This window comes from Rahnella sp. CG8, assembly GCF_023701875.1.
In the GTDB taxonomy this organism is placed as follows: domain Bacteria; phylum Pseudomonadota; class Gammaproteobacteria; order Enterobacterales; family Enterobacteriaceae; genus Rahnella; species Rahnella aceris.
On sequence record NZ_JABAED010000039.1, the window covers coordinates 1 to 41,217 of the forward strand.

General features: G+C 49.5%; 37 protein-coding genes and 8 pseudogenes. 18 read left to right on the forward strand and 27 right to left on the reverse strand.

Annotated elements, in window-relative coordinates; genetic code table 11:
* Positions 1-57: 57 nt before the first annotated feature.
* Together HGO41_RS23385 and HGO41_RS23390 are read right to left on the reverse strand one after the other, a co-directional pair.
* Positions 58-459: a VOC family protein gene (locus HGO41_RS23385; protein WP_250981509.1), complete on the reverse strand. Its 402-nt coding sequence runs from the start codon at positions 457-459 to the stop codon at positions 58-60.
* Positions 460-877: 418 nt separating this feature from the next.
* On the reverse strand, positions 878-1,561 hold the full coding sequence (locus tag HGO41_RS23390) for an O-methyltransferase (RefSeq protein WP_250981510.1): 684 nt from the start codon (positions 1,559-1,561) through the stop codon (positions 878-880).
* A gap of 457 nt (positions 1,562-2,018) precedes the next feature.
* Here HGO41_RS23390 and lldD point away from each other — a divergent pair, with 457 nt between their 5' ends.
* Positions 2,019-3,185, forward strand: coding sequence for an FMN-dependent L-lactate dehydrogenase LldD (lldD, locus tag HGO41_RS23395; protein ID WP_250981511.1), 1,167 nt, complete (start codon positions 2,019-2,021; stop codon positions 3,183-3,185).
* A gap of 341 nt (positions 3,186-3,526) precedes the next feature.
* Here the strand turns inward: lldD and HGO41_RS23400 are convergent.
* From HGO41_RS23400 to HGO41_RS23440, 9 genes and pseudogenes are all read right to left on the reverse strand, one after another.
* Positions 3,527-3,685 (reverse strand): annotated as a pseudogene (locus HGO41_RS23400) (ogr/Delta-like zinc finger family protein).
* A 319-nt stretch (positions 3,686-4,004) separates the two neighbouring features.
* Positions 4,005-4,238, reverse strand: coding sequence for a hypothetical protein (locus HGO41_RS23405; protein ID WP_250981512.1), 234 nt, complete (start codon positions 4,236-4,238; stop codon positions 4,005-4,007).
* Between the two features lie 380 nt (positions 4,239-4,618).
* Positions 4,619-4,765 (reverse strand): hypothetical protein, encoded by a 147-nt coding sequence (locus tag HGO41_RS23410; RefSeq protein ID WP_250981513.1) that lies wholly within the window; start codon positions 4,763-4,765, stop codon positions 4,619-4,621.
* A gap of 37 nt (positions 4,766-4,802) precedes the next feature.
* Positions 4,803-5,198 carry a plasmid partitioning/stability family protein gene (locus HGO41_RS23415; protein WP_250981514.1) on the reverse strand — a complete coding sequence of 132 codons (396 nt, stop codon included), beginning with the start codon at positions 5,196-5,198 and terminating at the stop codon, positions 4,803-4,805.
* Between the two features lie 18 nt (positions 5,199-5,216).
* A complete protein-coding gene (locus tag HGO41_RS23420; RefSeq protein WP_250981515.1) occupies positions 5,217-5,399 on the reverse strand; it encodes a plasmid segregation protein ParM domain-containing protein in 183 nt (60 codons plus the stop codon).
* Between the two features lie 1,335 nt (positions 5,400-6,734).
* On the reverse strand, positions 6,735-7,013 hold the full coding sequence (locus HGO41_RS23425; RefSeq protein ID WP_121019193.1) for a ribbon-helix-helix domain-containing protein: 279 nt from the start codon (positions 7,011-7,013) through the stop codon (positions 6,735-6,737).
* Positions 7,013-7,648 carry an AAA family ATPase gene (locus HGO41_RS23430; protein WP_037035481.1) on the reverse strand — a complete coding sequence of 212 codons (636 nt, stop codon included), beginning with the start codon at positions 7,646-7,648 and terminating at the stop codon, positions 7,013-7,015. The genes HGO41_RS23425 and HGO41_RS23430 overlap by 1 nt, the downstream gene beginning before the upstream one ends.
* A gap of 253 nt (positions 7,649-7,901) precedes the next feature.
* The gene (locus tag HGO41_RS23435) at positions 7,902-8,162 is read right to left on the reverse strand and encodes a hypothetical protein (RefSeq protein WP_241917301.1); all 261 of its coding nucleotides are present in this window, start codon (positions 8,160-8,162) and stop codon (positions 7,902-7,904) included.
* A gap of 33 nt (positions 8,163-8,195) precedes the next feature.
* Positions 8,196-9,364: pseudogene (locus HGO41_RS23440) on the reverse strand (ISL3 family transposase).
* Between the two features lie 429 nt (positions 9,365-9,793).
* Here HGO41_RS23440 and HGO41_RS25880 point away from each other — a divergent pair.
* From HGO41_RS25880 to HGO41_RS25960, 3 genes are read left to right on the forward strand one after another with little or no spacing between them, the layout of a single operon-like run.
* The gene (locus HGO41_RS25880) at positions 9,794-9,862 is read left to right on the forward strand and encodes a DUF6500 family protein (RefSeq protein WP_353050908.1); all 69 of its coding nucleotides are present in this window, start codon (positions 9,794-9,796) and stop codon (positions 9,860-9,862) included.
* Between the two features lie 47 nt (positions 9,863-9,909).
* Positions 9,910-10,260 carry a DinB/UmuC family translesion DNA polymerase gene (locus tag HGO41_RS23445; RefSeq protein ID WP_502947401.1) on the forward strand — a complete coding sequence of 117 codons (351 nt, stop codon included), beginning with the start codon at positions 9,910-9,912 and terminating at the stop codon, positions 10,258-10,260.
* On the forward strand, positions 10,194-10,340 hold the full coding sequence (locus HGO41_RS25960) for a DUF4113 domain-containing protein (RefSeq protein WP_502947402.1): 147 nt from the start codon (positions 10,194-10,196) through the stop codon (positions 10,338-10,340). Before HGO41_RS23445 ends, HGO41_RS25960 begins: the two co-directional genes overlap by 67 nt.
* A gap of 618 nt (positions 10,341-10,958) precedes the next feature.
* Here the strand turns inward: HGO41_RS25960 and HGO41_RS23450 are convergent.
* Complete coding sequence (locus tag HGO41_RS23450) at positions 10,959-12,008, reverse strand: RepB family plasmid replication initiator protein (protein WP_241917300.1); 1,050 nt, start codon at positions 12,006-12,008, stop codon at positions 10,959-10,961.
* An 819-nt stretch (positions 12,009-12,827) separates the two neighbouring features.
* Between HGO41_RS23450 and HGO41_RS23455 the strand changes: the two are divergent.
* Positions 12,828-13,277 (forward strand): annotated as a pseudogene (locus HGO41_RS23455) (integrase core domain-containing protein); the annotation flags it as partial.
* A 126-nt stretch (positions 13,278-13,403) separates the two neighbouring features.
* Here the strand turns inward: HGO41_RS23455 and HGO41_RS23460 are convergent.
* A complete protein-coding gene (locus HGO41_RS23460) occupies positions 13,404-14,006 on the reverse strand; it encodes a TetR/AcrR family transcriptional regulator (RefSeq protein ID WP_241917299.1) in 603 nt (200 codons plus the stop codon).
* A gap of 412 nt (positions 14,007-14,418) precedes the next feature.
* Between HGO41_RS23460 and HGO41_RS23465 the strand changes: the two are divergent.
* From HGO41_RS23465 to HGO41_RS23480, 4 genes and pseudogenes are all read left to right on the forward strand, one after another.
* Positions 14,419-14,736 (forward strand): annotated as a pseudogene (locus tag HGO41_RS23465) (FUSC family protein); the annotation flags it as partial.
* 320 nt (positions 14,737-15,056) lie between these two features.
* Positions 15,057-16,529: an aldehyde dehydrogenase family protein gene (locus HGO41_RS23470; RefSeq protein ID WP_250981516.1), complete on the forward strand. Its 1,473-nt coding sequence runs from the start codon at positions 15,057-15,059 to the stop codon at positions 16,527-16,529.
* A 46-nt stretch (positions 16,530-16,575) separates the two neighbouring features.
* Positions 16,576-18,045, forward strand: a complete 1,470-nt coding sequence (locus HGO41_RS23475) for a carotenoid oxygenase family protein (RefSeq protein WP_241917297.1) — start codon at positions 16,576-16,578, stop codon at positions 18,043-18,045.
* Between the two features lie 1,596 nt (positions 18,046-19,641).
* Positions 19,642-20,208: a TetR/AcrR family transcriptional regulator gene (locus HGO41_RS23480; protein ID WP_250981517.1), complete on the forward strand. Its 567-nt coding sequence runs from the start codon at positions 19,642-19,644 to the stop codon at positions 20,206-20,208.
* Positions 20,209-20,212: 4 nt separating this feature from the next.
* Here the strand turns inward: HGO41_RS23480 and HGO41_RS23485 are convergent, their stop codons facing one another.
* The 5 genes from HGO41_RS23485 to HGO41_RS23505 all read right to left on the reverse strand — a co-directional run bounded on the left by HGO41_RS23485 (position 20,213) and on the right by HGO41_RS23505 (position 27,085).
* On the reverse strand, positions 20,213-20,773 hold the full coding sequence (locus tag HGO41_RS23485; RefSeq protein WP_250981518.1) for a TetR/AcrR family transcriptional regulator: 561 nt from the start codon (positions 20,771-20,773) through the stop codon (positions 20,213-20,215).
* Positions 20,774-20,848: 75 nt separating this feature from the next.
* Positions 20,849-21,235 carry a DUF6515 family protein gene (locus tag HGO41_RS23490; protein ID WP_200227368.1) on the reverse strand — a complete coding sequence of 129 codons (387 nt, stop codon included), beginning with the start codon at positions 21,233-21,235 and terminating at the stop codon, positions 20,849-20,851.
* A gap of 93 nt (positions 21,236-21,328) precedes the next feature.
* Entirely contained in the window at positions 21,329-22,783 is a 1,455-nt protein-coding gene (locus tag HGO41_RS23495) for an efflux transporter outer membrane subunit (protein ID WP_411829845.1), read from the reverse strand.
* Complete coding sequence (locus tag HGO41_RS23500; RefSeq protein WP_250981519.1) at positions 22,758-25,919, reverse strand: efflux RND transporter permease subunit; 3,162 nt, start codon at positions 25,917-25,919, stop codon at positions 22,758-22,760. Before HGO41_RS23500 ends, HGO41_RS23495 begins: the two co-directional genes overlap by 26 nt.
* 2 nt (positions 25,920-25,921) lie before the next feature.
* Positions 25,922-27,085, reverse strand: coding sequence for an efflux RND transporter periplasmic adaptor subunit (locus HGO41_RS23505; protein ID WP_250981520.1), 1,164 nt, complete (start codon positions 27,083-27,085; stop codon positions 25,922-25,924).
* Between the two features lie 200 nt (positions 27,086-27,285).
* Here HGO41_RS23505 and HGO41_RS23510 point away from each other — a divergent pair, with 200 nt between their 5' ends.
* Positions 27,286-28,065, forward strand: a complete 780-nt coding sequence (locus tag HGO41_RS23510; protein WP_502947400.1) for a MipA/OmpV family protein — start codon at positions 27,286-27,288, stop codon at positions 28,063-28,065.
* 173 nt (positions 28,066-28,238) lie between these two features.
* Positions 28,239-28,433 (forward strand): hypothetical protein, encoded by a 195-nt coding sequence (locus HGO41_RS23515; protein WP_250981521.1) that lies wholly within the window; start codon positions 28,239-28,241, stop codon positions 28,431-28,433.
* A gap of 122 nt (positions 28,434-28,555) precedes the next feature.
* On the opposite strand, the gene HGO41_RS23520 is transcribed toward HGO41_RS23515, so the two are convergent.
* Entirely contained in the window at positions 28,556-28,882 is a 327-nt protein-coding gene (locus tag HGO41_RS23520) for a nuclear transport factor 2 family protein (RefSeq protein ID WP_250981522.1), read from the reverse strand.
* A gap of 45 nt (positions 28,883-28,927) precedes the next feature.
* On the opposite strand from HGO41_RS23520, the pseudogene HGO41_RS23525 reads away from it, so the two are divergent.
* A pseudogene (locus HGO41_RS23525) lies at positions 28,928-29,020 on the forward strand (hypothetical protein); the annotation flags it as partial.
* Positions 29,021-29,118: 98 nt separating this feature from the next.
* Here the strand turns inward: HGO41_RS23525 and HGO41_RS23530 are convergent.
* The 4 genes from HGO41_RS23530 to HGO41_RS23545 all read right to left on the reverse strand — a co-directional run bounded on the left by HGO41_RS23530 (position 29,119) and on the right by HGO41_RS23545 (position 32,603).
* Positions 29,119-29,271, reverse strand: coding sequence for a hypothetical protein (locus tag HGO41_RS23530; RefSeq protein ID WP_200227356.1), 153 nt, complete (start codon positions 29,269-29,271; stop codon positions 29,119-29,121).
* A 40-nt stretch (positions 29,272-29,311) separates the two neighbouring features.
* Positions 29,312-30,358 (reverse strand): L-idonate 5-dehydrogenase, encoded by a 1,047-nt coding sequence (idnD, locus tag HGO41_RS23535; RefSeq protein ID WP_250981523.1) that lies wholly within the window; start codon positions 30,356-30,358, stop codon positions 29,312-29,314.
* Positions 30,355-31,725, reverse strand: a complete 1,371-nt coding sequence (locus tag HGO41_RS23540) for an MFS transporter (RefSeq protein WP_250981524.1) — start codon at positions 31,723-31,725, stop codon at positions 30,355-30,357. Before HGO41_RS23540 ends, idnD begins: the two co-directional genes overlap by 4 nt.
* Positions 31,726-31,832: 107 nt before the next feature.
* The gene (locus tag HGO41_RS23545) at positions 31,833-32,603 is read right to left on the reverse strand and encodes an SDR family oxidoreductase (RefSeq protein ID WP_200227351.1); all 771 of its coding nucleotides are present in this window, start codon (positions 32,601-32,603) and stop codon (positions 31,833-31,835) included.
* A 401-nt stretch (positions 32,604-33,004) separates the two neighbouring features.
* On the opposite strand from HGO41_RS23545, the gene HGO41_RS23550 reads away from it, so the two are divergent.
* The gene (locus HGO41_RS23550) at positions 33,005-34,258 is read left to right on the forward strand and encodes an enolase C-terminal domain-like protein (protein ID WP_241917289.1); all 1,254 of its coding nucleotides are present in this window, start codon (positions 33,005-33,007) and stop codon (positions 34,256-34,258) included.
* 52 nt (positions 34,259-34,310) lie between these two features.
* On the opposite strand, the gene HGO41_RS23555 is transcribed toward HGO41_RS23550, so the two are convergent.
* A complete protein-coding gene (locus tag HGO41_RS23555) occupies positions 34,311-35,027 on the reverse strand; it encodes a FadR/GntR family transcriptional regulator (protein ID WP_101079186.1) in 717 nt (238 codons plus the stop codon).
* A 304-nt stretch (positions 35,028-35,331) separates the two neighbouring features.
* On the opposite strand from HGO41_RS23555, the gene HGO41_RS23560 reads away from it, so the two are divergent.
* Positions 35,332-36,627, forward strand: a complete 1,296-nt coding sequence (locus tag HGO41_RS23560; RefSeq protein WP_241917288.1) for an MFS transporter — start codon at positions 35,332-35,334, stop codon at positions 36,625-36,627.
* 330 nt (positions 36,628-36,957) lie between these two features.
* Here HGO41_RS23560 and HGO41_RS25965 read toward each other — a convergent pair.
* A pseudogene (locus HGO41_RS25965) lies at positions 36,958-37,189 on the reverse strand (IS630 family transposase); the annotation flags it as partial.
* Positions 37,190-37,316: 127 nt separating this feature from the next.
* Here HGO41_RS25965 and HGO41_RS25790 point away from each other — a divergent pair.
* Positions 37,317-37,448, forward strand: coding sequence for a hypothetical protein (locus tag HGO41_RS25790; protein ID WP_276524759.1), 132 nt, complete (start codon positions 37,317-37,319; stop codon positions 37,446-37,448).
* A 233-nt stretch (positions 37,449-37,681) separates the two neighbouring features.
* Here HGO41_RS25790 and HGO41_RS23570 read toward each other — a convergent pair.
* Positions 37,682-38,266: pseudogene (locus HGO41_RS23570) on the reverse strand (IS30 family transposase); the annotation flags it as partial.
* 57 nt (positions 38,267-38,323) lie between these two features.
* Here HGO41_RS23570 and HGO41_RS23575 point away from each other — a divergent pair.
* A pseudogene (locus HGO41_RS23575) lies at positions 38,324-38,781 on the forward strand (transposase); the annotation flags it as partial.
* A gap of 89 nt (positions 38,782-38,870) precedes the next feature.
* Here the strand turns inward: HGO41_RS23575 and HGO41_RS23580 are convergent.
* On the reverse strand, positions 38,871-39,281 hold the full coding sequence (locus HGO41_RS23580; protein WP_250981525.1) for an ASCH domain-containing protein: 411 nt from the start codon (positions 39,279-39,281) through the stop codon (positions 38,871-38,873).
* 383 nt (positions 39,282-39,664) lie between these two features.
* Between HGO41_RS23580 and HGO41_RS23585 the strand changes: the two genes are divergently transcribed.
* Together HGO41_RS23585 and HGO41_RS23590 are read left to right on the forward strand one after the other, a co-directional pair.
* On the forward strand, positions 39,665-40,348 hold the full coding sequence (locus tag HGO41_RS23585; RefSeq protein WP_250981526.1) for a DNA methyltransferase: 684 nt from the start codon (positions 39,665-39,667) through the stop codon (positions 40,346-40,348).
* Positions 40,345-40,569 carry a YubE family protein gene (locus HGO41_RS23590; RefSeq protein ID WP_250981527.1) on the forward strand — a complete coding sequence of 75 codons (225 nt, stop codon included), beginning with the start codon at positions 40,345-40,347 and terminating at the stop codon, positions 40,567-40,569. Before HGO41_RS23585 ends, HGO41_RS23590 begins: the two co-directional genes overlap by 4 nt.
* Positions 40,570-41,217 lie beyond the last annotated feature (648 nt).

Consider the following 41,217-nt stretch of genomic DNA (forward strand, 5'->3'; position numbering starts at 1 on the left):
TGGAGAAAGGGTAATTCTGATAGTGAAGGATCCGACATTACTAAGTGAGCGTTGTATCTAATCCTGGGGGCAGGTCACCTCCAGTATCTGCTTTGCTTGAATATAATCGTAAGACGTAACTTCTATTTTGTTATTACTGAGATCGCTAAAGTATACGGACATCGATACTTCATGGTCGCTGACGGTAAAAGGGATTCCGTTGTTCTTGAGGATCGGTATTAGCTCGATGAAAGATGGTGCTCTCACTCCGAAAGCCATCGTATGACCAGGATGCTGAGATTCTCTAAGGAAAAGGGAAAGTGACGCCCCGTTATTGCTTATGACCAGCGGTCCACCCTGTTCAAACCAGAAGTACAGCGAGCTGTCGCGTGAGAAGCCAAGGACCTCTTTATACCAGTGTTCTGCCTGCTCAATATCTTCAACGTATACATGTATATGATCGATCTCAGCTATCTTCATAACGCCACCACCTGATTTTTCTTACCGGAAATACTCGCTGAAGCATTTTTAATAAACAACCCGCAAAGCACATGATAACCAGAAATTTACCTTAAATCCTTATGGCATATATTCAGTGGTTGACGTCCGCTTTGGCACAGGCTGTGTGAAAACCCTGACCAAAAACTGAAGTGCGCACGTCTACGCAAAATCTGGAATTGATCGACTGGTTAGTAGAGCCGAATTTTACGTATGAGCGCGGTTTTCAGCTCTGTTTTTGGCAGTTTCAGCGGCCAAAAAAGTTTTCACACAACCTGGGCACACAGCATACAAACATGTGACGCTGAAGGTCTGCTGAGAGCGATCTGCGGACATTGCTAACAGCATTCTGTTTGAATCAACGGGGGGGCAGGTCAGTTCTTCTTAGCGAAAAATATAATCACCGGGCTTTAACGATAGCCATGACGAAACCATCCCATCCTTTTTCACCAACAGTCTGTACTGCTGTAGCTTCAAGTCGCTCATCCTCAGAAATCATCTGAACAAATTCTCGCAGACCTTTAACGTTCGGATCATCACTGCTGGAGTCGATTACACCGCCACCGCGCACAGTGTTATCCCCAACGATAACAGTACCTTGTTGCGACAGTTTGATAGCCCATTCAAGATAGTGTGGGTTATTCACTTTATCAGCATCGATAAAAATCAGGTCAAAGGGGGCTTTAAGTGTTGGCAAGACATCAAGTGCTGCCCCAATATGCAACGTAACGCGCTCAGCCAGCCCCGCTTTGTTTATATTCTGTCGAGCAACCTCTGCATGATGCTCGTTGAATTCAATTGTCGTTAAGCTTCCATGTGGTGGGAGAGCCCTGGCCATCCATATGGTGCTATAACCCCCAAGCGTGCCTATTTCAAGAACACGGACAGCACGTGACATACGAATGAAAATGGCCAGCATTTTCCCCTGCAAAGCAGATACATCGTGTGTGGGCAATCCTTGATCTATGTTATTAGCGAGAGTGTATTTTAAATCTGAGTCTTCAGGGGCGAGCTTTTCAGAAAACCAGGCATCTACCTGTGCCCATTTATCAGAATCTCGCGAAGGATAATCAGGAATTCGCATATGAAATCTATTCTCCTTAAAAAACCAAATGAAATTTTAACAGATATTTGTTACATCGGTTGGTACGCCTACCTTTTCTGAAGGTTAAAATCAGTAACGTCCGCTGCTGGCACAGAGCAGACAAACACGTGACGCTGAAGGTCTGCTGAGAGCGAGAAACGGAAGTTTGTAGACGTTATCACCTTTAATAAAGTTGATCATTTAAGTCCTGGCGCGCTAGCTAAAAGGGAACAAGTTAAACTGATTTACGCTATTTCCCCCTAAACCAGTCACTCTATTTAGCTGTTTGTTTGTTCTCTGGGATTTTACCGGAGATAAGGCAACAAGAAATGGCACACAATCCTTATGGCATTCCTTTCTGGAATGAAAACGATGCTGAAATTTCATTTTTTTCATAATTACTATGCGGGTAACTTCTCCTTGTTATATCTCCCCACATGAAAATAAGAAGGAAAAAATGATAGTTTCATCACCAGATGATTATCGTGAAGCTGCACGCCGTCGTCTTCCACGATTTCTCTTCGATTATATAGACGGTGGCGCTGTGGTGGAAAATACCATGGCAGACAACTCTACTGAGTTGTCATCTGTAAAACTTCGCCAACGGGTACTTTGCGGTGTTGGTTCCCCAACGCTCTCTACAGAAATTTTAGGCTCTACATGGGCAATGCCGGTAGCTCTAGGACCGGTAGGTGCTACGGGCATGTATGCCCGCCGCGGTGAGGTTAAGGCGGCACGTTCAGCAGCAACGATGGGTATTCCTTATACTCTTTCGACCGTTTCAGTGTGCCCTATCGAAGAAGTCGCGCGCAATGCCTCAGGTGAGCTATGGTCCCAGTTATATGTCCTCAGGGACCGAGGTTATATGCGCAATGCGCTTGAACGCGCCTGGGCTGCAGGCATGAAAACGTTGGTTTTTACTGTCGATATGCCGATCCCTGGCTCACGTTATCGTGATAAACGTTCAGGTATGTCAGGGCCACTCTCCTCCCTCAGGCAGTATCTTCAAGCCTGTACGCACCCTCACTGGGCCATAGATGTCGGTCTGGCTGGAAGGCCTTTATCATTTGGTAACATAGAAGCCTACACCGGACAAAGGATGTCGATGAGTGATTATATGGGGTTTATAAACAATAATTTCGACCCTAATATCACCTGGCATGATCTGGAGTGGATACGTGATAGCTGGAAAGGAAAACTCATTATCAAAGGTATTCTGGAACCTGATGATGCAAGAGATGCTTTGCGAATGGGTGCCGATGGTGTTGTCGTCTCTAACCACGGAGGGCGCCAACTTGATGGAGCGATTGCCACAGCAAGGGCGCTTCCACGCGTTGCAGATGCAGTAGGTAGTGATCTGACGGTTTTAGCTGATTCCGGAGTACGCTCAGGGGTGGATGTTATAAAAATGCTTGCGCTGGGGGCGAAAGGGGTATTGCTTGGTCGCGCTTATATTTACGCACTTGCCGCTGCGGGAGAAGCAGGGGTAATGAATCTGCTGCGTTTATACGCGGAGGATATGAAAGTGACAATGACCTTAACCGGAGCAACTTCACCGCAAAGCATCAGTATCAGTTGTCTTGACCAATTAGAAAAAGAAATTGCTCAAAACAGAATTTACTGAGGTTGCAAAAATATGTACTGGATTCATTTATCACTGAGGAAGGTTTATATCACCATATCCGCTTTTAATGCAGTTGCACACTGTCGCTCAAGCCCCGCCAGTACGGTTCCAGGTAGGGGGATTTACAGCCTGTGGCTGCATGCAAATCCATGCACCTTGGGCATGCATACTCATTTTTGCTTGCTAGCCAGAGAAACAGCCTCAAATGGCAGGCAAAAAAAGCCCCGCACAATGGCGGGGTTGGATGCAGGTAGCGTATTTTTCAGAGTTAAAAACCCGAGCCGTATCGGCCCAATATGTGGCGCTTCATGTCCGGCACGGTAATGGGTTTAGCAGCGGCCTTAAGCGGCGGCTGCGCTTTCCACCGATGTAAACGTGCTTGAACATTCAATATTGGTGCACTGGTAATACGCTTCCTTTGTCTGGTCTTAGATATACCGGCTGGTGCGCGTATTGTAACGGCACCTTGCGGGCAAGATGAAAGAAGATGGCGCTAACATTCGGAAAATAAGGGATGAGGCTGGATGTGTTGAAGCGCGTCGGCACCGCGAGGTGCCATAAATGTGGAGCAACGCGACATCCTTGGGTGAAAAGCCGCCAGGCACAGGGCCGGCGCAGAAAGGTACACCGACTTATCCCCCGCGAATACCGAAGTTACTCAGTGAATCTGTGGATAACCGGCTGCGGTTTGAAGTGAGGCGGTAGCCTGCGACGACCGTCGCGGTACCCGAAATGAATGGCAGCAGGACAGACACCGGCCAGGCCGGCCCCTGAGGTCAGACGATGAATGAGGATGACATGCTGTTCGTCGCGGACGGTTCAGAGGTCGCCACGATGCTCTTCAAGCAGGTCAATCGCCTGCTGCATCACGCCGGCCGTATAGTTGTCTTCAATGATTTTCGCATAAGCCAGCCGGTCGGCCAGACATTCCGCCAGGGTATCGTGGCAGATTTCTTTACCTGTCAGAAAAATGCGGGTCGCCGCGTCAGCGACGGCATCTTTGACGTCCGAGAAGAAAATCAGCTCTTTGGGAAAGCGGGGATTAATGACCATGTCATGCCTCCAGCGGGGTTAAGTGCCCCTTTATCATTCGTCCGGGTTCTGAGCCGGCCAGCACGACCGGGCCGTCGTCTTGAGAATGTCGAAAAGCGGAAAAAAAGTCCACCCTGTAAAAAACCGCAACGCTCGCCGCAGACCCGGCTGAGGCGTACCGCAGCACCGCGAGGAACGAACAGCCGCGACGAGGAAGCGTCATATCGTCTACAGCTGATGTGAAAACCGCACACTCCCGGCCTGATGTCTCCATAAAAAACCGGCACGCAGGCCGGCGGAAAACGATGATCGGTTTTACTTGCGGTTTTTCTTCCAGGTTTCAGAGGCCAGAAAGGCCGCGCGTACCACCACGATCGCCCAGCACAGCTGCAGGAGTATCTTCACAGGCACACTGAACCGTCAAATATCAGCAGCGGCACAATAAACAGGCAGCTGATGAGAAAACACCACTCCGCCGCGCTTTTGCGCGCCCTGCCCGTCAGCGTCTCCAGTCCGATGATCCCTTTGCATAACAGCATAAATGACATGGTTCTCTCCACAAATCTTCCGGCACGCCAGAGGGCTTCAGTCTTTTTTCAGCATGCGTTTGAAATTAGTTCGGGCCTGCCCTTCCCTTTCCGTACTGCCGGTGGGTTCCGGGAGCTCTGAGGGGGCAGGCACCTGGCCAGCGCAGGCGGCAATGACGTCCTGAATGCTGGCCGTCGTGGGCTGCCATCCCGTCGTTTGCTGAATAATACCCACCAGATGGTCGGCGGTCAGTTGGCCATCGAACAGCATGGATAACAGATAAGGCAGACGCTTATCCAGCTGGTATAACGCGCTTCCGCCCACGATCGCCGCACGGAAAAAATCACCACGGGTGCGCAGGGGAACTGACTCGATAATCTCCATCGCCCTGGCATCCTGACTATCGTCTTCAGGGTGCAAATAGACGGTCAGTTTCTTACGTTTGTCGGTCACGAATAGCGCTCCTTGGAATTAAAGTAAAACAAGTTCGCGAACCAACGCCATCTGGGGTTCATTAACTACAACAATGCGTTTAGGAGTCAGTTTCCAGGCACGGTGCACAGCGACTTCAATCAGCGACACACCACCACCGACCAGCCACACCAGGTTTAGGGCAAAAACAATCTGCCCTTCGGTGAATCGTGACTTTTTCATCGGCACATCCTCTGTTCAGGGGAGTCATTATCATGCCGGAATTCTGTTTCTGAATGGAGCAGGATTTTGGGTCAGGGTAACCCCCCTGCCCTGCTGCCGGGAAATTGTTGTTTAGAACAAGATTGCGACTCTATTGTCGCATAACCATGGTCACAGTTTCTGACAAACATTTCTCTTATTTTCAAAGATATGACTGATGAGCAGCTATTTACCCGTGAAATTGCGGATGTAGATAATATGAAATAATAAGTATGAGATGTGAGATGTGAGATGTGAGATGTGTCATATAATCTCACACGAGGCTTAGTGACAAACAAAACGTTTAATAAATATTAAATCACACTTCATAAGTGCGACATTATATTTCACTGCAATTTGCTGCTCCCATCCCCCCTGGTAACGCGCTAACTTTAGTAACTGGCATCAGATTTACTACATTGAATCTCAGCCTGGATATCATAAGTGCTAATCATGAATTCACAAGTATGAATTATGCGGTGGCGCGCAACCGACACAGCACAGACTGTGAAGGATTCAATGAGTCATGTTAGAGCCAGATGCCTTGCCTCATGCTAGGAAATGCTACCTTTTATCTCTTCAGATACATGAGTGCACTCCACACATATTTAAAATAAGTATGAAGTATTACTTTTGAGGTTATCCTCATAATTCACATGTGTGACATATGTTTGATCTCAACAAGGGAATACTTTTCTGTGGATGCACATCATCATAAGTAATACTTCATAAATGCTACATGTTAAATAATCAGTAATACAGGGGGCAGATGTAGCCATTGCTAGATGACCCCCTTCTCATTGCTGCTTGTAGGTTCTCTGTAAAATCACCAAACAACACAACTCATAATTCATAATTCATAATTCATAATTCATAATTATGAAATAATAAATAGCAAGGATGAATTATTTGGTCTAATTCTATCAAACAAAACAATGCATAAATGACGTTTATTGCAACACGGACTCACCAGAACGGAACCAGATAAATTTAGGTATGAGGTATGAGGTGACATACTGAATTTAGCATTCAAATAATCAACTCTAAACGATCGTTATCAGTGTGAATTATTACGGAATACTTAATAAAGCAAATTGAATCTACTGGTAGCTAAGGAATTATAAGGTTACGCTCCACACATAATTATCATCAAAAATATAGCAACATGATTGTTTTATTTCAGAAATTATCCAGTTCGGAAAGAGGGAAGGAAACATAATTGTGAAGTATGAAGTGCGGATTATCAGGTGCTAATTGAATACAGTAGGGGAGGGCGCTGGATTTCAAAAAGAAGCCCAGCGGTGCATAAGTATGAAATCATACTTTTTTTAGATACGCGTCCAGAGCATCGCGAATGATAGCGCTCACACTTTTCGGCGCAATACCGACGCGTTTGTTATACAAGGCCAGGTCTTCAATTTCACGCAAGGTATTCTGAGGCAGAGAAATGGTCGTCCTGGTCAATATTTCTGGTACAGGTTCTACAACTACTTTCTCATCGCCATAGGGACGGTCAGCCAATCTGTTCGCCAGAGCATCCGCTTCTGCTTCAGTAACTATGCGGCGATTGGTGAAAGGGGGTTTTTTTAAAGCCATTAAAATACCTCATTCAACAGAGCAAGAACTTCAGACTTGGCTTTTTCGTTAGATGTTTCCAGGACAGATTTACCTTCAGACATCACATCTCGGTAAACCTTTCGGTAACATGCCGTCGCGCTCAAAGGGATCAGTCCTTCGAATTCGCGGACATACTCCAGAAATTCATGCCGTTCGTTTCCCTGAAGGAGGGGATTTGTAGTGGCCATACTTTGATAGCAATATGCCTTAAGCTCTGGATTTAAATCCCGCATGCTTTCTAACTGCTGCTGAAGCTCAACCATCGTATCCAGATCCAACTGAGAGCATTGGTGCGGAGCAATGATCTGATGAGCTACGGTTCCGCCTGTAATCAGCTCACGGCTGTTTCGTCCGGCAACATCCACTATAACGTGATCAAACCTCTCATCAAGGCTTCTGAGTGTTTGAGATATGTTGTCTCTTTTCTCAATCAGGGTGATGGAGGGGGTAAGGCCTGCAGCTTCCCGTTCGGCATACCACCTTGACGAAGAGCGTTGAACGTCAGCATCGACCAGACACACATCCTTGCCCCATAAGGCCAAACCCACAGCTATATTGACTGCAGTTGTTGTTTTCGCGGCCCCACCTTTATTGCATCCAACAATCGTGATCATTTGTCACCCGTGATATCAAAAGTAGTATTTCTTAAATAATAACTCATAAAAGATAAATGTGAAGTAATATCGACTAATTATTATGTATTAATTCATACTTATTACTTAGCTAAAGCATAGTGAGCATCGCTCAATTGAAACCGCAAACGTGATTGAACAGGTAAGAGACAAAATCAAAATTATTTGTTTCCTCGTTGATCAGCTGCCTAAGACTTTCTTGGGTGCAACCCTTAACAAGCTGAAGAACCCATGGTTACACGGTATTAATGAGGGTCTTCCCCTGTTGTGGTGGGTACTCCAGAGCTGCCTTAACTATGAACAATAAGGCCAAGGATGAACGGTCCAACATTCCTCCGAGGATCTTCCCACTGCTTATACCCCGGATAACCACAGATAAAGGTTTACGATCGCTGATACCGGTCATGTAGCCGTTAAACTCATTCAGCCCCTCTTCGATTGACATCAAATGTTCTGGTGTAATACTTTCTGAGACATCTATTCTGATTCCTTCCATTTAAAACCTCTCATTATTGTTTTTAATTGCTAATCACCAGCCCATACCCAGCTTCCCGTAGTGAAACAGCACACCCAGCTTGAACCGTTCTTTATTTCTGAAGACACGAGACTTGGTCCGGAGTAGGCGGATTTTTCTGTTTAGAGATTCCGCATTGCCGTTTGATACCCGGTTTCTCATCGCATTCAGGATGACTTAAAGACGCTTTGCCTCCATCTGGCCAGCTCTGGCCATTAATGGTATTCCTATGTTCTTCGCCATTATCATCCATTCCTACCACAGCCTACGGCTATGGACATCATAGCGACGGTGCCTTAGGTCACGGGCAAGCTCTTTCATTACCCAGCACAGGCTCGTTTGGGGTAACACCCGCCGAGCAACTTCTTACCTCTCGGCCCGGCGCCCGAGCGGTTTTGTTTGCTGTAAAACCACAGGTAGCGTGAGCAGTTGGTGTCTTTCCTGTCTGACGACGGGATCTGTTTCATCTCAGCCTGACGGGTTTTATCAACCACGGCGCACAACATTTTTGCCACATGTAAGTGATCGAAGACGATTTTATCGACGAGATTGGGGAGATAGATGAGGGCTGCACTGATATAGGCCATAGACAGCGTTTTTATCTCATCAAGCTGGTTGCCTCACAGCCTGCGCAGATAACTGGCAACACTCTCTACACCACGATCATCGGCCAGTTGCAAAGCACGTCCCTGCCTGTCAGAGATAACGCCGACGTACTGGCGTTCTCTTTTGAAGCCGACTTCATCAACGAAGAGATGACGGGCCGATAAAGGCTGTTTTATCCGGACTAAGCTTCGTTTGACTGCGCGCATCATGATACCGTCCACGGCATTCGAGCTGAGTTTAAGCTGTTTTCTTACCGCATCATGGTGCTGACTTTCAGCCATGAGAGAACAAAGGCTGCGAACAGCAAAGTGTAGCGGCTGCCTGACCCCGCACAGGCCACAGGCAGTGTCTGGCAACCGTGCTCGTGGCAGTCAACGCGGGGGACATCAGCTTCAACTAGTGTGCTGAACTGACAGGTATTGAGGTGACGCCATTTGCGACGCCGGTGATCATGTATGGAGTAGGATTTACCGCAGGTTGGAAGGGCAGTTGTGTGTTTTCAGCAATGCCGACAATGAACCAAATTTTTCATCAAGGGAAAGGGATTGTACCTGTCACGGTGCGGACTGTTGAATGATATGGGCTTAGAGGGAATTTTCGTCCATGGCAAACTTCTCAGTAAATCAAGACTGCCATCATAATGCCTTTAGCCACTACGATCGGGGAAGACCCATTAATGAACAGTATTAAGTAAGTGTTCATTATGGATATCTTTACCCAACCCCTGACCCTTTAATGCGTTTGATCCTATTCCTTAAGGATAAGGTTCAGGCTGGTTTTTCTTCCCCAGAAGTTTTCCCATATAGGCTTAGTTATCAATCAGCAAAAGCATTCATCTAATCGTCGTTTATCATTAAGTTGGATGTGCCGATTAACCGTTGAGCATAACAATTATCAGCAAGAAGCGAGTACCACAATGGCTATGCATACGACGGCATAATTGTGTTTCGCACAAGCTAGGAGATGTGATGAAACTAAGCCTAAATTCTTAAGATCTGTGATGAAAAATAGCAGCTAATGGAAGCAACGTTGGTCTGTCCTTTTACGCTTTTTTTCGAATAAAAACGATGACCTAGAGTTACTTGATGCTACCACACAACTGATACGCAAACATTTCAATATTGTGCTGGAACGTACCGCCCGGGAGCTGCACGGCGAACCTTGTCTGGAGCTGAAAGAGTTTGCACAGACACAAATCGTTTGCTCCAGGTCATTCGATGATCGCGTATCAGAATACGATTTGATACGTGAGGCAATCTGCAGCCATGCCGTACGTGCCGCCGAGAAACCCCAGGGCGAACATCAGTATTGCCGACATATCTCAGCATTCATCAAAACAAGCCCATTTTTAATAAACGAAGTCTACTTTGGGAAAACAGCGAACAGCTCATGGCAGTTCTCAATGGAATTAATCACAGCGGAAAAGGGCACGTATGGTTCGAGGAACAGGGTATCCAAAAGTCATGGGAGATGAAACGCCAAATGCTATCCCCGCATAGATCAAACGTTTCAGTGACCTCATGCGCGTTAAATTCTAGAGAAGTGGTTTACTGATAAGGCTTGATCAACCCGAGTTGTTAGTGTCAGTTGCTTCCAGCTTCCTTTTTTACCTGCCGCCAATGGAAGGTATTGCATTTTCCTCAGCAGTCCCATGGGGGTGAGAGGACGATGTTCATTATCTCATCACAAAAGTGACACTGTCTCAAAACAGTTTAAAGCTTTAACCCAGACATAATGCGACAAGTTAGCCTATCCACGATAGAGAGAAAGAACCACTGTAGTGAGTAAAGACATCGGAAACCACTACAGTGAGTAAAATCCACTATGGTGAGTAGAAAACACCTAGAATTGAAACAACCGCTGTGGAGAGCGCCAACCACTATAATGAGTAATTACAAGAATCCATCTATTAGTTAGTAATCACTGACGTATATGCTATATGGGGTTTCAGGTTAGTAAGTACTAGGGGGGTTAGCGGAGATCATCTGAATAACCACTATAGTGAGTAAAGAATGCAGTTCACAGTGGATAGGATATTTCGTGATGGAAGCTTTTACTGATTACAGTGGATAGGTTGCTCACTGCAGTGGTTAGTCGGCTTTCAACAATAAATATGAAAAGCCTGCCATCACTGCAGCAAGCTTTAGGGCAATGAGCAGCAAGAGGTCAAAACTATTTCTTTGACTGGCGAAGCTGTTCCAGCAACTCAAGTTCTTCTTTAGTCAGCATTACCATCTCACGAGGCATAGCTGATTCCGCATCCCTCTCTGCCGGGACATCAATGATGTGTTCGTCATCCATTACATCGTAAACATCATCACCTATGCCCGTGGGTATTTGCGCAGGGCGTAACTTTGGCCGCCTATAGTGGATACAAAAATACACTACCTTACCGCGCTTAACTTCAGTGTAATCAAGATACCCAATCGCCTTTAACTGCTCCATAGCCTTGCGTACTGTCGCATTCTGAGTGATGGCTCGAGAGGTCAGATTTAGGCGGGCACGCAGGCGAGACATAGATATGGGAGCAGGATCTGTCGGAAGGCTTTCAATGAACGTATACAGAGCCTGAGCAGACTCCTTGCGAGAGAGTTCGTTGATTGCCCTGAGCTGGAGAAGAACTTTCTTATCAAACTGATACAACTCGAAGATCTTCGGATCCGCCTGCAACTCGACAGCGTCCTTTTTCGGGCTATATTTTGCTGACTGAACAAGGTGAGTTACGTAGTAATCCCCCTCTTTATTCGAAAACGAGAGGGTGTTAGTGGCTATACGTTCAAGTGAGGCCTCCAGACGCGCTCTGAGCTTCGCAGAAGAGCGTGCGGATGGAATCCCACACAACTTAGCGAATTCTACAAATGGCAGGTATACAGAGTCTCCTAGGACCTTATGCTTAGCAAAGGCATGAATGATCCCAACCCAGGTCTTAAAATCGTTATCCATATCAAGCCGGGCGCCGGTGATCTTGATGTTCTCATATCCCTCAGACTTCACGATCGAAAGCTGCTTCAGCTCAGAGGTGACATCCATTGAGTTCATCTGACCTTTACGTCCACGTGCTGTGGACTTCAGCGTAGGTACAAATAAGCCCAACCGCATCAATGCTACAGGCTGAACGGTGTTATTGCTGTTAGGAACCAGAGTAACAAGTTCACCTGTTCGCTTATCGGTTTCAGAGAATGCTTTAACTATCTCTATGTTTTTAGGCTCATTTTCAGACATTATCAGCTCTCACATTGAATGTGGATAAGAGGCTCTAGGTACACAATATAGTGGATACTATCACTCACTATAGCGGTTTTACTACAAAACACAGTGGTTAGTTTGCTTTTTATAGTGGATGTTTTACTGACTACAGCGGTTAACGACCAACGTTTACTCCAGATATGACAAGGCCTGGAAGGCTATGGGGATCTCTTTGGGTCTTATAGGTTCTATAAGGATCTTATTATTGGATCGAACCAGAGGATAAGTTAAAAAACATGACCTTAAGTTTTGGAGTAGAGATCAACGTAGCACTGAAGAGCCGGTATTGGGGCAGTGCATAAAATGTGTACATAATTTTGGATTATCAATCAACTCGTCATCTTTACTATAAATTTCAAATGGTTAACCAATCTCAATTAACTAAATGTTATGTACAGCTATATTGACGATTTACTCACTACAGTGGTGTACAGTCACTCTCCAGCGAAGTTACCTAGCTGTCTATAGTGGTTAACACGCTTAATATAGTGGATGTTTTACTTATTACAGTGGTTGGCAATACGGTTTAAACCCTTACAGGGCAAGGCCTGTAGCTGGGCTGGGATCTCTTTTGATCTATTAGATGATCTATATAGGATCTTATTATTGGATCTGGGCGGTGGAAAAGTGGATAAGTCACTTAAAAATTACATTCAAGGCTGGTATGTGGTGATGTGACGGACGCCCCTCACTCTGTGTAAGTCTTACCATACTTTTGCTGACTGCATTAAGAAGGGGTCAGGGTCAATCGTGTCGGAATTCTGTTTCTGAATGGGACAGGATTTGGGGGTAAAGTCAGGACGCCGGATCCGTGCCCTGACTGTAGTGGATAATTTTAGTCGTGAATGCGTGGCGATCGAGGTAGGCCAGGGGCTTCGCGGTGACGATGTGGTCGCCGTGATGGAACGGATCAGGCAGACACAGCAGCGTGTACCACAGCGGCTACAGACGGACAACGGGAGCGAATTTATCTCAAAAACGCTGGATCGCTGGGCGTATGAAAACAGGGTAACGATGGACTTCTCACGCCCCGGGAAGCCCACAGATAACGCCCTGGTTGAGTCATTTAACGGCAGCCTGCGTGATGAATGTCTGAACGTGCACTGGTTCCTGTCACTGGAAGATGCTCAGGAGAAGATCGAGCACTGGCGGCAGGAATATAACCAGTACCGGCCACATTCCTCGTTAAATAACCAGACTCCGGCAGAATTTATCCGAAGCCTGCAAACAGGCCCGGATCTCTGATTTATGCTGGCACCGATATTGGGAAGGGATCAACAGGCCCGGATCTCTGATTTATCCTGGCACCGATATTGGGAAGAGATCAGTTGTGTAGCAATGCCGTATTCCCTGGTTCTGAGGGTGATGTGATTATATCGCGCAATACGCAGGCAAAAAAGCTTCGATGGCAGCGTCAACCGCCTCCCGCCGTTTTTCTTCGGCAGGTGGATGATCCAGTCCCCATAATTGACGTTCGACCAGTCCAGCCTCGCATAATGCCTTGAAATATAGTCCCGTTCTTCGCAGTTCCGCCCGGCGAAGCAATCCGCGCTGCATCAGGCTGTCAAGCACGTTGCAGATCGAGATCAAAGTTTGCCGTGGACCGTTCTCATAAAAGATGAGGCTTAACTCCGGAAAGCGGCCTGCCTCACCGATAATCAGGCGGTTCACGTTAACAATCTCTTGTCGAGTGACGAGGTTCAGATAAGCCATACCCAGATGCTGCAAGGTAGCCTGTAACCCGTCCTCCTCTTTTGAAGTCTCCAGCGTATCGATAATACCCTTCCCGGACTCTGCAGCGAACGCTCCGAACAAATCATCCTTGCAGGGAAAGTAGCTATAAAGTGTGACCTTAGAGGCCTTGGCTTCCGCTGCGATCGCTTCCATCGTTACCGCACCGAATCCCTGCTCGACGAAAAGCTTGCCAGCTGCCTGTACAAAGCTCAAACGACGAGCCTCAGTCTTCCTGCGCATTATCAAACCCCTATGGTCTCAACGGTTTAGCTTCTACAATAACATTAAAATGAACGGAATCGTACAATTATATTGACGGGAGCAGTACTGTACGCATAAATTGAACGACAATGTTCAATTATGAAGGGCGACCATGGCTGACCCCATTTCCCGTTTTTCCTTGGCGAAAATAGCTGTCTATGCAGTTTTGCCTGCTGCTCAAGCCAAAAGAGGGGGGATGGAGGAAACCTCTTAAGAGAAACGCCTACCTTCTTCTCGTTACGAACTACTGTTGCGGCTCTCATAGCCCTGACTGTGGCCAACGCATTTGGGATGGGACACCCCTAGTGGGCAGCCATGACAGTCTGGCTGTTTACCCAACCGACACAGGGCCTTCTGCTCGAGCGTGTCCTAGCTCGCCCTCGCCGGTTCCGCAACGGGAGCAGCAGGAGGGGCAATCTTGTTCGGACTTGCTGGACAGCCCGTCCCTTCGTTGTTCGTGCTCGCACTTTGGCTGATGTTGCGCGCAGGAATTGGCAGCATGTTTCGCTACTTCCGAAACTACGGTTTCGTGTTGGCTGATTACACTGCTGCGATCATCGTGTTGTCCGGTCTTGCCGATGGCGTATACGACGGTCATTTGGCGGGGGGAGCGGGTCATTTGTCCGATGCTTGGTGCCATCTGCTAGGCGCTGGCTTCGATCTATGGCGTTCCTATGCGGCGAAGCTAGCATCTTGCTGGGCACGTTAATGGACTGTTGCAGCGGTGCCTGGATTGGGTCGAACAGTACATCCGTTATGGCAGTACCTCCTACTGATAGCCGCGAATCGTTTGCTGCGTGCTGCACTGACGAGCTTGCTCGACGTCTGCAACCCGGCAGACAGAATATTTGTTCTGGCTCAGGACTGTTTGGTCAGGGCGCGCTTCCTGCTCGTACAGAAGGGTTTCTGCAATGCCCTAAATTCGAACATTGCTGCTTCAGTCGTGACAGCAGGCGAAGCGCTTCGCCGGTCGGTCGCAGAACTAAGCATTTACGTTACCTCCCCCTCAACCAATGACAGGAGCTTCCTATGAACTTGAATCAAAGACGAACTTCATTCACAGGTCAATTCATCGCTGGCCAATGGTGCACTGGAAGTGCCGGGACTGCTCTGCAAGTTCGCAACCCCTACGACCAGTCTATTCTGACCGAGATCGTTCAGGCCACACGAGCCGATCTGGATAATGCCTACACTGCAGCGGCGAAGGCACAATATGAGTGGGCGAAAGCGCTGCCTGCCGAACGTGCGGCGGTGTTCTACCGCGCCGTCGAAGTCATCGACGCACGCCATGCCGAAATTGTTGATTGGCTGATCGCCGAGTCGGGCAGTACCCGGTTGAAAGCGGAAATGGAATGGAGCGCGGTACGAGCCACCACACTGGCTGTCGCGGCGATGCCCTACAGGGTGGAGGGTCGGATTCTGCCTGTGGACATCCGAGGCAACGAAAGCCGGGTTTACCGTAGGCCACTAGGGGTTATTGGCGTGATCAGCCCTTGGAATTGGCCACTTCATCTCTCCAACCGCTCGGTAGCGCCGGCGCTGGCCCTTGGTAATGGTGTCGTGCTCAAGCCTGCGGATGATACCCCGGTTACCGGCGGTCTGCTTCTGGCAAGCATCTATGAAGAGGCTGGACTGCCACCGGGGCTGCTCAATGTCGTCATTGGTGAAATCAGCGAAATCGGCGACGCCTTCACCCTCCATCCGATCCCGAAATTCATCTCGTTCACCGGTTCGACTCGTGTGGGGCGTCGCATTGGCGAGCTGGCCGCCACAGGCCCCATGCTCAAACGTGTGGGGCTAGAGTTGGGTGGGAATGCACCGTTCGTGGTGCTCGATGACGCCGATCTTGAGCGAGCGGTAAACGCAGCAATCGTCGGGCGTTTCCTGCATCAGGGGCAGATCTGCATGAGTACTAACCGCATCATTATCGAGGCCGGAATATACCCACGTTTCGTGGAGGCCTTCGTTGAGCGGGCTCGCGCCCTGAAGGTCGGCGATCCGAATGCGGCGGACACGGTGATCGGACCACTGATCAACCATGCGCAACTCAATAGGGCGCTGGCACGACTGGAGGCTGCCAAAACCTCAGGCCTCCGTCAGGTGCTCGGTGCTCCGCATGAAGGACTGGTTCTGCCGCCCCTGGTCTTCACCGACGTTCCTAACGAATCTGACCTAGCACAGACCGAGCAGTTCAGTCCGATTGCGCCACTGATCCGTGCAGTGGACGAAGATGATGCACTGAGTATCGCCAACGCCACCGAGTTTGGGCTTTCCAGCGCGGTGTTCACCGGCGACGAAGCGCGCGGCGTGCGCTTTGCGCAGCGGATTGATGCCGGTATGACCCATGTTAACGACATCACACCCAACGATGAAGCTAACGTAATGTTCGGTGGAGAGAAGAACAGTGGCATTGGTCGCTTCAACAGTGATTGGATCATCGCTGAGCTCACCACCGATCACTGGATCAGCGTGCAGCAGGAACCGCGTACTTATCCGTTCTGACATCCCGTAGTAAATGACCCTAACATCCTAGATAAAGAGGAAGACCATGAGCATAAAATTTCCCGAAATTCCTGAGTTCGCCGGCCTGTACAAGCCCAGCCGCGTCGAATGTGAGATCTACGATCTTGAGAGCGAAGGTGAGGTCCCCAAAGAAATAAGCGGCATTTTCTATCAAGTGTCGCCAGATTCTTACTACCCGCCAATGCTGGGTAAGGACATTTTCTTCAACGGAGATGGCCTGGTCAGCGCGTTCCAGTTCGACAAAGGGCATGTGCGCCTGCGCCGCCGCTATGTGCATACCGATCGCTTGATGGCCCAGCGTATCGAAGGCCGTTCGCTCAACGGCATCTACCGGAATGTTTTCACCAACGACCCCCTTGCGGCCGAGAATAACACGACAGCCAATACCACCGTGCTGTTTCACGGTGGCGTACTACTGTCGATGAAGGAAGACGCCTTGCCCTATGCACTAGACCCTCTCACTCTGGAAACGCGAGGTGTGCATGACTTTGGCGGCCAGGTGAAGTCAGCCACCTTTACCGCCCATCCCAAGGTAGATCCCGACAACGGCGACCTACTGTGCTTCGCCTATGAAGCCAAAGGCGACGCTTCGCCGGACATCGCCTATTACGAGATCGACGCAAGCGGGAAACTCAAAAAGGAAATTTGGATCCAAGGGCCATATGCTGCAATGATTCACGATTTTGCTGTGACCGAAAACCACGTCATTTTTCCACTGATTCCGCTGACGGCTGATATAGAGCGGATGAAACAAGGTGGGCAGCATTTCCAGTGGCAACCTGATTTGCCGCAGCTATTCGGCGTGCTACCGCGCAACGGGAGCCCCGAGGATATACGCTGGTTCGAAGGGCCGGTCAACGGCTTCCAGGGCCATACCCTCAATGCCTATGAGGAAGAAGGTAAGATCTACGTGGACATGCCCGTGACCGATGGCAACGTGTTTTACTTCTTTCCGCAAGTTGATGGCTGGGTACCGCCAGGCGAATCCTTGATCTCCCGGATGATGCGTTGGACATTCGACTTATCGGCAACCAGCAATAAGGTGGAACCGACGCCGCTGACCGGTTTCCCCTGCGAATTTCCACGTTGTGATGAACGCTACACCGGGAAACACTACCGCTACGGCTTCGTGCTGGCGTTTGACCCTAGTCTGCCGTTCGACAGTTTGTTGGGTGAACGCCCGTTCCAGTTTTTTAATCAGCTCGCGCGCATCGATGTGGAAACCGGGGCCAGTGAAGCCTGGTTCCCGGGTGATGCCCAGTGTTTCCAGGAGCCGATCTTCGTCCCTCGCTCGAAGAATGCTGCCGAGGGCGACGGTTACGTGATCGCGTTATTGAACCATCTGCATGGTCACGACACTGAGCTGGTCGTGCTTGATTCCCTGAAGATGACTACTGGGCCAGTGGCGCGGATCAAGATCCCGTTCCGCATGCGCATGTCGCTGCATGGAAACTGGACATCTGCGGAGAGTCTGGTGGCAGCTGGCATTATCTAAACATATAAGTTATGGTCGCTCAGCGGGGAAATGTATGCCTACGGCGTTATTTCTCCGCATCTATATAGATAGCATAGATAGCAAATACGCATAAGATGACAATAATAGCTTATACGGAGTTTGTTGAATAAATCGCCTTTATATAAACCATCTGCTCGTCAGTTACTTCACCAGTCGATTCATACTTTCTGGTGTGCCTGTACATGTCATCTTGTTTAATTTGACCTGCTACCCATTAATTAACATATCAGTGATATTAGTAAAATCCGCTATCGCTGTCCCAAAAGCAGACAATTCAAACACCGCTGAAGGTTAATTAATGAGAGCATGTTATATGTAACTTTCGTGGGATTGAGGTTTAGGAGTTTTTTTACTAAGTTGGGAGATATTCTCTGGTGATACCCATTACCTGCTTTATGAATAAGACATAGCCATCATTGGCAATGCATGTTTCTTACTGTTAATACCGGATTGGGGGGATATTAAAAATACACTGTCACTTACTGTTTTTTGACACTTTTCCTATAGCCATCATAATTGTTCCTCAATTCACAATGTATATGTACCGAAATTACCATCTAGTTCAACAGAAGTGCGTTTGGATCATTAAGAGATCAGTCATGAAAATCTCCAAATGGGTGTTAGCTAGTGGGATAACTCTTAGCTATCATTTGTATGAATGAACAGTTTTATTCGTTAGTACAGTAGTTTGATATTAAAGTTAAAATAAAAATGAGCCTAGCAAAAAATAAGTTTGAAATATTTCCATCGCGAATGTTCAAAAATCCACTTGCAAAATTTAGCGGCACTTCTGTAAAGTATACGCTATGTATAGGTTAACCATTAGAAAACATAAATAATATAATTATATTTTGAGTTGCATAAGTTTTATACACAGCAAAGTTATAATGAGAGGTTTTTTTGAAAAGTAATCATGTTGATGAATATCCCATGTGTGGATTCTGTAAAAGTAAGTTAACTGATGGCAGCGTTATATGCGAGCATTGTGGCGCTAAATTTATTATAAGGTATATTAACAGACCGAGAAGGATACTGATGCTTTACTTAATAATTATTTTTATATTGATTTCTTCTTGTTTAACTTTACTAATCTTCAACAATGCTAGTCTTGTGAAATTATCTATAATGCTAGTGCAGTAATTAATTTACACCTATCGATTTTCACCTTGGTTTTTATTTAAAGTAAAAAACAGAAACAACCAGATTTGGAGAAAAAAATACGACAACTTTATATGATGATGAGTTTTTAAGTAAATATATTGGGATATTTGACTTAGATGTTAGTGTCGCCGGGGAAATCCAATGATTCCCGAGCATGAGTTTATTAGTAGTGTCTCGCTAAAATCAGCGATTTCTTTTATGGCATACATTTGCATTTCGCTCATAGCAGCCTTATAACTCGAGCATAGATAGCCTTTTGCCAAGAGCGGATGTTACTAACACTGCAGTGCGTCAGTCCTCAGGGAGCAGGTCACCAAGACCGAGTTTAGACTGGAAATTATCCTGTATAATATATATTATATTATGACCATAACAAAGATGGATACATAGAATATCTTAAATGAGAGCTCAAGTATGACTAGGAAAGAGGAAATTATTCGTGCGGCTCGCAAATGTATGCGAGAAAAAGGTTTCCATAATACTTCCGTACAAAATATTGCCCGAGAGGCTGGGGTGAGTACGGGGCTGATTTATCGTTATTACAAAACTAAAGCTGAAATTATTGAAATCCTCATCATTGATGCTGTTGATAACTTAAAAGAGTTACTTAATGAAAGTCAAAATAAAATTGACATTTTTTCGCCAGGCTTAGTTTTTGCTGAAAAAAGATCATTTATTGATGATGCGCAAGAAAGTATTTCTTTGCTGCTTGACGTTTCGGCAGAGGCTCGTCGTAATCCATGCTACCAGCCTCTTTTTACCGCAGCGTATGAGGAGCTGAAAGACAATATATATCAGCGTGAGGCTGAGCAGCATCCTGATATTTCCGAAAGCACTCTTCGGACTCGACTTTATTTTTCCTCACTCCTGATAGATGGACTGGTGATACGCCGACTCAGGTTAGGAGAACAGTCAAATAATGAGGCTGATAAAATAGCCATGCTGTTTCTAAATGCTATAACAGCAAGCCAGAACCCATGATTTATTATTCACTGTTGAAAAGGAATAACTCAATTTTTTTGAGTTCGTCCAAATCTAGTTGTTCCTCTATAAAAATTCTACAAAGAAACCCATCGATAATAATCAGTATCAACCTGATCCGTTCTGAAGAGTATTTCATCTTTCCTTCATTTCTGAAGCATAAGGTTTTAATCAGCAATAATTCTTCTTTATATAGTATTTCCCTGACCTCTTTATTGCGCGCTGCTTCAGAATAGGCTTCGAGCAAAAGGGCGTGATCTTGTGAAGACCAGCCCTGCCAAAAGGGAGACTGACCATCCAAAATATGTAACAACTCCGTCAGATGTATAAGGCGTTCAGTTAGAAAATTTCGCCACTCAGTGGCGATGATTCGCACTACCTCATTTATCAATTCCGTCTTGCTCTTGTAATGGCGATATAACTGTCCCGGCCCCATTCCTGTCTCTTTGGACAGATCGCTTATGCTGCCACCGTGGAATCCAGAGCGGCTAAAGCATACTTTAGCAGCCTCTGCTATCTTTTTTCTTCGTTGGGTATATAAAAGGGTGTTAGATTTCTCAGTCAAAATATTACCAGTGACAAAATATAAAGGTTTTGTAAAGGGTTAATCCACCCTGGAAAAAGAAGGGTTTATTCATCTTTAATTAATGCCATCAGGTGGCGACACTTCGATATATTCTCCATCAATGTTACGCTGATAATACCTGCCCGCCCTGACATAATAGCGTTTTCCGTTGAAATCCATCACCGACATGGCTTTATTATGAGCACGCGTGGCAGGCGCTTCTACCACAACATACCGGTTGCCGATTTCCCGGTAATAAGTGTCATTGAATAGCCAATACGTCAAACCTCCGATCACAATCATTTCTGCCGCAGGAGGCGGAACAGTAAACGGTGCCACTATACCTGGCATTGGGGGAGCTGGAGCTACGATTGGCCTGCCCGGGCCGCCGAAGGGAACTGCATGGGCGCCAGCCGGTATGCTCATACAAAATAAAAGGGTGCAGGTGTAAATCTTTTTCATAAATACCTCGTAACTTTTGATTATATACAAAATTAACCTTCAGACAGGTAAATGCCAGCCATTTCAAAATAATGGTCTGGCTGGCAATCCGCCTTAGTGTTTAATCTCTGATTCTTTCAGTGCAGTTCCTCCCCCCATCACCTTGTAAAGCGTTATCAGGTTTTCGTAATACTCCTGCTGGGTACTAATAAGCGATGTCCTCGCGGTATAAAGCGTACGCTGGGCAATGAGAGCGTTCAGCCAGCTATCTACACCATTTCGATAGCGCAGATCTGCCAGATGGTAATAGCTTTGAGCTGAGGTCACGTAATTCTGCTGATTTGTTAACTGGTCATTGATTGTGCCTCTGCGTGCCAGCGCATTTGCCACTTCCTGAAACGCTGTCTGAACTGCTTTATCGTATGCTGCGACGTAATATTCCTTTTGGGCTTTGGTGTAATTCAGCTGAGAGGTGTTATAGCCGCCGGAAAAAATGGGCAAGGAGATACTGGGCGAGAAGGACCACACTCCGGCTCCGTGTTTAAAAAGAGATGAAAGGTCAGAACTGGCTGCGCCTCCACTGGCAGTAAGTGAAATGCTGGGGTAGAAATTCGCCCTAGCAGCGCCGATGCTGGCATTTGCCGATTTCAGATTATGTTCCGCTTCCAGCACGTCAGGCCGATTCATTAAAACGTCAGAAGAGATACCCGCCGGTATTTCCCGAAATGCATGGGAGAGTGTTTCAATGCCTTCAGGTAAAAGAGCGTCGGGAACCGTTTTTCCAACGACTAGGTCAAGCGCATTTTTATCCTGCGCTACGCTGGTTTTATAACTTGCCACATCGGCAAGCGCAGACTGATACGTGGTATCTGCAGAAGAGACATCCACCATCGATGCCGTACCGTGACGAAGCTGCGCCTGTGTAACCTCCAATGACTGACGGGCACTTTCTGCTGTTTCTTTGGCAACTGCAAGATTACTTTGGTCGGCAGCCAGCGTCAGCCAGTAGTCGACCGTATTATAAAGCACGGTCAGACGGGTACTTCGCGCTCCCTGAAGCGTACTGAGATACGTTTCATACTGCTCGCGGGTCAGGCTCTGGTTCTTACCAAACAAATCGAGCTCAAAGGAACTGACGCTGGCGTCTCCCTCATAACTTGAACTTATGGCGGTTTTATTACCTTCCCCTGTGAGCGATCGGGAGCGACTTCCGCTGAGTTCAGCATTTATGGTCGGGAAAAGATTGGATCGTTCTTCCCCATATTGTGCCCGGGCGGCTTTTACATTGGCAACGGCTTCGCGCAGGTCCCTGCTGCTGTCAAGCGACATCGCCACGACCTGCCGGAGTTTGGCATCCTGAATATAATCGTACCAGCCTGTGTCGCGATAACTTCCGACTGTCGTCTTGCCCGAACTGACATAGGCCTCCCCGTGGGGGGATGTGGCCGGTGTGGATAATTCAGGACGCTTATAATCGGGATCCAATGAAATGCAACCGGCCAGCAACATTGGGAAACATAGCATCAGAAGCTTAACGTTCATTTTATTCTCCTTTTTCTTCAGCGGCATTACGTACATCTCTATGATCTGCCGGAAGTCCGGGGAACATGCGTCTTACCAGAACGAAGAATAGGGGGACCAAAAATATGGCCAGAAGAGTGGCAGTGATCGTACCGCCAATAATGCCTGTGCCTATTGCAATTCGGCTGTTCGCTCCTGCACCGGAAGAAACCGCTAGCGGCAATACGCCAGCCGTAAAAGCAAGGGAAGTCATAATTATCGGACGCAGGCGCATACTGGCTGCATGAATAGCTGCCTGCAGCAGATTTTCTCCTTTCCGATAATTGTCTTCGGCAAATTCCACGATGAGGATGGCATTTTTTGCTGAAAGCCCAATGATGGTAAGCAACGCAACTTGGAAATAAACATCATTTTCCAACCCGCGCAGAGTAATAGCCAGAAGGGAGCCAATGACACCTAGCGGAACGACCATAATAACGGAGAAGGGCACCGACCAGCTCTCATAGAGGGCTGCCAGGCAGAGAAACACCACAATCAGAGAAATACCGTAGAGGGACATGGCCTGATTGCCTGAGAGTTTTTCCTGGTAGGAAAGTGATGACCAGGCGTATGTAACACCGGATGGCAATTTGCTGGCAAGCTTCTCCATGGCGGTCATCGCATCACCGGAACTGTTGCCAGAGGACGCACTTCCCTGAATTTCATACGAAGACAGTCCATTGAAACGTGAGAGGGTATCCGAGCCGTACGCCCAGTGAGAGGATGCAAAAGAAGAAAAAGGTACCATCGTACTATTGCCATCACTGTCAGTTCCCCGAACGTACCACTGGTCGATATCCTCCGGCTTGCTGCGATGGTTCAAATCACCCTGTACATAGACTTTTTTCACACGGCCGCGGTCAACAAAGTCATTAACATACGTACCGCCCAACGCCGCGCTGAGCGTGTCGTTAATATCACTGACGGAGACGCCAAGAGACTGTGCCTTGTCATCGTCGATGTCGACCTGAAGCTGAGGCAAGTCCGGCAGTGTATTGGCCCGGACGCTGTCCAGCGACGGATCTTTAGCCGCCTCAGAAATAAGTTGGTCACGGAGTTTAATCAGCGTACTGCTGTCAGTCCCCGCGCGCGCCTGAAGTTCGAAGGTGAAACCATTGGACTGCCCGAGCCCCGAAACCGCCGGTGGGGTCAGTACGAAAATTTGTGCATCTCTGATCCCAGCCAGATTCATCATTGCTCGCCCGGCAATAGCGTCAGCATTGTTGCTACTGCCTTTGCGGTCATCCCAATTTTTAAGTGAAATAAAGCCGATGCCAGCATTTTGTCCGCTGCCGGCGAAGCTGAAACCGTCAACCAGCATGCCGACATTAACGTTATCTTTCTCTTTGGTTTGAAAATACTGCTGTATCTCTTTGCGCACTTCACGGGTGCGGTTTTCACTAGCACCGGGAGCCAGCGTGTACTGCACCATAATGTATCCCTGATCTTCAGTAGGGAGAAAGCCGGTAGGCAGCCGCATGTACATAACGGCACAACCTAACAAAATCACCCCGTAAACAAGAATAAAGCGCGTTGGCCCATGAATAACACGACCTACACCATTCTTGTAGCGACCTTGAATGGCACTGTATGTGCGGTTAAACCATCCGAAAAAGCCTTTATCATTACTTTGCGGGTTATGGGGTTTAAGCAATGTGGCACAGAGGGCGGGCGTAAGTGTCAGGGCCACAATCACTGACAGCGCCATAGAGGAAACTATTGTGATAGAGAATTGCCTGTAAATAACGCCCGTTGAGCCGCTGAAAAAAGTCATCGGCAGGAAAACGGCGGAAAGGACCATCGCAATCCCTATAAGTGCACCGGTTATCTCTCGCATCGATTTTTCAGTGGCCTGGCGAGGTGGGAGATTTTCCTCGCGCATGACGCGCTCAACGTTTTCAACGACGACAATGGCGTCATCCACCAGCAAGCCGATTGCCAGCACGATACCAAACATCGTCAGGGTGTTGATGGAATAGCCAAATGCTGAAAGCACCCCAAACGTTCCCAGTAGCACAACCGGAACAGCGATAGCCGGAATTAATGTGGTGCGGATATTTTGCAAGAAGACAAACATCACCAAAATAACCAGCAAAATGGCTTCGCCAAGCGTTTTAACCACCTCGGTGATGGATACTTTAACAAAGTCAGTACTGTCTAGCGGATAAGCAACTACATAACCGGCGGGCATGCTCGTCTGAAATTCAGCCACTATTTTTTTGACTTGTTCTGCTGTCGTGAGCGCGTTCGCTCCCGATGCTAACTGAACCGCAATCCCGGCAGCCGGATGGCCATTGGCAATAACGTTAGAGCTGTAATCTTCGTTACCCATCTCAACCCGTGCTACGTCGCTCAAACGCACTGCGGAACCGTCTGATTTACTCTTGAGAACGATATTACGAAATTGCTCCGGCGTGTGAAGGCGCGAGCGTGACTGAACGGTGGCAACCAGTTGCTGTTCTTTACCTGACGGCACCGCGCCAAGCTGGCCGGAGGCAACTTGGGTATTCTGATTCTCAATCGCCGTTTTCACGTCAGATGGCATAAGTGAATAGGCTGCAAGTTTGACGGGATCCAGCCAGATACGCATGGCATATTCTGAACCAAAGACCTGAACGCCTCCGACTCCTGAAACGCGCGCCAGTGTGTCCTGCATGTTACTCACAAGGTAGTCTGCGACATCGGCGGAGGTGCTTTTATCTGTCTTGTCATAAAGCGCCATAATGAGCAGGAAGTCGCTCTGCGCCTTCTCGACAGTTACACCTTGTGATGTCACAGAGTCAGGCAGACGACTTTCTGCCTGCTGAACTTTATTTTGCACCTGAACCTGTGCGATATCCGGGTCGGTTCCCTGTTTGAAGGTCACGGTGATTTTAACCTGACCCGTAGATGCCGTACTGGTTGAAGAGAAATACAAAAGGCCATCAAGACCGGTCAGCTCTTGCTCAATAACCTGAGTCACGCTGCTTTCAAGCGTTTCAGCGGATGCGCCAGTATACGTAGCCTGAATACTAATTTGAGGCGGCGCAACGTCTGGATATTGCGCAATAGGCAGGCTGTTAATGCTGATAATACCAAACAGCATGATGACGATGGCAATGACCCAGGCGAAGACAGGACGTCTGATAAAAAACTGTGCGAGCATGCTTACTTGCCTCCGGTAGCGGTGATGGAAGCATCGTTAGCAGCCGTGCTGCCAACCTCGGTGGTTTTAACTTCCATACCGGCCTGAACTTTGCCAGTACCCTCGGTGATCAGACGTTCGCCCGCCTGAAGGCCGCGGGTAATCAGCCATTTATTGCCCACCACACCCTCGGTGGTGACCTGCCGGCTTTCAACTTTATTGTCCTTCCCTACGACAAGGGCCGTGGCATCGCCTTTGGCATCACGCGTGATACCCTGCTGAGGAGCCAGGATGGCATTGTTGCGAACACCCTGGCTCACGGAGGCCCTGACGTACATACCTGGCAAAAGCTCATGTTCCGGGTTAGGAAAAATGGCCCGGAGCGTTACTGTGCCCGTAGATTCATCAACGGAAACCTCTTCCAGTTCAAGCTTCCCTTGATGCGGGTATTTTGTACCATCATCCAAGGTCGCGGTAACGGGGACTGTTTCCTCTTTCTGAGTGGCGTGTTGTTGCTGTTTCTTGAGCTTTAACAACTGTGTACTGGACTGTGTTAAATCGACATAAATCGGGTCTAGTACTCTTATCGTTGCCAGCGCATCGGTCTGGTTTGCCGTGACTAATGCACCTGGGGTCACTGATGAAATACCGATACGGCCTGAAATCGGAGCCCTTACCTGGGTGTATTCAAGATCAAGGCGGGCGCTCTGCGCCGCTGCCCGGTACTGTGCCACGGATGCAACATTCTGCAGGTAGGTCGCTTGTGCATCGTCTGCATCCTGACGGGTTACGCCCTTTTCTTGTAGCAGCGCGGCATAACGTTCAGCTTTAAGCTTGCTGCTTTTCACCACGGCAATGGCATTGTTCATCTGCGCAACCGCTTCATCATAACTGGCCTGATAAGTGGCCGGGTCAATTTGATAAAGGACCTGTCCCGCCTGAACCTCATCTCCTTCCGTGAAAAGCCTTTTCTTTATGATGCCACCGACCTGTGGCCTGACATCAGACACCATCGTTCCGGTAACACGTCCTGAAAGTTCACTATAGAGGGTAACGGATTCAGACTTTAGGGTAACGACGCCCACGTCAGTAGGCATGGAACCCGGCCCCGGCATCCCGGCATTCTTTTGATCACAACTGACTATCAAAAGTGCGAGCCCTGTAATAAATAATTTTCTGTAAACCATAAGTAGATCGACCCTTAATGAACGTTCATTCTCAACCTGAGAACTTACCAGCGCACATAAAAAACGTACGTAAATGATACGAAAATAGTCTGTATTAAAATTGAAATCATATGGAGTATCCGTAACGCTGTGACAGGATAACGTCAGGCATTATTAAGAATGCGAAAAGGGTCTGTGCAAGCCAAAAACTCTGCTGCAAGATGCACAAACTTTACTCTGCTGGTGGAATTGTCGTGAGAAAAAAAGCCGCTCTGCTATGTGTTATGGCCATACCCGTTACCTCAATGGCATCTGCAAAAAGTGATGGACTGAGCATTGGTGCCGGCGTCGCAATTGCGCAGAGCCCCTATAAAGATTATGACAATGATGTCCAGGCCCTCCCGCAAATCATGTATGAGGGAGACAACTTTTGGGTACATGGGTTAGGGGCCGGGTACTATCTGTGGAACACCGATGAAGACAAATTGTCAGCGACGGTGTATTGGGCGCCTTTTAAGTTCAAATCTGATGACAGCAGTGATAATCAACTGAAACGACTGGATAATCGTAAGTCAACCGCCATGGCGGGATTAACTTACACCCACATGACAGCGTACGGCTTTCTCCGTGCCGCTGTGGCGGGCGATGTACTCGGCAACAGTGAGGGTATGACAGGGAATGTGGGCTGGATGTATCCCTGGAGCGTCGGTGGTATTGATTTTCTTTCCGGAGCTGGCGTGGAATTTGCCGATTCCAAACAGAATAACTACTACTACGGAATCTCACAGAAAGAATCGCGCAGAAGTGGTCTGAGTGCCTATGACGCAGGAAGCAGCTGGTCACCCTTTCTGGAACTCAATGCCGCCTATTCCATTAACGAAGACTGGAAAGTTAACGTAGCCGTTCGTTACCTTCATCTTTCTGATGAAGTTACGGATAGTCCAATGGTCGATGAAAGCTGGACCGGGATTCTCTCGACCGGGGTGACTTATACCTTCTGAGATGATGATAGCGATGTGTAGAGTAGCGTCAGGCCCGACTACGTTGAGCGTCTCCTGAAGCCGCGGGGGCGAGCAAAATTTGCGCGTTGTTCTTTTCCCATATCATGAATATGGCTAAAAAGAGGATTTGCCGTTTTTACTCACTCCGGATAAATTTTGCAGGAGTGGAGCTAATGAGTAAAAAAGTTCTCTATCATGATCATGATATCCCCGCCAGCGACAGGGAAAACAGCCCACAAACATTGCCTTGTCTCAAGCTGTTTTTATTACAATCGGGGCCGGCAACAGAGAGCCAGGCAATAAGTGTAAAGATGAGGATCTGCCATACATCCATTAAAGGCTCCATTTTCAGTCGTTTTCCGGGATGATGCCTTGGTGCGGGTCTGGCGTTCCGTGATTGGCGAGCAATTGCTGTCTGATGCCGAAAATGCACCATTCGCCCTCATACTTTTTCAGGTCGAAAAAATACCGCCCGTTGGAGTGGAAAAAATCAGCGACTGAGGTGCAGGTGGTGGTTCGAAACCTGAGGATCATGTAGTTTCACTTGGCGCTTGCCTGGTATGCGGCTCAGGTGACCAGTAAGGTTGGTAAAGCTATGTTGCATCTTGAGTTTGCTGAGGGCTGCTTGACGCAAGGCAATGTATTCAGCTTGAGTCATGAACCGTGGCGGATCATTCCTGAAACTTGAATAATCCACATACAGCTCAGGCCACAAGCAGTCCTCCATCAGTTGCCAATCCATCAAGTCAAAAGCACTTTGGAAATGACACTGGCAGCCGTGGATAGCGAGTCTTTCATACAGATCAGTGTTATTCATCCTACACTCCCTTCACGTACAATCACTGACTATCTCGAACCGAGATACGATGCGCAGGTCTGTGACGCTATGGTTATGATCCGTGCACTGAACAAAATGACGCGTGCAGGCATGCATGAAAGTTTACTGATTGCATGAGAATATGACTGATAGGGGGAGTTTTATCTAAACCCAATTTATTCAACAAAGCCAGATGTCAGCTGACAGACCGAAGAGCTGACTCGTTCGATCTCATCTTACTCGATGACTGCCAGATTCTCCGACTGTTTCTGCGCAAGTTGTGTTTTGAGTAAGCCAATCGCCAGAATATTGTTTTCACAAAACAACGCATCAATTCGCGCTTCGAGCGGCGTCGCCTGCCAGTCTTCACGTATCTTCTGATACGCCACCGCTTTTCCGGCACGAAAATCGGTGGCGCTGGGGCAGGTATCAGAAGGTAATCTGCACTTTCGAGGAGCGGGTTTTATCGGCGGCGGCAATCAACGCTTCTTCAATGGATTCCGGCGCATATTCTGCGCTGAGTAACGGCAGCGGATTGACGCGACCGTCTTCCAGCCAGGCGACGGCGGTGGCAAATTCGTCGATAAAGCGGAAAGAACCCACCCAGGTGATCTCTTTGACCAGCATCGGCATGACCGGATATTCCACGCTGGCCGCGCCCATACCGACCTGTACGATGGTGCCGGAAGGGCGGGTGAAAGCGACGGTAGACTGGATGGCCGCCGGGCTGCCGGAGGCTTCGAACACTACGTCGAAATAGCCGCTGTTTTCCTGATAGTGGTCCGCGCTGCCTTGCTCCATCGGGTTGAATGTGGCATTGGCGCCCATTTCAACGGCCAGTTCGAGACAGCGGGCGCTGACGTCGGAAGCGACAATTTCCGCGGCCCCTGAGCTGCGGGCGGCTGCCAGGATCAGACAACCAATCGGCCCCGCGCCAATCACCAGTACTTTTTTACCAACCAGCGTTCCGGCGACATTCACCGCGTGGATAGCCACAGCCGTGGGTTCGGCAAAGGCCATCACCTTAGGTGGCACTTTGCTGTAGGCAAAGCACTGGGCTTTCGTCGCCACAACGTATTCAGAGAATCCGCCGTTGACGTGCGGATTGAACTGCGCGCTGCCCATAAAGCGCATGGTTTTGCACAGATTCTGTTTCCCTTCGAGACAAAATGCACAGTGATTGCACGGCTGCGAGGGATTGACCGCCACGCGCTGACCGGCGTGGAAACCTGAATCTGCCGGCGCTTTTTCTATCACGCCAACAAACTCGTGGCCGACCACCATCGGGTGTTTAAGCACAGACATCCCGGCGCGTCCGTGCTGATAATAGTGAATGTCAGAACCGCAGATGCCGCCGCAAACGACTTTCACCAGAATATCGCTGTCACTGTATTCCAGTTCGCGCCTTTCCACGCGCACGTCTTTTTCGCCATAAGCGAGACAGGCTTTACAGGTAATTTTGTGTTGAATGCTCATTTCAATGCCCCGGTTATTTTCTGCTGATTTGAGTCAGCACGATGCTGATTGGGAATATCGGATTTCGGCGGCACGATCACTTCGATTTTGCCGACCAGGAAGGTGTAAGCCAGTAAACCCGCCAGCGCGACGGCGGCGATGTACCACATGGCGTACTGGAAATTGTTGGTGCGTTGCAGGATCACGCCGATGACAATCGGACTGACGATGCCGGAAAGGTTGCCGCAGATATTCAGGCAGCCGCCCATCGTGCCGATAAAGTTACGCGGGATCACATCGCTCCACACCACCCAGCCGAGATTGGAAAAGGCGTTGGCGAAGAACGCGACGGATAAAATGGCAATGGCGACAGTCGGCTGGTCTTCAAAGAAATTCACCAGACAAATCACCATCGTCAGACACAAACCGGCCATCACCGGCAGTTTGCGGGCCAGGGTGCGCGATTTGCCTTTTTTGAGCAGCATGTCGCTCAGCGTACCGCCGCACAGGACGCCCGCCATCGCCATCAGATACGGGAATGACGCGCCGATCCCGGCTTTGGTGATCGACAGATGCAGCCCTTTTTCCAGATAGACGATGAACCAGGTCAGGAAGAAATAAAGCGTGGAAGAGCAGGCGAACTGCGCGATGAACAATCCCCAGATAGTGCGTTGTTTGAGGAAATATTTGATGTCTTTCCAGCGTACCTTCTCGCTGACGCTGGCCTGGTTTGTGGAGCCGTAACCACCGCCTTCGCGGATGTAATTCAGTTCCTGCTGGTTGGTGCCGGTACTGTGCTGAGGGTCGCGGTATTTCATCAGCCAGTAGATGCCGAACAAAATGCCTGCGCCGCCGGAAAGATAGAACGACATTTCCCAGCCATATTCCGCCACAACGTAGGAAAGCGCCGGGGTCAGCAACGCCAGGCCGATATACTGTGCGCTGGAGTAAATCGCCGTGGCGCGTGCGCGTTCATGGTCCGGAAACCAGGTGGCAATGATTTTGGTATTCGACGGAAACGACGGCGCTTCCGCGATGCCGATCAGTGCGCGGCAGCCGAGCAGCATCAGGAACGAGGCGGTGGCAGTCGTGAACACATGGTGCGAGGAGAAGCCCATCAGGAAAGTGAAAATGCTCCACAGAATAATGGCGCTGCCGTAGAGAATACGCGAGCCGATGCGGTCCAGCACATAGCCCACGGGGATCTGACTGGCAGCATAAAACCACGTAAACATTGAGAATAGCAGACCGAGCTGCGTGGCGCTCAGATCGAATTCGGACTGGATCTTACTGCCCGCGACGGACAGATTCGCTCTGTCCATATAGTTAATGGCCGTCACAATGAACAACAGCGACAGGATAAAAAATCGCGACTTTGTTGCTTTCATTTGAGTGTCCTGGTCAGGTTTTTTTATTGGTTTGGTCATGTAGATGCAGGGTACCGCCCACGGCACAGGCTGCCGCGGGCAAAGTCTTTCAGCGTTCAGGCAGGCGTTTACAGCACTGCCAGCCAGCCGCCATCGACATAGATGATCTGGCCGTTGATGTAGTCGGAAGCGGACGAGGACAGGAACACGGCAGTGCCGATCAGTTCCTGCGGTTTACCCCAGCGTTTCGACGGGTTGCTGGCTTTTACCCAGCTGTCGAATTCCTGGTTATCGATAAGCGCGGCATTCATGTCGGTGAGAATGTAGCCGGGGCCAATGGCGTTGGACTGAATATTGAATTCTGCCCATTCTGCGGCCATCGAGCAGGTCAGCATCTTGATACCGCCTTTGGCGGCGGTATACGGCGCAACGGTAGGGCGCGCTGCCTGGCTGGTCAGCGAGCCGATGTTAATGATTTTGCCGCCGTTGCCACGGGCGATCATGCGTTTAGCCGCCGCCCGGGAGACGATAAAGGCGCTGGTGAGATTGGTATCGATCACGCGCTGCCATTGTTCCAGCTCCAGTTCTACCATCGGTTTGCGATACTGGATCCCGGCGTTGTTGATCAGAATATCCACCTGCAATCCCTGCGCTTCGAGGGCGGCGAAGGCACTTTCCACGGCATCTTCACGAGTGACATCAAAGGCAAAACCGTGCGCCTGATAACCCTGATTACGCAGTGACTGGACAGATTCCTGCAACAGTTCTTCGCGGATATCATTGAGGATCACGCCAGCCCCAGCTGCCGCCAGCCCCTGTGCGTAAGCAAAACCTAAACCGCGGGCAGAACCCGTCACTAACGCCGTTTTGCCGGTTAAATCAAATAATGCAGCAGACATGATAATTCCTCATCGTTGATATTTCTCAGGGCGTCATCAGATTCTCAACCTGTATGACATCATTCGTGTTTAAACTGATGCAAGGCTCTTTTTAAATCAATGCTGAGGTGAGTTATTTGCCATCTGTGTCACACAATTTCAGAGTGAAAAAACGTATTAATTTATTTACTCTTTACAAAACAAGTAAATAATTTTGTTCCAATAGATTGTATGATCGAGTGCACAAAATCTCTTCACCGGGCTTTGGCGGTTTGTTCAGGGGTGATATAAACAAAATAACTTGTAGGACGACAGTTGAGTTGATAGATATAACTGCGCTAAGAGTTATTCATTCGCTGTGTGGCACGCACCACATCAGGAAAAGACGTTATCGGGTCTGACATACATATTAAGGAGTTACTGTGAGTAATCTTAAAATCACCGCGGTGAAAACCATTCTGACGGCACCCGGAGGTATCGATCTCGCGGTGGTGAAAGTGGAAACCAACCAGCCGGGTTTATACGGATTAGGCTGCGCCACGTTTACCCAGCGTATTCATGCGGTGAAAACCGCCATTGATGAATACATGGAACCGTTTTTAATCGGTAAGGATCCGACGCGTATTGAAGATATCTGGCAGTCAGCCTGCGTCAGTGGTTACTGGCGTAGTGGCCCCATTATGAACAACGCGCTTTCCGGCGTGGACATGGCGCTGTGGGATATCAAAGGCAAGCTGGCCGGCATGCCGGTGTATGAACTGCTGGGCGGAAAATGCCGCGACGGTATTCCGCTGTATGTACACACCGACGGCGGCGATGAATTTGAAGTGGAAGACAATATCCGTGCGCGCATGGAGGAGGGCTATCAGTATGTGCGCTGCCAGATGGGGATGTACGGCGGAGCAGGGACTGACGACATGAAGCTTATTGCCACCCGTCTGGCACGTGCCAAAAATATTCAGCCTAAACGCTCGCCGCGCACCAGTACGCCGGGGATTTATTTTGACCCGGAATCTTACGTCAAGAGCGTGCCGCGCCTGTTTGATCATCTGCGTAATAAACTCGGGTTTGGCATCGAATTTATCCACGACGTTCACGAACGCGTGCAGCCGATTGCGTCCGTTCAACTGGCGAAAACGCTCGAGCAATATCAGCTGTTTTATCTCGAGGATCCGGTTGCGCCGGAAAATATCGAATGGCTGAAAATGTTGCGTCAACAGTCTTCCACACCGATTTCGATGGGCGAGCTGTTTACCAACGTCAATGACTGGAAGCCGCTTATTACCAATAACATGATCGACTATATCCGCTGTCACGTCAGCACCATCGGCGGCATCACGCCGGCGAAAAAACTGGCGACGCTCAGCGAACTGCACGGTGTACGCACCGCGTGGCACGGGCCGGGCGATATTTCGCCGGTCGGTGTTTGTGCCAATTTGCACCTGGACATGAGCGTGACCAATTTCGGTATTCAGGAATATACGCCGGTGAACGATGCGCTGCGTGATGTGTTCCCGGGATGTGCGGAAATCGATCAGGGTTATGCCTATCTGAGCGACCGTCCAGGGCTGGGGATAGATATCGACGAGAAGAAAGCGGCACAGTATCCGTGCGTCGGCGGTATTCCTTCCTGGACGATGGCGCGAACACCGGATGGTACGGCGTCACGTCCGTAAAGGCCGTAAAGGTTCCGCGCCAGAGTGCAAATTCTGGCGCGGAGCGAGGCGCTTATTTGGCGTCCGGCAGAGACTGTTTGAGCTTTTCGATGGCCGTCACGTTGTCGGACATCGCGTCATTGAGTACGGCAACCGCTGTTGAAGAGTCGCGGTTTTTGATCGCCATAAACACTTTGATGTGCGCTTCGACGCTTTCCAGCGTAATTCCCAGCGCACGGTTCAGCTCTTCCAGATAGTAGTAATAGATGTCTTTAATCGAATTCATCACGTTGTAGAACACTTTGTTCTGCGAGGCTTTGGCGATCGCCAGATGAAAGTCGAAGTCGGCCTGTGAGTACTTTTTGTAGTCGTCTTTATTGACCAGCATACGGTTCAGCGCCTGTTCCAGCGCGGTGATGTCTTCCGCCGTGGCGTTGATGACCGCCAGCTCCATGCACTTAAATTCCACCGTCTGACGGAATACCATCATGTCGTGAAACTCTTCGCGGCTCAGGTGCATGATCGGCTGCTGTTCATTGAGCAGGGTTTGCTGACTGAGGTTCTGGCTGACAAAACTGCCTTTGCCCTGTTGCGTCACCACAATGCCGAGATCCCGCAACCGCTGCACCGCACTGCGGATGCTGACGCGGCTGACGTTAAACGATGCGGTCAGTTCCGCCTCCGAGGGGAGTTTGCTACCCGGCGGCCAGCTGCCATCGAGCAGCTTTTCCTTGATCTGATCGTAAACCGCATTCACCACATTGTGTTTTTGGATCGATTGAATACTCATCTTGTCCGTCGCCATAAGTTGTCCTACAACGGCCAGAGATATAGCACGTCAGGCGGCGAGTGTGAAGTTATCCCGCCGGTTTTTGCGGGGTTCATGAGCCACTGCCCGCTAAAAAAGAATTTTGTGACGCAGATTTTACTTCGCCAGTCTGGTGATTGCCCGGCGCATTTCAGTGGTGCATCTTTAAACATGAATGATGTCATACATGTTGGTGTATGACAGGTAGATACGATCCACATTGGCGCTAAAAAACGACGCCAGAAGGCATTCTGGCAGGCAATACTAAAACTCAGAGAACCGACATATGAACCTCAATTTGCCTCAAAAACTGGCACCGCTGCGCTGGCGTAAGCTGATCCCGCTGGCGTTTATCACCTACAGTCTGGCGTATCTTGACCGTGCCAATTATGGGTTTGGTGCCGCCTCCGGGCTGGCGCAGGATTTAAATATTACACCGGGCATTTCATCACTGCTTGGCGCCTTGTTCTTCCTAGGCTATTTCTTCTTTCAGGTGCCGGGCGGGATTTATGCCGAAAAACGCAGCGCTAAAAAACTGATTTTCTGGAGCCTGATCCTGTGGGGCATTTTAGCCACTGCCACCGGCATGGTTCACAGCGTGGTGGCGCTGGCGATTATTCGTTTCCTGCTCGGCGTGGCCGAAAGCGTGGTGATGCCTGCGATGCTGGTCTTCCTCAGCCATTGGTTCACTAAGCAGGAACGCTCGAAAGCCAACACTTTCCTGTTTCTTGGTAATCCGATCACCGTATTGTGGATGTCGATCCTTTCCGGTTATCTGGTGGATGCCCTCGGCTGGCGCGGGATGTTTATCATCGAAGGCGTTCCGGCGATTATCTGGGCGGCTATCTGGTGGGTGATATTTGTTGATCGTCCGGCAGATGCAAAATGGCTGAGCGAACAGGAGAAAGCGGCGCTTGAATCGGCGCTGGCGGCGGAACAGGCCGAAATGAAGCCGGTGAAAAATTACGGCGAAGCGCTGCGTTCACGCAAAGTGCTGTCGCTGTCGTTTATCCACTTTTTCTGGAACATCGGCATGTACGGTTTCATTATGTGGCTGCCGTCGATCCTGAAAACCGCTTCTGGTATGGGGATTGTGGCGACCGGCTGGCTTTCCGCTGCGCCTTATCTGCTGGCGGTGCCGCTGATGCTCGGGGCGTCCTGGTTCTCTGATAAATACCAGCAACGTAAGCTGATTGTGTTGCTGTTCCTCGGGCTGGGCGCGGTGTGTTTCTGTGCGTCGTTTACCGTGGGCGCGAATCATTTCTGGGTGTCGTATGTGTTGTTGGTGATCGCCGGTGGAGCGATGTATACACCCTACGGCCCCTTCTTTGCCGCCATTCCCGAGCTGCTGCCGCGCAATGTGATGGCCGGTGCGATGGCATTTATCGTCAGCTTCGGCGCACTCGGTTCTTTTGTCGGATCGTGGATCGTCGGTTACCTGAACGGCGTCTTCGACGGTCCGCAGGCTTCTTACGTCTTCATGGGCAGTTCTCTGGTGATCGCGGTGCTGCTGACCGCCGTTACGCGTTTCACCAATAAACCGGCAGAAGTTGCTGCACCAAAAATTGCGGCGCTGAGCTAAGTTATTACCCCGGCTTCAGACGCACCTGACGTTTAAAAGGTGCGTCTGAGTCGTTTTCAGGGCTGAGGCTGTGTAAACATCTCAACCCGGCTGTGAGGCGTATCCTGGCCGAATAATATCGCCAGAAGTTCCTGAGTCTCTGTAAAAGCGGTTGCGGTATTCGGGAACAGATGATTTTCGTAGCCGTGAATGGCCGGGTCAATATCGCCCTGATGGACGACAATGGTTTTGCCAAGTCAATCAGGGCGAGGTTCGAGCCCTCGCCATCAGATGTGCCGCATCGACAATCAACGTGACACTGGGAACACGCTGCAAGGAGTATCAGTAAGGTAACGCATAAACCTGGTTATTCTCATCATGGCATCACTCAAAGATTTATCCGGCGGAGCCAGATACAGCCAGATCACATCCCAAAACTTCTCCTCATGGATAACTTGAATGCGCGCGTCAGGTGAAGCTTTAACTCACTGGCAGCCCACAGTTTATAGCCGGTAGTCGAGAAAATACCCGCTGACGTTTGCCATCCACGCCTCGCTGATGCCGGCACCCGTCGACTCCACCTTTTTAGCGGGTGCCGGTAAAGGACTAGGCCAACTGGGCGGCATGACATTGATAGGCCTGCACGTTCCAGAAAGCCATCGCGCACAAGCCAAAGCAGTCCTCAAATCGGCGACTATATACCGGCTGGCTTGCTGCCTGTAGCAACCGGCTATCTGATGGATGCCGTTGGACTGGCCTGGGGATCCATACTTTTCGCGCTGGTATTAGTGGTCACAGCTTCTGTCGGCGGCATCTGGGGTATGCGGCAATCAAGTGACTGAACATCGACAGAAGAAAGTCATGTGAAGTTGTGCCATCTCTACTGCTAATCCAGGCATATAAAGAGGAACTAGGCGTGATGCCGTTAGTCTGACACATGCACAGAAGACTGCGCGATAGAAGTCGGCGTCTTTGTATCTTGAAGATGGCTTAGACTTGGCGGTCAAGTTGATTTTAGCAAAGTCCGCTATGTGCTGTGAGTTCAACCGATGTATGCAACACACTTATTGAACCGCTATGCGTGTGATTCATAGTCTAGCGTTTTTCTCGGCCTTTCATTTAGCTGTCTGGCAACACTGTTAAGTCTTTGCTGGCTGTGAACAGATAAGTCAGTTCCTTTTGGAAAATATTGTCTGAGCAGCCTGTTCGTATTTTCATTTGAGCCATGTTGCCAGGGAGATTGAGGATCACAGAAATAAACCTGAATGTCTGTGGCCACAGTAAACTGGGTGTGGCTGGTCATTTCAGCACCCCGATCCCATGTTAATGTTTTATAAAGCTCAACGGGTAATTACCGGGCTTGTTTGATGAGTGCAGATATAACGGTTATGGTCTTGTTGTCACTGATTTTGGCCAGCATAACAAAGCGGGAAGGGCGTTCTACGAGGGTGACGATATAGGAGTTTTTCGAGCCCTGGATCAGGTCACCTTCCTAGTGGCCGGGTATGGCTCTGTCTGCAACATCAGGTGGTCTTTTGCTGATGGGTATCGCATCCGGAATTGAACCTAATCCTTTCCCTTTAAGCGATGACGTTCTGGATCTACGCACTGCTCTTTCGCTTCTGAGGCATTGCTGCAGTTCTTTTTGACCTGCTCCCCGTTGATTAGTACACCCCGATGTTAGTAATGTCTTCATCTGCAACGTGAGGACATCCCCATGAAGAAGCGTTTTTCCGACCAACAGATCATCAGTATTCTCCGCGAGGCTGAAGCCGGGGTATCTGCCCGTGAACTCTGCCGCAAGCACGCCATTTCCGATGCCACGTTTTACACCTGGCGTAAGAAGTATGGCGCTATGGAAGTGCCTGAGGTTAAGCGCCTGAAGTCGCTTGAAGAAGAGAACGCCCGACTCAAGAAGCTGCTCGCCGAAGCCATGCTCGATAAGGAGGCGCTTCAGGTGGCTCTGGGGCGAAAGTACTGACGACAGACCAGAAGCGGGAAGCCGTGATGTTGATATGTGATGCGACCGGTCTGTCGCAACGTCGTGCCTGCAGGCTCACAGGTTTATCTCTGTCGACCTGCCGCTATGAGGCTCAGCGTCCGGCGTCGGATGTGCATTTATCAGGGCGCATCACTGAACTGGCGTATGAAAAAAATGAAGGCTGGTATGTCCGCTCCGTGCCAAAAGCGTAACTTTATATAAGTTGCAGTAGATAAAACGCTACGATATTTTTCTCATCTTCGGTGCAGATACTTTGTCCGGTTCACAGAACCTCAACAACCTCAAATTCCTCTGTGATCAGCTCCATATCATTAGAAAAATAACCTTCACGAGTAAAAAACCGCTGATGTTCTTTCCGCCAATACTCAAGGCTCAAATCACCTTCACCTTCCTTTCTGGCAAAGTCGGCGGTAACATCACAAAAACGCACAAGTCGCATCGAAACCAACCTGATAACGCATACCGGTACATCTTGACTGTCAAGGATGATGTTATAACTCCCAATCCTAGGTGCATATTCTTCTTGCTGGTAAGATGGAAAAGAGCCGCATGAGGCCGTTTTAATTCCTTTTTTAATAAGGTCTGCAAGCTCGTTGGCCAGTTCTGGGCTATCACCAATTTGCCAAGCATTCGCGCTTGGATACTTCACTTTTAATTCATCAATAGCAGACATTTAAAGCCCTTCTTAATCACTTATAAAAAGAAATTTCATACATGTTTTGAGCATGAATTGCCCGAAAATTTACATTGATGCTCTCATATTACTATCTTAGACCGCTTTTCGCTCAGAGCCGTTCAATCAGTGTGTTGCATCCATCGGTTGAACTCACAGCTCATAACGGACGCTAATCACCTATAGTCACTGCGCGTCTTTAACCCCCTTCCTGATTGACATTAAACACAACTGCTCACCCGGTCACCGCCAGTCACGGTGCATTCAGCCCGTTCCTGGCGGTGCTGCGGCTTCCGCGTCAGGCCTTCCAGCTCCGCTTTGCGCCCGACTCTGGTGTGGTCACGGCGCCGGCCGGTTCCGGTATTCCCATGTGGAGTAACGCTATGTCCCGATTTATCCAGGGTGATTGTGAGCAGGTTATGTCTGGTTTTCCGTCTAGTGCAGTGGATTTTATATTGACTGTTCCCCCTTATCTCGTCGGGTTTACCGATCGTTCCGGGCGGTCAATTGCCAATGACAAAAACGGCGACTGGCTGCCACCGGTCAGCCGCGAAATGTTCCGGGTGTTCAAACCTGACAGCCTGGCAGTGAGTTTTTATGGCTGGAACCGGGTGGATCAGTTTATGGCCGCATGGAAAGCCGCCGGCTTTCGCGTTGTAGGCCACATTGTTTTCACCAAGACCTATGCTTCGAAATCCGCATTCGTCGGCTATCAGCACGAAAGCGCCTATGTCCTCGCCAAAGGGCGCCCGCCGTTGCCGGAAAAACCGCTCCCGGACGTCATGCCCTGGCAGTACACCGGCAACCGTCACCATCCGACGGAAAAGCCCGTCTCTATCCTGCGGCCGCTGATTGAGTCCTTCACGCAGCCGGGTGCGATAGTACTCGACCCCTTTGCCGGAAGCGGTTCGACCTGCGTCGCGGCGGCGCAGTGCGGGCGACGCTGGATTGGCATCGAGTTAATGGAGGAGTACCACGCGGCGGGGCAGCGTCGCCTAGCGGAATTTCAGCGTCTGCGTCCGGCGGCGCCGGTTGCAACCTTTCAGCAGTACGGGAGCCTGATATGAGCAACTATTCAGACAATATTGCCCTGCGGGTGGACGTGGCGGCGCTGGCGAACGCGACCTATGAACTCCGCGAGCAGTTCCGGGCGTTTGAGAAAAAATACTTCTGGGGCAGCGACGAGTTAACCCAGCGCCTGGCCGGGCAGGTGGCGAACCAGCTCAGCGGCCAGATGCTGGAAATCTACAAACAAATTAACGAACTCGACCACGCCTTCAAGGACTGACCCTAAAAGCATGGCCCCGCATTTGAGCGGCGGGGCTATAGCCTGAATGCTTTGTTTGCCAGGGCGAACGTCAAATGCCATTGAACAGCGCGCTGCCGTGGCTTCGCCACCGCGGCTGCCCGCTCAATGCGCAATAAACTTGACGAAGGGAGTCGGTGTTCCGGGACGACCGGGCCTGTGCTGTCGCGTGATTTTCGTGAGGTAGCTTCTCCGCAACCTGCTGTGGCCTGGATTTATCTTCCGCATCCTGGTCATCGAAGGCCGGTTCCTGATTTTCACAACAAACCACCACGGCCAGAACATGGCCCCCTTCGGCTCATGACCAGCAGGCTGGTCAGTCGTCTGCCCGACTTTGCTAACCGGCTTGGCCGGTAAGCTTCGCGGAACCCCTGCGGGTTTCCGGCCTGCGGCTACGGTCCGATGGCAACGGCAAGGGTCAACCCCCGCAGGCGGCTGCGCCGCCGCACGGACACTGGCCGGTAAACCGGCCGCTAAGGTCGCCGCCTCGTTCCCCGCCGTCGGGTGTGTGCATTCTGCCGGGTGCGGTTATCCCTCTCAAGGTCAGCCCTTTCGCGGAGGGCTGGGTGTAGCACCGCCGCCCAGGTTAACGCAAGGGTGAAATGCACGCCTGCGGCGCCCTTGCGTTCC

Bases quoted from the DNA above. Each gene is read 5' to 3' on its own strand.
- HGO41_RS23385 (WP_250981509.1), bottom strand. From the start codon at position 459: ATGAAGATAGCTGAGATCGATCATATACATGTATACGTTGAAGATATT.
- HGO41_RS23390 (WP_250981510.1), bottom strand. From the start codon at position 1,561: ATGCGAATTCCTGATTATCCTTCGCGAGATTCTGATAAATGGGCACAG.
- lldD (WP_250981511.1), top strand. From the start codon at position 2,019: ATGATAGTTTCATCACCAGATGATTATCGTGAAGCTGCACGCCGTCGT.
- HGO41_RS23405 (WP_250981512.1), bottom strand. From the start codon at position 4,238: ATGGTCATTAATCCCCGCTTTCCCAAAGAGCTGATTTTCTTCTCGGAC.
- HGO41_RS23410 (WP_250981513.1), bottom strand. From the start codon at position 4,765: ATGTCATTTATGCTGTTATGCAAAGGGATCATCGGACTGGAGACGCTG.
- HGO41_RS23420 (WP_250981515.1), bottom strand. From the start codon at position 5,399: ATGAAAAAGTCACGATTCACCGAAGGGCAGATTGTTTTTGCCCTAAAC.
- HGO41_RS23425 (WP_121019193.1), bottom strand. From the start codon at position 7,013: ATGGCTTTAAAAAAACCCCCTTTCACCAATCGCCGCATAGTTACTGAA.
- HGO41_RS23430 (WP_037035481.1), bottom strand. From the start codon at position 7,648: ATGATCACGATTGTTGGATGCAATAAAGGTGGGGCCGCGAAAACAACA.
- HGO41_RS23435 (WP_241917301.1), bottom strand. From the start codon at position 8,162: ATGGAAGGAATCAGAATAGATGTCTCAGAAAGTATTACACCAGAACAT.
- HGO41_RS23450 (WP_241917300.1), bottom strand. From the start codon at position 12,008: ATGTCTGAAAATGAGCCTAAAAACATAGAGATAGTTAAAGCATTCTCT.
- HGO41_RS23460 (WP_241917299.1), bottom strand. From the start codon at position 14,006: ATGCGCAGGAAGACTGAGGCTCGTCGTTTGAGCTTTGTACAGGCAGCT.
- HGO41_RS23470 (WP_250981516.1), top strand. From the start codon at position 15,057: ATGAACTTGAATCAAAGACGAACTTCATTCACAGGTCAATTCATCGCT.
- HGO41_RS23475 (WP_241917297.1), top strand. From the start codon at position 16,576: ATGAGCATAAAATTTCCCGAAATTCCTGAGTTCGCCGGCCTGTACAAG.
- HGO41_RS23480 (WP_250981517.1), top strand. From the start codon at position 19,642: ATGACTAGGAAAGAGGAAATTATTCGTGCGGCTCGCAAATGTATGCGA.
- HGO41_RS23490 (WP_200227368.1), bottom strand. From the start codon at position 21,235: ATGAAAAAGATTTACACCTGCACCCTTTTATTTTGTATGAGCATACCG.
- HGO41_RS23495 (WP_411829845.1), bottom strand. From the start codon at position 22,783: ATGCCGCTGAAGAAAAAGGAGAATAAAATGAACGTTAAGCTTCTGATG.
- HGO41_RS23500 (WP_250981519.1), bottom strand. From the start codon at position 25,919: ATGCTCGCACAGTTTTTTATCAGACGTCCTGTCTTCGCCTGGGTCATT.
- HGO41_RS23505 (WP_250981520.1), bottom strand. From the start codon at position 27,085: ATGGTTTACAGAAAATTATTTATTACAGGGCTCGCACTTTTGATAGTC.
- HGO41_RS23510 (WP_502947400.1), top strand. From the start codon at position 27,286: ATGCACAAACTTTACTCTGCTGGTGGAATTGTCGTGAGAAAAAAAGCC.
- HGO41_RS23515 (WP_250981521.1), top strand. From the start codon at position 28,239: ATGAGTAAAAAAGTTCTCTATCATGATCATGATATCCCCGCCAGCGAC.
- HGO41_RS23520 (WP_250981522.1), bottom strand. From the start codon at position 28,882: ATGAATAACACTGATCTGTATGAAAGACTCGCTATCCACGGCTGCCAG.
- idnD (WP_250981523.1), bottom strand. From the start codon at position 30,358: ATGAGCATTCAACACAAAATTACCTGTAAAGCCTGTCTCGCTTATGGC.
- HGO41_RS23540 (WP_250981524.1), bottom strand. From the start codon at position 31,725: ATGAAAGCAACAAAGTCGCGATTTTTTATCCTGTCGCTGTTGTTCATT.
- HGO41_RS23545 (WP_200227351.1), bottom strand. From the start codon at position 32,603: ATGTCTGCTGCATTATTTGATTTAACCGGCAAAACGGCGTTAGTGACG.
- HGO41_RS23555 (WP_101079186.1), bottom strand. From the start codon at position 35,027: ATGAGTATTCAATCGATCCAAAAACACAATGTGGTGAATGCGGTTTAC.
- HGO41_RS23560 (WP_241917288.1), top strand. From the start codon at position 35,332: ATGAACCTCAATTTGCCTCAAAAACTGGCACCGCTGCGCTGGCGTAAG.
- HGO41_RS23580 (WP_250981525.1), bottom strand. From the start codon at position 39,281: ATGTCTGCTATTGATGAATTAAAAGTGAAGTATCCAAGCGCGAATGCT.
- HGO41_RS23585 (WP_250981526.1), top strand. From the start codon at position 39,665: ATGTCCCGATTTATCCAGGGTGATTGTGAGCAGGTTATGTCTGGTTTT.
- HGO41_RS23590 (WP_250981527.1), top strand. From the start codon at position 40,345: ATGAGCAACTATTCAGACAATATTGCCCTGCGGGTGGACGTGGCGGCG.